53 protein-coding genes, 1 other RNA gene and 1 pseudogene (2 of these 55 cut by a window edge) are annotated in these 56,952 nt (G+C 57.2%); 25 read left to right on the forward strand and 30 right to left on the reverse strand.

Annotated elements, in window-relative coordinates:
* From HZ99_RS21480 to HZ99_RS21495, 4 genes are all read right to left on the reverse strand, one after another.
* On the reverse strand, positions 1-561 hold the beginning of the coding sequence (locus HZ99_RS21480) for a hypothetical protein (protein WP_169899105.1). Its footprint begins 714 nt before the window's first position; 561 of the gene's 1,275 nt are visible here — the first part of the coding sequence; the start codon lies at positions 559-561; the stop codon falls past the left edge of the window.
* 195 nt (positions 562-756) lie between these two features.
* On the reverse strand, positions 757-969 hold the full coding sequence (locus HZ99_RS21485; RefSeq protein WP_038445898.1) for a PRTRC system protein C: 213 nt from the start codon (positions 967-969) through the stop codon (positions 757-759).
* Positions 970-980: 11 nt separating this feature from the next.
* On the reverse strand, positions 981-1,439 hold the full coding sequence (locus HZ99_RS21490; protein ID WP_038445900.1) for a hypothetical protein: 459 nt from the start codon (positions 1,437-1,439) through the stop codon (positions 981-983).
* A 14-nt stretch (positions 1,440-1,453) separates the two neighbouring features.
* On the reverse strand, positions 1,454-3,214 hold the full coding sequence (locus tag HZ99_RS21495; RefSeq protein WP_038448153.1) for a PRTRC system ParB family protein: 1,761 nt from the start codon (positions 3,212-3,214) through the stop codon (positions 1,454-1,456).
* 268 nt (positions 3,215-3,482) lie between these two features.
* Here HZ99_RS21495 and HZ99_RS21500 point away from each other — a divergent pair, with 268 nt between their 5' ends.
* The 3 genes from HZ99_RS21500 (at position 3,483) to HZ99_RS21510 (ending at position 5,784) form a co-directional block, all read left to right on the forward strand.
* Positions 3,483-3,671, forward strand: a complete 189-nt coding sequence (locus HZ99_RS21500; RefSeq protein WP_130898273.1) for a hypothetical protein — start codon at positions 3,483-3,485, stop codon at positions 3,669-3,671.
* 129 nt (positions 3,672-3,800) lie between these two features.
* On the forward strand, positions 3,801-4,571 hold the full coding sequence (locus tag HZ99_RS21505) for a hypothetical protein (RefSeq protein ID WP_038445905.1): 771 nt from the start codon (positions 3,801-3,803) through the stop codon (positions 4,569-4,571).
* 22 nt (positions 4,572-4,593) lie between these two features.
* The gene (locus HZ99_RS21510) at positions 4,594-5,784 is read left to right on the forward strand and encodes a DUF1173 family protein (RefSeq protein WP_047229590.1); all 1,191 of its coding nucleotides are present in this window, start codon (positions 4,594-4,596) and stop codon (positions 5,782-5,784) included.
* Between the two features lie 342 nt (positions 5,785-6,126).
* Here the strand turns inward: HZ99_RS21510 and HZ99_RS21515 are convergent, their stop codons facing one another.
* Positions 6,127-7,104 carry an IS5 family transposase gene (locus HZ99_RS21515; RefSeq protein ID WP_033902000.1) on the reverse strand — a complete coding sequence of 326 codons (978 nt, stop codon included), beginning with the start codon at positions 7,102-7,104 and terminating at the stop codon, positions 6,127-6,129.
* A 248-nt stretch (positions 7,105-7,352) separates the two neighbouring features.
* Here HZ99_RS21515 and chrA point away from each other — a divergent pair, with 248 nt between their 5' ends.
* The 4 genes from chrA to HZ99_RS21535 all read left to right on the forward strand — a co-directional run bounded on the left by chrA (position 7,353) and on the right by HZ99_RS21535 (position 11,807).
* Entirely contained in the window at positions 7,353-8,558 is a 1,206-nt protein-coding gene (gene chrA, locus HZ99_RS21520) for a chromate efflux transporter (protein WP_017735062.1), read from the forward strand.
* A gap of 10 nt (positions 8,559-8,568) precedes the next feature.
* Positions 8,569-8,874: a PadR family transcriptional regulator gene (locus HZ99_RS21525; RefSeq protein WP_017335982.1), complete on the forward strand. Its 306-nt coding sequence runs from the start codon at positions 8,569-8,571 to the stop codon at positions 8,872-8,874.
* Positions 8,875-9,456: 582 nt separating this feature from the next.
* Positions 9,457-10,944 (forward strand): SulP family inorganic anion transporter, encoded by a 1,488-nt coding sequence (locus tag HZ99_RS21530; protein ID WP_038445908.1) that lies wholly within the window; start codon positions 9,457-9,459, stop codon positions 10,942-10,944.
* A gap of 11 nt (positions 10,945-10,955) precedes the next feature.
* Positions 10,956-11,807 carry a universal stress protein gene (locus HZ99_RS21535; RefSeq protein ID WP_017735064.1) on the forward strand — a complete coding sequence of 284 codons (852 nt, stop codon included), beginning with the start codon at positions 10,956-10,958 and terminating at the stop codon, positions 11,805-11,807.
* 102 nt (positions 11,808-11,909) lie between these two features.
* On the opposite strand, the gene HZ99_RS21540 is transcribed toward HZ99_RS21535, so the two are convergent.
* The 6 genes from HZ99_RS21540 to HZ99_RS21565 form a co-directional block, all read right to left on the reverse strand.
* Positions 11,910-14,903, reverse strand: a complete 2,994-nt coding sequence (locus HZ99_RS21540; protein ID WP_038445910.1) for a Tn3 family transposase — start codon at positions 14,901-14,903, stop codon at positions 11,910-11,912.
* A gap of 3 nt (positions 14,904-14,906) precedes the next feature.
* On the reverse strand, positions 14,907-15,317 hold the full coding sequence (locus HZ99_RS21545) for a putative toxin-antitoxin system toxin component, PIN family (protein WP_017335986.1): 411 nt from the start codon (positions 15,315-15,317) through the stop codon (positions 14,907-14,909).
* A complete protein-coding gene (locus tag HZ99_RS21550; protein WP_017335987.1) occupies positions 15,317-15,556 on the reverse strand; it encodes a ribbon-helix-helix domain-containing protein in 240 nt (79 codons plus the stop codon). The genes HZ99_RS21545 and HZ99_RS21550 overlap by 1 nt, the downstream gene beginning before the upstream one ends.
* A 283-nt stretch (positions 15,557-15,839) precedes the next feature.
* The gene (locus tag HZ99_RS21555; protein ID WP_003159187.1) at positions 15,840-16,376 is read right to left on the reverse strand and encodes a hypothetical protein; all 537 of its coding nucleotides are present in this window, start codon (positions 16,374-16,376) and stop codon (positions 15,840-15,842) included.
* 11 nt (positions 16,377-16,387) lie between these two features.
* Positions 16,388-16,783 carry a type II toxin-antitoxin system VapC family toxin gene (locus HZ99_RS21560; protein ID WP_003159186.1) on the reverse strand — a complete coding sequence of 132 codons (396 nt, stop codon included), beginning with the start codon at positions 16,781-16,783 and terminating at the stop codon, positions 16,388-16,390.
* Positions 16,780-17,031, reverse strand: coding sequence for an AbrB/MazE/SpoVT family DNA-binding domain-containing protein (locus HZ99_RS21565; protein WP_003108276.1), 252 nt, complete (start codon positions 17,029-17,031; stop codon positions 16,780-16,782). Before HZ99_RS21565 ends, HZ99_RS21560 begins: the two co-directional genes overlap by 4 nt.
* A 181-nt stretch (positions 17,032-17,212) precedes the next feature.
* On the opposite strand from HZ99_RS21565, the gene HZ99_RS21570 reads away from it, so the two are divergent.
* On the forward strand, positions 17,213-17,779 hold the full coding sequence (locus tag HZ99_RS21570) for a recombinase family protein (protein ID WP_003159185.1): 567 nt from the start codon (positions 17,213-17,215) through the stop codon (positions 17,777-17,779).
* Positions 17,780-17,877: 98 nt separating this feature from the next.
* Positions 17,878-18,462, forward strand: a complete 585-nt coding sequence (locus HZ99_RS21575; RefSeq protein WP_051903215.1) for a recombinase family protein — start codon at positions 17,878-17,880, stop codon at positions 18,460-18,462.
* A gap of 177 nt (positions 18,463-18,639) precedes the next feature.
* Here HZ99_RS21575 and HZ99_RS21580 read toward each other — a convergent pair whose 3' ends face one another.
* From HZ99_RS21580 to HZ99_RS21640, 15 genes and pseudogenes are all read right to left on the reverse strand, one after another.
* The gene (locus HZ99_RS21580; protein ID WP_038445914.1) at positions 18,640-19,125 is read right to left on the reverse strand and encodes a hypothetical protein; all 486 of its coding nucleotides are present in this window, start codon (positions 19,123-19,125) and stop codon (positions 18,640-18,642) included.
* The gene (locus HZ99_RS21585; protein WP_038445915.1) at positions 19,122-19,829 is read right to left on the reverse strand and encodes a DUF3800 domain-containing protein; all 708 of its coding nucleotides are present in this window, start codon (positions 19,827-19,829) and stop codon (positions 19,122-19,124) included. The genes HZ99_RS21580 and HZ99_RS21585 overlap by 4 nt, the downstream gene beginning before the upstream one ends.
* Positions 19,829-20,278, reverse strand: a complete 450-nt coding sequence (locus tag HZ99_RS28080) for a restriction endonuclease subunit S (RefSeq protein ID WP_144243187.1) — start codon at positions 20,276-20,278, stop codon at positions 19,829-19,831. Before HZ99_RS28080 ends, HZ99_RS21585 begins: the two co-directional genes overlap by 1 nt.
* 111 nt (positions 20,279-20,389) lie before the next feature.
* Positions 20,390-21,358: an IS5 family transposase gene (locus tag HZ99_RS21595; protein ID WP_038442563.1), complete on the reverse strand. Its 969-nt coding sequence runs from the start codon at positions 21,356-21,358 to the stop codon at positions 20,390-20,392.
* Between the two features lie 12 nt (positions 21,359-21,370).
* A complete protein-coding gene (locus HZ99_RS21600; protein WP_080727739.1) occupies positions 21,371-22,729 on the reverse strand; it encodes a restriction endonuclease subunit S in 1,359 nt (452 codons plus the stop codon).
* Positions 22,726-24,195: a type I restriction-modification system subunit M gene (locus HZ99_RS21605; RefSeq protein WP_038445919.1), complete on the reverse strand. Its 1,470-nt coding sequence runs from the start codon at positions 24,193-24,195 to the stop codon at positions 22,726-22,728. The genes HZ99_RS21600 and HZ99_RS21605 overlap by 4 nt, the downstream gene beginning before the upstream one ends.
* A gap of 2 nt (positions 24,196-24,197) precedes the next feature.
* Positions 24,198-24,590: pseudogene (locus HZ99_RS29660) on the reverse strand (HNH endonuclease); the annotation flags it as partial.
* Positions 24,591-25,037: 447 nt separating this feature from the next.
* Complete coding sequence (gene hsdR, locus HZ99_RS21615; RefSeq protein WP_038445923.1) at positions 25,038-27,401, reverse strand: EcoAI/FtnUII family type I restriction enzme subunit R; 2,364 nt, start codon at positions 27,399-27,401, stop codon at positions 25,038-25,040.
* Positions 27,402-27,699: 298 nt separating this feature from the next.
* Positions 27,700-28,290 carry a helix-turn-helix domain-containing protein gene (locus tag HZ99_RS21620; protein ID WP_223816914.1) on the reverse strand — a complete coding sequence of 197 codons (591 nt, stop codon included), beginning with the start codon at positions 28,288-28,290 and terminating at the stop codon, positions 27,700-27,702.
* Complete coding sequence (locus tag HZ99_RS28085) at positions 28,283-28,522, reverse strand: helix-turn-helix transcriptional regulator (protein ID WP_080727740.1); 240 nt, start codon at positions 28,520-28,522, stop codon at positions 28,283-28,285. Before HZ99_RS28085 ends, HZ99_RS21620 begins: the two co-directional genes overlap by 8 nt.
* A gap of 457 nt (positions 28,523-28,979) precedes the next feature.
* A complete protein-coding gene (locus HZ99_RS21625) occupies positions 28,980-30,185 on the reverse strand; it encodes a tyrosine-type recombinase/integrase (RefSeq protein WP_038445927.1) in 1,206 nt (401 codons plus the stop codon).
* A gap of 173 nt (positions 30,186-30,358) precedes the next feature.
* Positions 30,359-30,752: a transfer-messenger RNA gene (ssrA, locus tag HZ99_RS28090) on the reverse strand.
* Positions 30,753-30,854: 102 nt separating this feature from the next.
* Positions 30,855-31,139 carry a hypothetical protein gene (locus HZ99_RS21630; RefSeq protein WP_038445930.1) on the reverse strand — a complete coding sequence of 95 codons (285 nt, stop codon included), beginning with the start codon at positions 31,137-31,139 and terminating at the stop codon, positions 30,855-30,857.
* 101 nt (positions 31,140-31,240) lie between these two features.
* On the reverse strand, positions 31,241-34,075 hold the full coding sequence (locus tag HZ99_RS21635) for an FAD-binding and (Fe-S)-binding domain-containing protein (protein ID WP_038445932.1): 2,835 nt from the start codon (positions 34,073-34,075) through the stop codon (positions 31,241-31,243).
* Positions 34,076-34,201: 126 nt separating this feature from the next.
* Positions 34,202-35,896, reverse strand: a complete 1,695-nt coding sequence (locus HZ99_RS21640; protein ID WP_038445934.1) for a lactate permease LctP family transporter — start codon at positions 35,894-35,896, stop codon at positions 34,202-34,204.
* Positions 35,897-36,156: 260 nt separating this feature from the next.
* Between HZ99_RS21640 and HZ99_RS21645 the strand changes: the two genes are divergently transcribed.
* Positions 36,157-36,924, forward strand: coding sequence for an FCD domain-containing protein (locus HZ99_RS21645; RefSeq protein WP_038445936.1), 768 nt, complete (start codon positions 36,157-36,159; stop codon positions 36,922-36,924).
* A gap of 66 nt (positions 36,925-36,990) precedes the next feature.
* Here HZ99_RS21645 and smpB read toward each other — a convergent pair whose 3' ends face one another.
* Positions 36,991-37,473 (reverse strand): SsrA-binding protein SmpB, encoded by a 483-nt coding sequence (gene smpB, locus HZ99_RS21650; protein WP_029299012.1) that lies wholly within the window; start codon positions 37,471-37,473, stop codon positions 36,991-36,993.
* A gap of 168 nt (positions 37,474-37,641) precedes the next feature.
* Here smpB and HZ99_RS21655 point away from each other — a divergent pair, with 168 nt between their 5' ends.
* Together HZ99_RS21655 and HZ99_RS21660 are read left to right on the forward strand one after the other, a co-directional pair.
* The gene (locus HZ99_RS21655) at positions 37,642-38,076 is read left to right on the forward strand and encodes a type II toxin-antitoxin system RatA family toxin (protein WP_038445940.1); all 435 of its coding nucleotides are present in this window, start codon (positions 37,642-37,644) and stop codon (positions 38,074-38,076) included.
* Positions 38,069-38,383, forward strand: coding sequence for an RnfH family protein (locus HZ99_RS21660; protein ID WP_038445944.1), 315 nt, complete (start codon positions 38,069-38,071; stop codon positions 38,381-38,383). The genes HZ99_RS21655 and HZ99_RS21660 overlap by 8 nt, the downstream gene beginning before the upstream one ends.
* A 59-nt stretch (positions 38,384-38,442) precedes the next feature.
* On the opposite strand, the gene HZ99_RS21665 is transcribed toward HZ99_RS21660, so the two are convergent.
* Positions 38,443-38,970: an outer membrane protein assembly factor BamE gene (locus tag HZ99_RS21665; RefSeq protein ID WP_038445946.1), complete on the reverse strand. Its 528-nt coding sequence runs from the start codon at positions 38,968-38,970 to the stop codon at positions 38,443-38,445.
* Between the two features lie 98 nt (positions 38,971-39,068).
* Between HZ99_RS21665 and fur the strand changes: the two genes are divergently transcribed.
* Positions 39,069-39,473 carry a ferric iron uptake transcriptional regulator gene (fur, locus tag HZ99_RS21670; RefSeq protein WP_038448157.1) on the forward strand — a complete coding sequence of 135 codons (405 nt, stop codon included), beginning with the start codon at positions 39,069-39,071 and terminating at the stop codon, positions 39,471-39,473.
* A 95-nt stretch (positions 39,474-39,568) separates the two neighbouring features.
* Here the strand turns inward: fur and recN are convergent, their stop codons facing one another.
* Positions 39,569-41,242, reverse strand: a complete 1,674-nt coding sequence (recN, locus tag HZ99_RS21675) for a DNA repair protein RecN (protein WP_038445949.1) — start codon at positions 41,240-41,242, stop codon at positions 39,569-39,571.
* Positions 41,243-41,474: 232 nt separating this feature from the next.
* Between recN and grpE the strand changes: the two genes are divergently transcribed.
* From grpE to HZ99_RS21715, 8 genes are all read left to right on the forward strand, one after another.
* Positions 41,475-42,044, forward strand: a complete 570-nt coding sequence (gene grpE, locus HZ99_RS21680; protein ID WP_038445951.1) for a nucleotide exchange factor GrpE — start codon at positions 41,475-41,477, stop codon at positions 42,042-42,044.
* A gap of 103 nt (positions 42,045-42,147) precedes the next feature.
* The gene (dnaK, locus tag HZ99_RS21685) at positions 42,148-44,070 is read left to right on the forward strand and encodes a molecular chaperone DnaK (RefSeq protein WP_038445953.1); all 1,923 of its coding nucleotides are present in this window, start codon (positions 42,148-42,150) and stop codon (positions 44,068-44,070) included.
* Between the two features lie 316 nt (positions 44,071-44,386).
* Positions 44,387-45,511, forward strand: coding sequence for a molecular chaperone DnaJ (dnaJ, locus tag HZ99_RS21690; protein ID WP_038445955.1), 1,125 nt, complete (start codon positions 44,387-44,389; stop codon positions 45,509-45,511).
* 10 nt (positions 45,512-45,521) lie between these two features.
* A complete protein-coding gene (gene dapB, locus HZ99_RS21695; RefSeq protein WP_038445957.1) occupies positions 45,522-46,328 on the forward strand; it encodes a 4-hydroxy-tetrahydrodipicolinate reductase in 807 nt (268 codons plus the stop codon).
* A gap of 259 nt (positions 46,329-46,587) precedes the next feature.
* Positions 46,588-47,724, forward strand: coding sequence for a glutamine-hydrolyzing carbamoyl-phosphate synthase small subunit (gene carA / locus HZ99_RS21700; RefSeq protein ID WP_038445959.1), 1,137 nt, complete (start codon positions 46,588-46,590; stop codon positions 47,722-47,724).
* Positions 47,725-47,829: 105 nt separating this feature from the next.
* Entirely contained in the window at positions 47,830-51,051 is a 3,222-nt protein-coding gene (gene carB / locus HZ99_RS21705) for a carbamoyl-phosphate synthase large subunit (protein ID WP_038445961.1), read from the forward strand.
* Positions 51,048-51,524: a transcription elongation factor GreA gene (gene greA, locus HZ99_RS21710; RefSeq protein ID WP_032862903.1), complete on the forward strand. Its 477-nt coding sequence runs from the start codon at positions 51,048-51,050 to the stop codon at positions 51,522-51,524. The genes carB and greA overlap by 4 nt, the downstream gene beginning before the upstream one ends.
* A 28-nt stretch (positions 51,525-51,552) precedes the next feature.
* Positions 51,553-51,957: a hypothetical protein gene (locus HZ99_RS21715; protein WP_038445963.1), complete on the forward strand. Its 405-nt coding sequence runs from the start codon at positions 51,553-51,555 to the stop codon at positions 51,955-51,957.
* A gap of 8 nt (positions 51,958-51,965) precedes the next feature.
* Here HZ99_RS21715 and HZ99_RS21720 read toward each other — a convergent pair whose 3' ends face one another.
* Positions 51,966-52,274 (reverse strand): YhbY family RNA-binding protein, encoded by a 309-nt coding sequence (locus HZ99_RS21720; RefSeq protein WP_029298992.1) that lies wholly within the window; start codon positions 52,272-52,274, stop codon positions 51,966-51,968.
* Between the two features lie 106 nt (positions 52,275-52,380).
* Between HZ99_RS21720 and rlmE the strand changes: the two genes are divergently transcribed.
* The 4 genes from rlmE to glmM form a co-directional block, all read left to right on the forward strand.
* Positions 52,381-53,031, forward strand: coding sequence for a 23S rRNA (uridine(2552)-2'-O)-methyltransferase RlmE (gene rlmE, locus HZ99_RS21725; protein WP_038445965.1), 651 nt, complete (start codon positions 52,381-52,383; stop codon positions 53,029-53,031).
* A 200-nt stretch (positions 53,032-53,231) separates the two neighbouring features.
* Entirely contained in the window at positions 53,232-55,142 is a 1,911-nt protein-coding gene (gene ftsH / locus HZ99_RS21730) for an ATP-dependent zinc metalloprotease FtsH (protein ID WP_038445967.1), read from the forward strand.
* A gap of 8 nt (positions 55,143-55,150) precedes the next feature.
* Positions 55,151-56,002 (forward strand): dihydropteroate synthase, encoded by an 852-nt coding sequence (gene folP, locus HZ99_RS21735; protein ID WP_038445969.1) that lies wholly within the window; start codon positions 55,151-55,153, stop codon positions 56,000-56,002.
* 16 nt (positions 56,003-56,018) lie between these two features.
* Positions 56,019-56,952: the 5' portion of a phosphoglucosamine mutase gene (gene glmM, locus HZ99_RS21740; RefSeq protein ID WP_038445971.1), read on the forward strand. Its footprint extends 404 nt past the window's final position; the window shows 934 of its 1,338 coding nt (coding positions 1-934); its start codon is at positions 56,019-56,021; its stop codon lies off the right edge, out of view.

The following is a 56,952-nucleotide window of genomic DNA, read 5'->3' on the forward strand; positions in this document are numbered from 1 at the left end:
GTCGAGTGTCTTGAAAAGAAGCACTCGGAGTTCCAAGCTTGCTGGCGCTTGGACTGTGAAATCAGCGAAGCAACACGACTCCAGAATGAAATGACCATCCTGAATTCCGAAGGAAAACGCCTTCTCGACGGCAACGGGCAACTTGACCCGGCTGATCAACGAGCGCTCCATCTCCGCCATTATCCTGCCAGCGCCGTCAGTGCCAGCCTCAATGTGAGGGGCAAGAGCATCGAGGCCGACTAACCCTGCGTCTATCGCAGCTAATGCGTAGGACGCCGTCTCAACTGGATCGACGTATGGGGTATTCAGCCGATTCAGCAGGACGTCACCCTGTGGAAACAGCCCTTTGTCGCTGATGCGAAATGACGTACTAAGGTGCCGCACAACCTCACCAGTGAGGCGGTGGAGGCCGTAGCTATTTGGATACTGCCGAAGCCACTCAATGGCGCTATCGCCAACCAGACCGGCTTGCAGCGCCTCCCGGCACAGCATGCTATGACCGCGATGATCAACCAACCCCACGCCGTTATCGCTAAAAAGTCGGGCCTGCGCGTTGCGCATCGCAGACCCGATACTCGGCAAGCTAAGGGGGCTCAGCGCGGCAGTTGGAAGTCGATAGTGCCCTGGTTGGCGGGGGATGACAGCAACTTCCATAGCCTTTGTCTCTGCTGGTGGTCTAAACAATCGGGTTCGATACCGGATGGGAGGTGGCGATCGATTTCGCCACGCTCCCACGCCTTAAGGACTTCGAGTGGGTCAACCTTTTGCGCCGAATCCGCCGTCTCGGAACTCGTAGACATAGCTGTCATTCTCCACAATGGGGTCGATAATTTTCGCTCCGTTAAGCTTTGGGAACTGACGGGCATAGTGTTTCAGCACGTCAGTCACTGCCATGTCGGGCTGCGGATCGGCGAGGTCGCGTCCGCCGTAGCGGAAAACGCGGGCGAGAGAAATTTCAATAAGTGCCATGAGTCCAACTCCTAGAAAGAGCCCGCGAGGTTCAGGGTAGGCTCGTCTGAGTTGCTCGATGCACCCGAACCACCTCCTACCTGTGCATCGGTTCCAGTTGGCTCAATGTCAAGGTCAGCCGGTTCTGCCTCCACTGGAGCTGGCACGGTAGCTTTCGACTGTACGGTCGCACCAATCGAGCGGATTTGCTCCAGCAGGCTCATACCCTCATTCAGGGCCTGGACTTGCTGGGTGAGGCGCTTCATCAGCGCCTCCTCGATTTCTAAAGCGCTTCCTACCAAGATCAGCGGGCGGCACATGGCGGCCCGAAGCTGCACTTCGGGTTCCGATGCCTTTTCAGGAGTGGGGCCGAGGTCAGCGGTAATCATCACCTTCAACGTGTCGGCGGACGCGTTTTCGATGGCGACATTGACGCGGTGTTGAGTGCCCGCCAATGCAGCGGCCATAACGGATAAAAACGTGGATTGCATGATGATGCTCCCTGTCAGGCTTGGGTCGATTCGGACTGCTGGGGAGCGGGTTTCTTCCCGCCCTGTACCGATAGTTCTAACGCAGGCGGCAAATAACCCAACCAGTTGAACTCTTTGAAGGCCAACACTGCGTCGATCAGAACGCTTGCCTTGCCGGTGGTCAGCCCCTCAAAAGCCTTTTCGCCCTTCACCTCGTTGTAGGCGGTGGCAAAGCCTGAGCGCTTGCAATCTTCGATGATGCCCGCCTTCACCTGAGCCTTGAGATAGGTCTCGTTCATGGCGAAACCTTTGGCCGGATCGACTTGGGCGTACTCCATGAACTTGAGCGACTGAGCACCCGAAACAGACTTCTCAAATGCGTCTGCGTTATCTGTGCGGAATAGCGAGGCGGCAGCCATGCTTCCCATGAAAGTGAGGAGTTTCTCCTCTCCAAGTTGCGCAAGCCGAATCTCGGCATCGGCGCGGGCCGTTGGCATCAGGGAGCTTGTGACGCCCATCGCCTTCTCCATCGGTGCGCGCACCTCACTCTTGAGGTCGCTGCGCATTTCGAAGTACATGCTGACGATGGCAACTGCCAGCGCTAGCGAGCGATCATTGAGGACAGCTTGCTTGCTCATACGAGCGTAGAGGTCGAAGGCGACACGGCGTATTGACTTCTTCACCTGGGTGGGCTTAGCGCTTGCGGCTTTCGGCTTGGCCGGTGTTCCCCCGGCAGCGGTCCCGGCAGATGTGGATGGTGCTGTGTTCGATAAGGAGGCTAGTGCGGCTTTGTACACGGCGGTTTTCTCCTTGTGGCAAGGCTTGTTGAAGCACATGCCACCGATCACATCGCCTTCGCGCCCCCTCGACACCGTGACCACTGCGCCGAAGCTTGCACAGGTAGCGCATGCCGCTGCCTGTTGTTCTCCTACACCATCATCACCCCGTGCTACGAGCTTGACGTATGAGTCCTTGGCGAGATTTAGCTCGCTGTGAACTACCGCGTGCTCCTCTTGCGCCTCAATCAACCGAACAGAAATTAGCTGCTCGGTCTTCCGGTTCCAGCAGACGGAGTTCTGGCAGCGAGACGCCCCAAGGCTTGCTTCGAACAAATCAGCATTCGCGCCCGAGTTGTGGATGCAACTCCGGCATTCCGTGGTATCAAAACGCGCAGTCGAAACATCCCGCGTCAGCTCTAACAGGCGTGCTCTGGTCTGCTCGACTGAATAGTTCTTCTCGATGATCTTCAACAGAATGCCCGCTTGATCGGAAGCGGGGAGACGGCATAGCAATTCGGCATGCCCAATCTTGATCTGCTCCTCCAGCAAGGCATCGGCAACTTCATCACAGGCATGGGCCAGCAGCAGACGGCTGTCGAGCTTGGTTCTAGACCAATCCAGCGCCTTCATCACCGCCAAGTGGTCGTTGGCCATGTCCTCCAGCAAGATTACGGCATGCTGGGCTTCTTCTATTGGTGTCAGGTCCGCCCGCACCTGGTTCTCCAGTGCGGCGATCAACCGCGCTTCCTGATCGCTCATAGCACGGATCAGGGCGGGAACCTCGATCAAGCCCGCATCGTGGGCCGCCGTCCAGCGCCGGTTGCCTGCGACCACCTCATGGTCGAAGTTCGGGTCATCGCTTACTGGCCTCACCAGAATCGGCTGGATAATGCCCTTGGCACTGATAGAACGCACCAGTTGCTCATAAGCGGACTTCTTCCGGCCTTTGCGCGGGTCAATTTGCGGGTTCCTGCGGATGCGGCCGAGGGGGAGGATTTGGGCTAGTTGCTGATTCACTTGGCTAAACTCCGTGTTTGCAATGAGTTCAGCTTCCCTCATTCACGGAAAATCCCAAGCGCTAAGGGTGTCGTTAAATTCGGGCGCAAATAGTGGCTGAAAGCAGGAACCAACTTCGGGGGGAGTAGATATATTTCTTGCTTCACAAGTAGGGGGAGCAGACGTCTGCTCAAATTGAATGAAAAAATCCGCTCTCGTTCTGGCACTCATCGCTATGCCAGTTTCATATGCACTCGCTGATTCCTCGGAATCATATGCAGTCATTGCAATGTCCGACCTCAAGATAAAAGTGGCTATTTTTCTCGGCTGGCTGCTGGTCGGTGCATGTTGTGGAGCGGTGCTGACGCGACGGATGAGCAAGAAACATCGAATGCTCCGCGACCTCACCTTCTCGTTTTCAGTTCTGACTGGCTCCTTGGTTGGGATGCTCTTTTCCCTTGGGATAATGCCGATCTGATGAGGAGTTTGTTGTGGGTGGATCGGGACGACGCAAGTAAATCTGTCGCTCCAGCGTCCTGAAAACGAATCTTTTGGTCCCTCCCTGGCGATAGCCTCCTGTGTGAATGAATTAGGAGGCTTCGACTTAATGAAAATCCGTAGTCTCTGCGCCCTCGGTAAAATGAGGCCGTACTTTATTGACCGGCACATGGTCACCCTCTCGCACCAGACACTTAGTGGCCCTGTCGGTAGTGACCCGCTCCTGCACAATGCTGAAGCAATCTACGACTTCATTCAGCGAAATATTTGGCTCCACCAAAACTGCCTAGTTGGCCTGTACAACAGCGACAACCAATTGGTGCAGCCAGGCGAAGTCTTCATGAATGGCAGTCGCTCATCACTTATGCGCTGTTTACTGCGTTGGGAGGCGCTACGCATTGTCCCGATTTGGATCGATGGCTTTGACAACCTTCCTGAATACGAGCGCTCTATTCGCGCCGTACAGCTTGATCGTCTGGATCAGGCACGGCAAAAGCTCCATTCGGTTGGGGGCTGGTATCAGAGTGACCAGAAGCACTACGAGCTCGCACGAGCCGTCAAACGCACCGGCTACTGGGCACTGGAGAACCTTCCCCCACTTGGGGACCTGGAGTGGCCAACGGGCAAAGTTTTCGGACTCACAAATCCGAATTTATCTGCTGACGCGGTTGAGACAGGTTATCTCGAGGGGATATTTTCCATGATAGAGGGAAAAGAAAGCTTTCACGGGACCGGCGGAAGCATTGCAGCAAACGAACTGTTTGGAGTTGCACTCATGACTCCAGATCGTGGACACGAATTTCTTGTGGACCTCCATATTCAGATTCTAGCGAATCGTGCTGACGCGACTTACGCTAGCCGGCCGCGCGCTATAGCCTGACCCTTATCAGGAGAAAAAAATCATGCTCAACCGTCGATATCCGATTCTCATCTCTGGGACACGTTATTCACCGGAATTCCAAACAGAACTGCAGTACGCAGTACCCTGGAAATCCGTCCTGGAGAAGGCCTACGGCAACCATGCAACTTGCCAGTGCCCAAGCAGCGGTGCCCGAAAACTCTCGATCAAGCGACGTGAGGGGAGCGACGGTTTTCATCTGGCGCGTTTCGGCGGAACAGGTCACGAACACTCGAACGATTGTCGCTTCTATGCGCCAGCACCGGAGCGCTCCGGTATGCAAGGGTATGCGGCTGGCGTGGTGGAGGAGGGTGACGATGGCAGTATTCGGGTACGCCTGGCCCGGGGCATACGTGTTCAGGATCCTAAATCCGAGGAAAGAGAAAGCACGACGCTGAATAGAGCACCAGGGAAGAGCAAACCAGCCATGACATTGCTCGGACTTCTTCATCTGCTTTGGTCCGAGTCACGACTATCTACTTGGTATCCAGCAATGGAGGGCAAACGCAACAGTGGCATTGTGAACTACGCGCTTCTTCAGGCTGCAGAACGTGTAGCAGCAAGCCGTATGAAGTTGAGTGGAGTGCTTTTGTTGGGTGCGCAAAAGGACAGTAAGGGGGCAGCTCGCAACCTGGCGGTCGCCAATTCGGCGATGACCCGGGATCTCCGGCTCCTCGCAATATCGCCGCTGGCTCGATATAACACTGAACGCCATTCTGGAGACATCAGCAGATTACCGCTGGCCGGGCCGTTCGGCATGCCCATGCTGAATTTGCCGCCGGCAGTCTGGGCAACTGCCGCCCGCCGATTCGAGAGAGAGCTTTCCGCATGGAAACGTGGAAGTCGCGTTATCGCTGTGGCTCAAGTCACGCCGCCTAAAGGAGAGTCATTTTCGCGAGTTGATGTCGTTGAGGTGGCGCTGATGCAGGTAACTGAACGCTGGATTCCCGTCGATTCAGATTACGAAGCCGTGATAGAGAGCAAACTCCACGCATCCGGCCGCAGCTTTGATAAACCATTGCGTTATGACGCTGATGAAAGTGAGGTTTTTCCTGACTTCTGGCTTTTGGATACGGGCAAAGATCTTCCCCTGGAAGTGTTCGGCATGAGCACTCCTGTCTACCTAGAACGGAAGGCCATTAAAACAGCTTGGTACAAGGGGTTTGGGGAGCAATGGAACCAAAAACCAACGTAAGCCCGACTAGCTCCGTTCAGAGCCCTCTTCCCAGGCATCCGACTCGATAAAACCATTGCGCAACTTGACCACCCATTGGCGCCGTTATTGACCAGCCGGCTGCATTCTTGACCAGTTATTTGCATTCGGAGTGACCAGGAGGGGGGCAATAGAGAAAACGGAAAAAATCGTACGCTAAGGCCAAGCGTGTTTTGCTAAGGAAGGTCTGAAGTAAGCAGCCGTTTTTAACGGCCTCGCTGTCTGAGGTTCAAAAAACACCGACTTAATCGAAAATCAGACCTTTCCTCCTGTCAGTTCACTGTTTTTTGCGGAATAGCACCTTTTCAGGGCTCATTGTCCACATCACAGGCGCACCTCGCCTGCATTCAACAGTCGTTTTCGCATCATCCACAGGTTCGATAAGGCAAACAGTGTGGTCTGCTGCGCGGTGTTTTTCACCAAGCCTCGGAAGCGGACTTTCGTATAACCAAACTGGCGCTTGATCACCCTGAATGGATGCTCAACCTTGGCCCGGACTTGAGCTTTCGCGTATTCGATTTTGCGGCGCATGCGACCGATCAGGCTCTTTTTTGCATGCTTCTTATAGCTGCTGGGGCGCGCTGCGATCGACCAGATCATCTGGCGATGTTGATGCTCCGCACGCTTCTCCACGCCGGTGTAACCGGCATCGCCAGAGACGTAAGTTTCCTCGCCATGCAGCAACTGATCGACCTGAGTCACGTCCGCCACATTCGCCGCCGTGCCCACCACGCTATGTACCAGACCGGATTCAACATCGACACCGATGTGCGATTTCATCCCGAAATAGTACTGATTTCCTTTCTTTGTCTGGTGCATTTCGGGGTCGCGTTTACCGTCCTTGTTCTTGGTCGAACTGGGCGCATGAATGATCGTCGCATCGACCACAGTTCCCTGACGCAGCAGCAAACCTCGGTCGCCCAAATAGCCGTTGATGACCTGCAAAATCCCACCGGCCAGCTCATGTTTTTCCAACAGCCGGCGGAAGTTGAGGATCGTGGTTTCATCCGGAATCCGATCCAAATGCAGCCCGGCAAACTGGCGCAGAATCGTGGTTTCGTAGAGGGACTCTTCCATCGCCGGATCGCTGTAGCCGAACCAGTTTTGCATCAGATGAACCCGCAGCATGGCCATCAACGGATACGCCGGACGACCGCCTTCACCCTTCGGATAATGCGGCTCGATCAACGCAATCAGGCCTTTCCAGGGCACGACCTGATCCATCTCAATCAGGAAACGCTCACGGCGGGTCTGCTTACGTTTGCCTGCGTACTCGGCATCAGCGAAAGACATTTGCTTCATCGGGGCTCAACCGTTCAGTTCGTGGGACAGCCGTATCTCACCAGATTTGGAAGTCTTTTTCAGAGTTTCCCTAATGAACTGTGCTAGCAGACAAAACCAGCGGCTAGCACAACATCGATTACTTGCATTGCGACACCCAGTACGAATTGCACGGTACTCCAGTCGTTTTGGGCAGCTATAAAATCGAATTTCGTTATCGAAGTTCGATTATTATGGATTAATCTGTGGAAAATCAGGTAGGCCAACGCATGACTAATACCTCCACCGATGACCGCAGCCCATGGTCGGTTTTTCTTATTTTTCTACGACTTGGATTGACCTCCTTCGGCGGCCCCATCGTGCACTTAGGCTATTTCCGTGACGAGTTCGTCACACGACGGCGCTGGTTGTCTGAACGCAGCTATGCTGATTTAGTGGCGCTGTGCCAATTTCTTCCAGGCCCAGCAAGCAGCCAGGTCGGCATAGCGTTGGGGCTATCACGGGCTGGATATAGCGGGGCGCTGGCTGCTTGGACAGGCTTTACGCTGCCTTCGGCCGTAGCTTTAATCCTGTTCGCGCTGGGCATTTCCAACTATGGGGATTCCGTTTCGCCGGGCGCGTTGCATGGCCTAAAAGTGGTGGCCGTTGCCGTAGTCGCCCAAGCGGTATGGGGCATGGCGCGCAACCTGTGTACGGATGGGCTGAGAGTCACAATAATGGCGATTGCCGCCTGTGCTGTCCTGCTCGTACCGTCCGCGTGGGGGCAGGTTGGTGTGATTGCTGCCGCAGGCATCATAGGCCGACTATTGTTCAAGCCAGCACATACTGTTGAGCACGACCCACTACCTATCACGGTCAGTCACCGGGCCGGCGCACTTTGGCTATCGTTATTTTTTGCCCTGCTGATTGGCCTACCGATCTTGGCAAAATTGCTGCCAAGTCCAACGATGGTGGTAGTGGACGCCTTCTATCGTGTGGGGTCACTAGTGTTCGGTGGTGGCCACGTTGTGTTGCCGCTGCTGCAAGCCGAAGTGGTGTCCTCCGGCTGGGTCAGTAATGAATCCTTCCTCGCGGGGTACGGGGCGGCTCAAGCGGTGCCCGGCCCATTGTTCACATTCGCCGCGTTCCTTGGTGCTTCGATGAGCACCGCTCCCTCTGGCTGGGTCGGCGGTATTGTGTGCCTACTGGCTATCTTCGCACCCTCTTTTCTGCTGGTTGTGGGAGCCATGCCATTTTGGGAGCGCCTGCGTCGCAATACAGGCATGCAAGCCGCGCTGGCTGGGGTCAATGCGGCGGTGGTTGGCCTGCTGCTGGCCGCGTTCTATCACCCTGTATGGACTAGCGCCATATTTCAGCCGCAAGACTTTGTCTTGGCCCTGGTCGCCCTTGTCGCACTGATGTTCTGGAAGCTCCCGCCGTGGCTAGTTGTCGTCGGCAGCGGTGCAGCGGGTTGGCTGTTGAGTATCGCGCTGTGAGGCACGAAAAATGACAGATAAAGACCTGTACGGCGGGTTGATCCGCCTGCACATACTTCACCATGCAGCCGAGAAGCCCGTCTTCGGACTGGGAATCATCGAAGAACTGCAACGACACGGCTACGAGCTGAGCGCCGGGACGGTATACCCAATGCTGCACGGGCTGGAAAAGAAGGGCTATTTGACCTCACGCCACGAACGCACCGGGCGACGTGAACGGCGTGTCTATGAGATCACTGAGCAAGGCCAAGTTGCGCTGGTCGAGGCACGTGCAAAGGTTAAGGAACTGTTCGGCGAGTTGATCGAAGGTTGCTGAGTTTACGGCTTCAACTCGGCGTCAGGCGGTTCACTGGCACCGCGTCAGACTAGGGCCGCTTTCTGCATTTTCTGACGCCAAGGCGTCAATCTCTATGGCCTCAACCTGACAGGCCGAATGCTTAGCGTACGATTTTTTCCGATTTCTCTATCGACCCCAGGAGGATCTGAATTGATCTCTCCACCATGTGTACACTGCCTGACAGCGGAGTTCGTCGCGGTTTAATCTAGAAAGACTTGCCCTAGGGAGATCAGCACGGCTGGAAGAACTGACCCAAACGAGGCAGCAGGTCGCATTTGACGATATCTTCACTGTATACTTTATCGCTCAGCCATACCTCTTGAGCTACAGGAACACCAGCATGACTGTACTCCAAACGATCTACTGGCAGCCTACGCCGCCTTAGCGCTACGCCCCCTCGCAACATCTCGCTTCCGCTAGTTTCGCTCGCGGTCGCGTACTGCTGTATGCCCGGTTTTTACACCCAAGGCACACAGCCAAATAATCCTCACAACTTGAATTCGTATCGACGCGCTCGCCATCTGCCTGGTGTGCGTGTGGTGCATTGCCTTGGATATTCTGATGCTGCAATCGCTCAAACAAACGTGGTTTTCCAACGTCCGTGGAGACGTGCTCGCGGGGATCGTGGTCGCGCTCGCGCTGATCCCGGAGGCCATTGCTTTCTCTATCATTGCCGGCGTCGACCCCAAGGTCGGTCTCTACGCCTCCTTCTGTATCTGTGCTGTCATCGCCTTCGTCGGCGGTCGACCCCGCATGATCTCGGCAGCTACCGGTGCGATGGCACTGCTGATGGTCACCCTGGTAAAAGATCACGGGCTTCAGTATTTGCTGGCAGCCACCTTGCTCTGCGGGGCGCTTCAAATCCTCGCTGGATACCTGAAACTGGGCTCTCTGATGCGCTTTGTTTCGCGCTCGGTAGTCACAGGCTTTGTGAATGCATTGGCGATTCTGATTTTCATGGCGCAGTTACCTGAATTGACCAACGTGACCTGGCACGTTTACGCCATGACCGTAGTGGGCCTCGGAATAATCTATCTGTTTCCGTATGTACCGAAGATCGGCAAGCTGATTCCCTCGCCGCTGGTGTGCATCCTGGCCCTGACGGCCATTGCTATTTACCTCGGTCTGGATATCCGCACTGTGGGTGACATGGGCGAACTGCCGGACACGCTGCCGATTTTCCTGTGGCCTGAAGTCCCGCTGAACGTTGAAACTCTGCGCATCATCTTCCCGTACTCAGCCGCCTTGGCCGTAGTAGGTCTGCTTGAGTCCATGATGACCGCGACCATCGTCGACGATTTGACCGATACCACCAGCAACAAAAACCGTGAATGCAAGGGTCAAGGCATTGCCAACATCGCTGCCGGGATGCTCGGCGGTATGGCAGGCTGCGCCATGATCGGCCAGTCGATCATCAACGTGAAATCCGGTGGACGTACCCGTCTCTCCACATTGTGCGCGGGCATTTTCTTGCTGCTGATGGTCGTTTTCCTCGGCGAATGGCTCTCCAAGATCCCGATGGCTGCATTGGTTGCTGTGATGATCATGGTATCCATCGGCACCTTTAGCTGGGATTCCTTGCGCAATCTGAAAGAGCACCCACTGTCGACCAACCTCGTCATGGTCGCGACCGTTGTGGTGGTCGTGGCAACGCATAATCTGGCTTACGGCGTGTTGGTCGGCGTACTGCTGGCTTCGTTGTTCTTTGCGAACAAGGTCGGACATTACCTCGATATCAAGAGCAGTCTTGAAGAGACGGAGTCGCATCGGACTTACCGCGTGGTAGGCCAGGTGTTCTTCAGCTCGGCAGACAAGTTCACCGAAGTTTTTGACTTCAAGGAAGCGCTCAACAAGGTCACCATCGATCTGACACAGGCGCATTTCTGGGATATCACCGCCGTCGCCGCGCTGGATAAAGTGGTAATCAAGTTCCGTCGCGAGGGCGCCGAGGTTGAAGTGCTGGGTCTAAATGAGGCCAGCGCCACAATCGTTGACCGCTTTGGCGTGCATGACAAACCTGGCGCCATCGACAAGCTCATGAGCCACTAAGGAGATCGACAATGACCCACGTAATGGCATGTATTGATAACTCACAATCCTCATTGGCGGTCTGCGACTACGCAGCATGGGCGTCGCAGCGACTCAACGCGCCTCTTACCTTGCTTCACGTATTGGATGAAGAGAAATACCCAGCAGCAGCTGACCTAAGTGGAAATATTGGTCTCGGCAGTCGAGAGCATCTGCTGGAGGAGCTGGCTACATTGGATGCCCAACGCGCCAGACTCGCTCTGGAACAGGGCCAACACATGCTGGAAAAGGCCAGGGAGCGAACGGTCATTTCCGGCGCTGCGTTTCCTGAGCTGAAGCAGCGCCACGGACACTTGGTAGAAAGTCTGAGCGACCTTCAGGAGGATATTCGACTGTTGGTGATAGGAAGAGTGGGTGAAGACAACTCACGCAACGCGCACAGCCTTGGCAGCCAGATAGAAGCTGTAGTGCGAACAATTCACCGGCCTATCCTGATCACAGCCAACAGCTATAAAAAGCCCGAAAAGGTGATGCTCGCATTTGACGGCAGCTCCACAGCCTACAAAACCATCCAAATGTTTGCCGCCAGTTCGCTTTGCAAAGACTTGCCCATTCATCTTGTTACGGTCGGTGCAGATTCGGTGAGCAATCACGAGGCACTGGGAAAAGCACAAAGCATGCTTCTCTCGGCTGGCTTCCTAGTCCAAGCTGAAATCAGACAAGGTGAGGTGGAGTCGGCTCTGCACGATTATCAGACAGAGCACGGCATTGATCTGCTGGTCATGGGTGCCTATGGGCATTCACGCATCAGGCAGTTTTTGGTAGGAAGCACGACTACGACGATGCTTCGAACAGCCACCATGCCTGTATTGCTGCTGCGCTGAGATAACTCTCTAAGCCACAGTGTTTCTACTTATTGAGAAATGCTGTGGTCAATCCCATCTAAGCTATCTGACAACATAGCCCACTGAGTTCGACCTGCGCACCTAAATATCGTCGTCTGGATTACGCAGTGGCCGTAGCTCACCTCGGGCGACCTCTTCTGGTACCGCGAAGGAGTACCGTCCCAACATATTGATGTGCTCGAAGATCAGCGGCGACAAACGAGCCAGGTCTTCGTCCTGTACCGGGTAGCCGTGCTGCTTTAACCGCTCCACGGCAGCCGTCATGTAGAGGGTATTCCATAGCACAATGATATTTACCACCAGGCCCAGGGCACCGAGTTGATCCTCCTGGCCTTCTCGGTAGCGCTGGCGAAGCTCGCCTCGTTTGCCATGGAACACGGCGCGAGCCAGGCTGTGTCGGCCTTCGCCGCGATTCAGTTGGGTCAGGGTGGCGCGGCGCTTGGACTCATCATCAATGTAGGTCAACGTATGCAGGGTTTTCTCGATCCGTCCGAACTCTGCCAACGCCTGGGCCAGACGGGTCGGACGATCTCCCGTTTGTAGGGTGCGCATGATGCCTGTCGCCGGCACTCGGCCAAGTTTGAGTGAGCCAGCCAAACGCAACAGGTCATCCCAGTGCTCGGCGATCAGGTCGAGCTTGACTGACTGGCGAGCAAGTCCGTTGAGCTTGCCGTAATCCGCGTCCGGGCGGGTGCGCCAGAAGCGGGTACCGCCGACATCAGCCAGGCGCGGGCAGAAGTGATAACCGAGCAGACGGAATAACCCGAACACCACATCGCTGTAAGCACCGGTATCGGTCATGATTTGTGTGGGCTGCAATTCGGTCTGTTGTTCCAGCACAACCGCGAGCAATACTAGGCTGTCGCGCAGGGTGCCGGGCACCGTAATGGCGTTAAGACCGGAAAACTGGTCGGAGATCAGGTTGTACCAGGTGACGCCCCGGCCGGTACCGAAATACTTCGGGTTAGGGCCGGCATGTACGGTACGCACAGGTACGACAAAACGCATGCCATCGGCGGAGGCCACCTCGCCGCCGCCCCAGACCTGAGCCAGCTCCAGTTGACTCTGCGCAGCCACCAAAATGGCATTGGCTGCCGACAGGGTATCGTCACGGAGATAGTTCTGGCTCACCCAGGACATTCGGTCACGGCGCAGCGCTTGGTTGTCGTTGCGAGTCAAGGGCTCCAGGCCGGTGTTACAGGCTCCTCCCAAGAGCACTGCGCACAAACTCGTCACCAAGTTGTCGGCCCGCGCATTGCGTTCGGACACATGGGTGAAGGCTTCAGTGAAGCCGGTACGAGCGGCGATTTCTAACAGGATTTCCGGCAAATCGACACGCGGCATCAAGTCGGCCACGGCTGCACGCAGTTGCAGCAACGAGTTGGGCTCTTCCAGCTTCTCCAGCGCTCCGATGGACAGCTCGGTTTTGCCCTCTGTATTCTCACTCAACTGGATCGCAGGATTGTCGGGCAGGCGAGCGGCGACTGCGTACCAAGTCGCATCCAGCTCGGCAGACAAGGCGTCCAAGGTGGTTTTGGCGTTCACAGTCAGGCCCAGTGAGCGACAGATGATCGGTCGCGCCGACAGCCATTCTGCACCATCGAGCAGACCGATACGCGGGTCGGCATAGCGCCAACTGGGTGCAACAAAGACATCGCGGCGGCGTAGGGCCGTGCGTAGTGCATCAAGCGTGCAGAAGACATAGGCGCCCATGTCGAGGGAGCCATCTTCGCGAGTGATGTGGTTCTGCCAAGCCTTGGCCACGATCTCCTGCGGCACGTCATCCTCCGGCTTCCTGCGAGGCAAGTTCAGTTGCAACCAGTCCAAACTAGCCGCCACACCCTTACCCGCCGGGCTGAAGCCGAAGCGAATATGTTTCAATAAGTCAGGAAGGAAACGGCGCACGCTGCGGTAGCGCTCCTCCAGAGCGAGGTAAAACACATCGTTGGCCGGACGGATCAACGCATTGACCTCTTCCAGGGCTTTCTCCAGCGTGACACGTGGCAGGTCGTTGAACAGCCGGGCACGGACATTGTCATCGCTGATCGAGCTATCCAGCACGACCTTGCACGCAGCGGCGAGCATTGCCGCCGAGCGATCCAGGTCTTTTAGACTACGCAACCGAGCCTTCTTGTCAGCCTTCTCTGCGTTGTTGAAGATATCACGCAGTAGCGCTTCCAGAACTTCCAGAGCATCGTCGTGCGCACTGGCTTCCAAGGAAACCGCGAATGCCACCAACGTCGCCAACCGGCGCGACGCCGGCAGTCGATTGATGGCCGTGACCTTCGCGGTGTTGGCAAAGCGAGCCAGGGCGGCAATGCGGCTGGGAGGGATATGCGCAGCTGCCGGTAAGGCGATACCCAACCCGCGTACATCATCCAGCCGACGCAGCGCCCGAACCAGTGCAGGGCCACTGACCATCACCGGGCCGGAGCGTAGTTGATCCAGTCGGGAACTACGGTTGCCTTCGGCCACCAGAAGCAAGTCTTGTAGGTGCTGTCTTTGCTCCTCGGTCACGCTGCGGCCCAAGGTGTACCAGAGGCGTTCTTCAACCCGGCTACGCAGTTGGGCAATGAAGCGCTCTAACTGGGAAATTCCGGGCAATAGGACTTTCTGTGTGAGCAGCCATGAGGTAGCTCGTTCGAACAGCACGCCAGGACGATCAGTACCAGTCCAGCAAAGGGCATACAGCCATCGGCTCAAACGAAAGCCGATGCCTGGGTCAGTAAAGTGGCGATAGCCATAGCGCTCTTGAATATCGGCCGCATGTATCCAGCGACGATGATCGCTATAACGTACAAGACAGTCAGGGTCGGCGATTGCCAATTGCCGACAAAGCACAAGCAGGACTTCCACCGGCACAGCCGTGGGTTTGTCCGGCAAAACACCGACGAAGCGAACGGTAGTCAGCAGAACGGCATAGCCCAAGCGGTTATGGTTGCCCCGTAGTACCTGGACGGCTTCACGGTCTTCATCGCTCAGGTGGAAGTAGCGCTCCAGTTCATCACGGCTGGGCGCATCGATGTAGCGACCAAAGCCGTCGCGTTGCTCCTGAGTCAGAAAACCAACCGGCATCGATCACAGTACCTCGGCGCAGAACACGGCGGGGGTGACAATCCGCGTGCGTTCGATATGTCCGCGCTGCAAGAGGCCTGCGCGTCGATCACCGGTTACTAGGTAGTCCGCATTGCCCGCCAAAGCCATGGCCAGCAGAAAAGAGTCATCCGGATCATCGGCTTCAACCTCAATGGTCAACCGCTCCAATACCACGGCGCGTTGCAGGTTATTGATCATGGCCCCCACTTTGGCAGGCTGAAGGATGGCCTGAAGCTTGGGGTAACGACTGGCGCGACGAATTTCGTCGAGCTGTGCCCGTGAAGTCACCACCTCGAAGCGAGCTGAACGCCAGGCCCGATAGATCGCATCAGGAGACCCATGCGGTGAGATCAGCGCACTGAACAGAATGTTGGTATCCAATACAACCCGCATCAGCGCTTACGCGCCCAGTCGAGCGCTTCTTCAACCGCTTCGGTCAGTTCGGCCTCACTCAGATGGGCATTGGAAACCTTGGCCTGTTCGGCGCTCAGCTCCAGGATGTGTGCCCGCACCGCTTCTTCGATGAAGCGCGACAGGTCGCCCTTACGGCCACCGCCTTGGCTGGCCAGAAACATGCGAAGCGATTGGTCGGTGTCGGTGGAGACGGCGACGTTCCAGCGAGTGGTATTCATGACTTTTTCCAATGTTAGGTGTTTATGTGTTTATACACTCGATCCTCACTGCGCCGCAACGGTTCGATAAAACCCTCGTTTTATAGAACTTTAACGGAAGACCTGCCCATGTCGTTTTCAGAAGGCGACTGCACCAGTTCACTGGGCTGGCCGCCGTGTGTGCATAGAACTTCTGACCGGGAACGGTCAGAAGTTCTATGCACGAAGCGCCGCGAGAGATCGGAATTGCTCAGAACTCTTGTGCACGGCGCGACAAAGCCGGAACCGCCGAAAATTCCGGCGATCAACCGGCAAGCTGCTTGATGCGCTCGGCCAGGCGGCCGAAAGCCTCGTTCACGTATTCCAGCACCTTGGGTTCTGCGCCCTGCGTGCGCAGCGAGTCTTTGAAGGCTTCCAGGTCGGACAGCCATTGCCGATGCAGGCGGCCCAGCTCGTCGAGCTGAGGCCGGAAGTCTTGGAGACTGCCGCTCGCACGAAACGCCTGGTAGCCACGCTCAAGCGTGGCCGCCGTGGTCAGCAGTTGCGCGCCCATTTGCTTGTGCTGTTCGGAGAACTCGGCCATGCCGTCATAGGGCCGCGAAGCCTTGCGGCGCTCGGCTTCGGATGCCTCTTCCATGATGCGGGCGTAGCGGTAGAACCCTGGGAACTCGCGGGACAGCGCCATGAGCTGCTGATCGGATGTGCCGACCCAAATCCTGTGCAGGTCAGGCCCGTACCCCATCATGCGATTGATGATGGCATGGGCCTCGCTGACACCCTGGGCGGCAAGCTGCTGCATGTGTTGGTCGATCTTCGCGGCCAGTCGGCGGAATTCGTTCATGCTCATGTCCGTCACAAAAGGCGCGTTGATTGCCCTTGCGCCGTGAGAAGTGCCACCGCCTTCTTATCGAAGGAAACGAAGGTTTCCCCGCCAAGCCAGTTGCCTTCGTAGGCAATGACGCCATCGGCAAAGTCTCCGCCCGCGTCGAGCACCAGCAAGCCAGCCTCCACGGCAGGCCGGTTCACTTCCACATTCGCGGCGGCCAGTAGTGCCCGGATCGCGCTGGCCGCGTCGGCTTGCTGGAAGCCGTAGACACGCAGCAGCACCCAAACAAATTCGCATAGGCACGGCAGCGCGACCGCGATCAACTCGGCGTCGGTCAAGACTGCGGCGGCAACGTCCGCTTGTGCGGGATCGTCACGCACAACCGCACGCACAAGGACGTTGGTATCGACTGCGACCTTCATTGCTTACCTGCCCAGCCTTGCGCCGCCGCCTCGTTGATTTCTTCGATGGTGGCAACCTTCTGCGTCTTGCCCGCGAGCAGGCCGACAAAGCTGGCTATCGTCCCTGCGGGCCGTGCCGCCTTGAGCACGCCCCGACCGTCTGGCAACAAGTCCAGCTCGATCTTGTCGCCTGGCCTGATGCCGAGGTGTTGCAGTACGTCCTTCCGAAACGTCACTTGTCCCCGTGCGGTAACGGTCAATGTGGTCATGGTGGTTTGCCCTCGCAATCAAGGTTGATGCTTCACATAGTAATGCAAAAATGCCTTACCGTCAATGTCCGTCAAACGATCATTAGTCGGCCATGCCGGACACTGTCCAGCAAAGTTATTGCACAACGGGTTGTCGGACATTAAGATAGGCGGACGGAATGACGGACAAGAGAGGCGGCAAATGGCACTGATCGGCTATGCGCGGGTATCGACGGCGGAACAGGACACCGCCTTGCAGACGGATGCGCTACGCAAGGCAGGCTGCGAGCGCGTTTTCGAGGACACGGCTTCCGGGGCCAAGGCCGACCGCCCCGGCTTGGCTGATGCGCTGGCCTACCTGCGCGACGGCGACGTGCTGGCCGTCTGGCGGCTGGATCGGCTCGGGCGCTCTATGCCGCACCTAATCGAAACGATAGGCGCGCTGGAAGCGCGAGGCGTCGGCTTCCGTTCTCTGACGGAAGCCATCGACACCACCACGCCAGGCGGGCGGCTCATCTTCCACGTGTTCGGCGCGCTGGGCCAGTTCGAGCGCGACTTGATCCGCGAGCGCACCAAGGCCGGGTTGACTGCCGCCGCCGCTCGTGGGAGGAAGGGCGGGCGAAAGCCGGTTGTCACCGCCGACAAGTTGCAGCGAGCGCGGGAGCACATCGCCAACGGGCTTAATGTCCGAGAGGCCGCTACACGGCTCAAGGTGAGCAAGACGGCCCTGTACACCGCGCTGCAATCCACCAGTGCAGCCGACTCCTGATATTCCGTGCAGTCGTCTTCTGAAAATGACATTTTGGACTTGGGATTTACCGCTTTCCTGTCACTTTTCCCGTACCGAAATCAGTGTGAGAAAAACGTATGGGAAAGCGGATTGGATATGCTCGAGTGTCGACTGATGATCAGAACCTCGACTTGCAGCGAGATGCACTCACCCTGGCTGGGTGCTCCGTAGTTTACGAAGAGACCATGAGCGGCAAGTCAGCGGATAGGCCGGAGTTGGGGCATTGTCTCAAGGCTCTGCGTAGTGGCGACACTCTGGTCGTATGGCGACTGGACCGCCTCGGCCGCTCCTTACCTGACCTGGTTGGGATCGTCAGTCGACTTGAGCAGGATGGAGTGGGGTTCGAGTCGATCAACGAACGAATTGAAACCACCAGCGCTGCCGGCAAGCTGATCTTTCATGTGTTCGCTGCCTTGGCTGAGTTCGAGCGCAACCTGATTCGAGAGCGCACCCGCGCAGGGCTGGCGGCGGCTCGTGCACGTGGGCGAAAAGGCGGACGCAAGCGTAGTTTGAATGACCGCCAGCTACGCGAGATACAAGCCCTGCTCAAAGATCCTGAGATACAGCCTGGAGACGTGGCCCGACGCTATGGCATTTCGCGGACGACTTTGTATCGTTATGCCCGCTCATTCAGTGCGCCGGAGTCGCCTGAGTCGTCTTAGGGTGTCCGCCGTAGCGGAAGAAAACAATCGCAACCTAGACAGTCGTCTGAAATACCGTTAAGTCGCTTGAAATTGCGTTCAGGAACACCTACTGTCTGCTCCAGCTCATCTACCAGCCTTAGGGTGTCAGCGTAGAAGGAGTTACGGCCCCGTCCTCCTGCGGAGGGCGCGGCCAGCCTAATCCTCCTCGCTATACTTCTCCCAGCGTCTTTCCAGCTTTCGCTGTTCATGTATTTGGTCTACTGGATAAGCCGTCCACGGCAGGATGTAGGTCTCGCGTTCGTCGAGAACTACAAGGTATTGCGCTTCAGAAAACCAAATATGAACTCTCGTGCTTCCTTTACGGGACTCTCGCCATACTTTGAGTGCGGGATCGGCAGCGTTTTCGATGAATGGTTTTGGCCAACGGATGCGTTCGAAGCGCCGAAAGTCTGGCAGGCGGTCGGCTTCGACGGCTCCCTCTGAAATCATGTGCCAAAATGTCGCCTCCTTCCCCTGGATAACCGGGTGTCGCTTTAAGCCCAGACGTTTCCCTTCGAATACGGTTTTAGACTCAACGAAGTCGGCACAGAAGATCTGGTAGATGGCCTCCAGATAACGAGAAAAATCGCCACCGTAAGCCTTCAGTTCCTCCAGCGGCGGCAGCCAGCCCGGTAGACTCATGCTCCGTTGCTCCCATTCCAGAAGAACAGGTTGAGCTTGGACTCGCGCAACAGCGTGTTTTGCTTCAGGTTGTAGCGGCTGCGCTCGCGGATACGCTCTATCAGTCGCATTTTGGCCTCGCTGCCGCCAAGTCCGCGATGCAGGTAGGACAGTGCGCCGATCAGCAGATCGGCTAACTGTAGCTGCTGCGCTTCATGGGAGTGGATGCGTTGCACCCGGCGAATCACCTTGCGGGAGAAGTCATATGCGTTGTTGGCTAGCACCTCATGGAGCTTGGCGACCTTCTCATGCCCCAGAGTGTCCTTGATGTCGATGTAGACGTGATAGCCAGCGTCTGGCTCAAAGATGGTCTTGAGCATCGAGAAGTACATTTTGTAGTACCAGTCATCATGGCTCTGGCAGTACTGCCCATGATTGAGGCGCGCCTTGTCGGTCACGATTAGGGCGCGAAAATGCAGATCATCGTCATCGAAGAAATAGTCGATGCAGTCCAGGTAGAACTGCAGTTTGGTCGAGCCCACCTTGGTCCACTTGATCTCGAAGTCCGCTGGCAGCTTGTGCCTGGCCTTGATTTCACGCAGACGTTTGGCGATCTCCAGACGCTTCGTTTCAGGGCACCAGACTGCACCCAGCACCATGGCCTTCTGGCCATCATTCTCTAGGTGGCAGGACTCGTCGCAATAAATATTGAAGGTTTCGCTCATCACTCCACCGCTTGCTTGACCAAGGTGCTGGCCAGTTGTTCGTTAAGTTGGCGAGCCAGGGTTAGGCGGGTTTTCAGTTGGTCACAGAGGGCCATGAACTGATCGACTTTGGCGACGATGCGGTGTTGTTCGGCGAGAGGTGGCAAGGCAATTGGATAGTCATTCATTGCTTTGAGGCCAAGATTCTTGATTGTGGTTCCAGTAGCGCTTTTCAAGGCGTACTTCATAAACCCAGGAGCCTCAATCAACAATCTGACAAAGTGTTTGGATACCCCGCTGGCAAGGTTGAAGTAGCAGGCGCTTTTTCCAAGAATAATTTTTTCAGAGTTATAAAACGCAATATTTCCGATAGTGCCGTTGATCGAAACTAGAATGCTTTGCTCATCCAAGGGCTTTTTATGTTTGGAATGCTCGCTTTCACTAAGGAAGCTCCGATCAACTTGCCGCAACCGTGCGGCAAGTTGAAAATCCCGCTGAATTTGGCGCTATTGACCGCGAAATATCCCGTACGCGCCGCCTTGGCGAGCTTGTCAGCCCATTTCTCCGTGTTACGCGCGTAATTAGCCCATACCCATCAGCTTTTTTCGAGCCATCCATAAATTGGACAAGGCAAACAGCGTGGTCAATTGAGCGGTGTTTTTCATCAGGCCGCGAAAGCGCACTTTCACATAACCGAACTGACGTTTGATCACCCGAAATGGGTGTTCGACCTTGGCCCGTGTCTGGGCTTTGAGGTACTCGATTTTGCGCTTGGCTTTGTACAGCACGCTGCGCTTGCTCAGCTTGGAATAGGTGCTGCGTCGCGCGGCGATTTGCCAAACCACTTCACGGTTTTCATGCTCTTCGCGCTTCTCGACACCGGTGTAACCAGCATCGGCGTAGACCGCGTTTTCCTCGCCGTGCAGCAGTTCGGCAACCTGAGTGACATCGGCTACATTCGCCGCGGTGCCGTGAACGTGGTGAACCAGCCCCGACTCAACGTCGGCACCAATATGGGCCTTCATTCCGAAGAAATATTGATTGCCTTTCTTCGTCTGATGCATCTCTGGATCGCGTTTACCGTCCTCGTTTTTAGTCGAACTGGGCGCGTGGATAATCGTCGCATCGACGATGGTGCCCTGGCGCAGCGAGAGGCCTTTCTCCTGCAAATAACCGTTGATGACCGCCAGGATCGCCGGCGCCAACTTATGTTTCTCCAGCAGGTGCCGGAAGTTCATGATCGTGGTGTCTTCAGGGATCGGCGCGCTCAGGGTCAAGTGCGCAAACTGGCGCATGGGCGTGATTTCATACAGCGCTTCTTCCATGGCAGGATCGCTCAGCGAGAACCAGTTTTGCAGCAAGTGAATGCGCAGCATGGTTTCCAGCGGATACGGTTTGCGGCCACCGCCAGCCTTCGGATAATACGGCTCGATCAACGCCAGTAAACCGCTCCAGGGCACGACCTGATCCATCTCGGCGAGGAACCGTTCGCGGCGTGTTTGCTTGCGCTTGCCCGCGTATTCGAAATCGGAAAAGCTCATCTGGCTCATGAAGCACTCGGGTCAGGTGGTGAGGCTGTATTTCAGCATACTTGGAGACTTGTTCGGAGTTTCCCTAACGGTTTTGGTTTCTGGCTTGATGACTATCTTGCCTCCCGTCAAGTTGTTTCCATTTACAAAGTAATACTCGCCATCCTGGCTGTAAATTGGCGTCCCGTGCAAGCCATCGCCTAATTGTCGCGTTATCTGCGAAAGCCTCACCCACTTCCAGCCTTTGGGCGTTTCAAACGCTTCTTCCTCTGTAGAAATAGGGTCTATCGGTTTTGGCTTTCTGATTTTTCCTTCTGAATGAAGCAGTGCAATCTCGTTAACTATTACTTCCAGCAGATCACTTGCCGGTTCATCCCTAGAATCTTGCGGTTCCAGTTTGCCCATCACGGCCAGTTGCAGCAGGGTTTGCTTGAGAGCGTCGATGCTGGCTTCGGTAGTGAACAGAGCGTGGAAGTGTTCGGCCAGGCGTTGCCAGCTGGCGGCGAAGTCGGGGGACGCGCAGGCCTGGGTCAGGCTGTCGAGCAGCGCCTGCACCAGTTTGGCGTGGGCGCTTTCGGCGTCGGCCTGCTGGGCTTCTAGGCGGTCGCACAGGGCCATCAGTTCATCGACTTTGGCGACGATACGGTGTTGTTCAGCCGTAGGGGGCAGTGGCATTGTTATAGATGCCAGTGACTTACTTGACATGTTTGATATGCCAACGCCCTTTCGATACCCAGATATCTCACCTGAGTAATTTAGCTTTTCAAAGTACCGTTGAGCGTAGTAGGGATGGACGCCACCATAGAACCGAGCCCGATGTACATGGTTTTGAAAGCATATCTCACGCTCTTGATCCCAGACTGCTGCACGCCCAGCCTCTCCTCCTTCACAAATCAATAGATCATTTCTTGTTGCAGTGCAGCGTGCTAAGTCACTTTCTTCCATGAGCATTTGGCGAACATTGGCGAGCTCAAATCGTCCCCAATAGAGATTTGAAGTTGTTATGTAATCCCTAGCAACTCCAGTATTTCTTCCCTTATCCAGTGTTTTCCCAGAGTTGTGTTGAGCAATATCTCCGAAGCGCACCCAGCGCCATCCGCTTGGTAAATCAAATTTACTGATTTCACCAGAAACACTTGGTCCTTGTTCGCTAGACTTCTTCCGACCTGAAGTGTCTTGCGCCTTTGCTTCGGCAATCCGCTTGAGCAACTCGCTGGCCGGCTCATCACTCGGATCTTGCGGCACCAATTTGCCGCGCACAGCCAACTCCAGAATCAATTCACGCAGCTTTTTGATGCCGTTGGTCGCGCCGGCCAGTAGCGGTAGGTTGTCGGTCAGCAGGGTGCTGGCTAGGCGATTGCAGCCCTCTTCCAATTGATTGCGCGCGTTCATATATCGCGCTCCAAGGCTTCGGCCAGCACGGCCTTGAGCTGGTCGCGCAGCTCGCTGATTTCGCCTTGCAGGGCGGCGTAGCCCTGCAGTAGTTCGTCCGGATCGTGGCTGATCTGTTCACCGATATGCGGATTTTTGCAATCGAGGTTCCAGTTGCGTGCTTGCAGCTCTTCGAAGCTGACCTTCCAAGCAAATTCGCCAGTTTGCCGTGCGGCAAAACCATCGGCCTCGTTGCCCCACCAGGCTTCTTCCACGGCAAATTCTTCGATGCGCATGGGCTTGGTTTTGGAGTAGCTCTTGTAGCCTGCCGGGTACTGGTGTTCGTAGAACCACACCTGTTTGGTCGGCGTACCCTTGGTGAAGAACAACAGGTTGGTTTTGATGCCGGTGTAGGGGTTGAATACGCCGTTGGGCAGGCGAACGATGGTGTGCAGATTGCACTCGGTCAGCAGCTTTTCCTTGATGCGGCTCTTGATGCCTTCGCCAAAAAGAAAGCCGTCGGGCAGCACCACGGCGGCTCGGCCACCGTCTTTCAGCAGTTGCATGATCAGCACTAGAAACAGGTCGGCGGTTTCGCGGGTGCGGAAGGCGGCGGGGAAGTTGGTTTCGATGCCGTCTTCTTCCATGCCGCCGAACGGCGGGTTGGCGACGATGCAGTGCACCCGCTCGCTCGGCCCCCAACTGATCAGCGGTTTGCTCAGGGTGTTGTCGTGGCGGATCTGGTTGGGCACCTCGATACCGTGCAGGATCATATTGGTGGTGGCTAGCAGATGTGGCAGTGGCTTTTTCTCCACACCAAAGATGCTGGCCTGCAAGGTGCGTTCGTCTTCGGCGGTTTTTACATAGTGGCTGCGTTTGTGCTCGATTGCGCAGGTGAGGAAACCGCCGGTGCCGCAGGCCGGGTCCATGACCTTTTCTTCCAGCTTGGGGTCGACCATGCGCACCATGAACTCGGTGACCGGGCGCGGGGTGTAGAACTCCCCGGCGTTGCCGGCGTTCTGCAGGTCGCGCAGCAGTTGCTCGTAGAGGTTGCCGAACTCGTGGCGCTCCTGGGCCTTGTTGAAGTCCACGCCTTCCTGAATCTTGTTGATCACTTGGCGCAGCAACTGGCCGGACTTCATGTAGTTGTAGGCGTCTTCAAACACGCTGCGCACCACGAAGGCTGATGGCGTGTTGCTGTATTCGTGCAGATTTTGCAGCTGCGGGAACAGGTTGTTGTCGATAAAGTCCTTCAGGGAGTCGCCAGTCATGCCTTCCGGGTTGGCGGCCCAGGTACGCCAACGACAGCTTTCGGGGATGGGCGAGCGGTAGTTGTCATCCATCAGCTCCCATTCCAGTTCGCGGTCATCGAAGATCTTGAGGAACAGAAGCCAGACCAGTTGGCCTATGCGCTGGGCGTCGCCGTCGACGCCTACGTCTTTGCGCATGATGTCCTGGATGGATTTGATGGTACTGCTAATAGACATGCTTACTTCCTAAACAAATGTTCGCGGTGCCAGGCCAGATAAGCGCGATGACGCACTTCTATCTGACGCAAGCGCAATTCGGGGGTGAGATTCAGCGCGCGAGCGCTATTCGCGTCCAGATCTTCGCCAAGAAGAATCTGCCCTTCGTCATCGAAACTGATCAGGCCCTGATCGAAGGCCAGATCGAGGTTGGGGGTGAGCAGCAAACCATTGTATGGATCGAGACGCTCACTCGCACTGGCTGCGCGCCAGGGTTTGATGTGCGAGGCACGTAATAGCGCGGATACGTAGCAGTCAGTCACTGCGCATCCGCCCCAATAGACCAGCAAAGCGTCGCGGTAACCGCCTTGGCCGATCCGAACTTTGATCAGGGCTTCCCGTTCTGTGTCAGTGATGCCGCTTATTTTAAGCATCACGTCAAGCTGCTCAGACTTGGACATTTCCACGTGCAGGATTGCCGCTGCGCCAAGTCCACGGTGCCTCAGCAGCTCTAGCAGAAGTTGAAGGTCAGTCCGGGAGGAGATATCCAAAGCAACAGCCAGCTTGCTATCTGACCCCGGTACTTTGGGAAACCCCGTCATATTGGTGTTTTTGTATTCCATATTCGGCTCGCTGGGCGAGAGAACTTTGATTTTTCTCCAGCTTGGTGAGTCGAGATGGTCAGGATGAATGAGAAAAGGTTGCTCACAAACAGGGGTGCCCGTTTTACTCATTTTCACGAATACACAGCCATCTAAGGCCGGGTGCTTATAGCCGTTAGCGTGTTTGTTATTGACGGCCAAGGCGTAACCTAGGCGTTGAAGCTCGGCGGCAATTTCAAATGAATTCAGCTTTTGCATGGGTTAGGCGTAAAGCTCGTCTTCCAGTTCATGGATGGCCTTGTTATAGCCGGCTTTGCCGCCAAAGGCCTTGACCAGTTCGATGGGCGCACCGATCTGGCTGAATGGGTCGAGCTGGAGGATTTTGATGTCCTCGATATGCTCGATGCCGGTGTCGGCGTATTTATCCAGCAGCGCTTCCAGCACCTGGCGGGCTGCGCCGGAATACTTGGCGAAGTAGTTGCGCTTTTTCACCTGCTCCGCGCGCTCGCGGCGTGACAGGGCAGGTTGGTCGAAGGCGACGTGGCAGATGAGGTCGAACGGATCGAGGGGCTTGCCGTGTTTCTTTTCCACCTCTTCGGCCAGTGCTTCCCACATCACGCCTTGGGCGGCCATCTCGTCGATGATGGCCTTCTTCTGCTCGGCATCACTCCAGCGCCGGAGGAAGTCATCCAGCGAGACGAACTGTTTTTGCACACAGGCGCGGGTGTAGTCGTGCAGTGATTCGGTGATCAGCCGGCCGTCCGGGCCGTAATACTGCACACGCTCGGCAATGACGTAGATCGGGATGCTGTCGACGACGTACTTGAGGCGCTTCTTGCCGTCATCCTCGCCGGTGAACTCCAGATCATTGCCCTCGGAATCGCTGCCTGCGCTGATGCCGTCTTCATCGGCCAGCGGGTTATCCGGCGGCACGGGCGAATCATCACCTTCGGGGGCATAGATCACCACCGGGTCACCATCGAAGGCCGGGTCGGCAAACAGCTCGGTGGCCTTCTTGAAGTCCATGATGGTGAACCAGTACTTGCCGAAATCCTCGTTGATGCGGGTGCCGCGACCGATGATCTGCTTGAACTCGGTCATCGACTTGATGTGCTGGTCGAGCACAATCAACTTGCAGGTCTGCGCATCGACGCCGGTGGTCATCAGCTTGCTGGTGGTGGCTATGACCGGGTAGCGTTCTTCCGGGTTGATGAAGTTATCCAGCTCGGCCTTGCCTTCCTGGTCATCGCCGGTGATGCGCATGACGTATTTGCGGTTCTCGGCCACACGCTCCGGGTTGAGGTTGACCAGAGCCTGGCGCATTCGCTCGGCATGGTTGATGTCGTCGCAGAAGACGATGGTCTTCTGGTACGGATCGGTGGCCTTGAGGAATTCGCTGACCTTCTGCGCCACTAGCTGGGTGCGTGCCTCGATGACCAGGGTGCGATCCATGTCCTTGAGGTTGTAGATGCGGTCTTCGATCAGCTCGCCATTCTTATCGAGCATGCCCTTGGGCGGCCGCCAGCCTTGCAGATCCTTGTCGAAGTCGATGCGCACCACTTTGTAGGGCGCCAGAAAGCCGTCTTCGATGCCCTGCTTGAGGGTGTAGCTGTAAATCGGCTCGCCAAAGTAGGTGATGCTGGACACCTCCTTTGTTTCCTTTGGCGTGGCGGTAAGGCCGATATGGGTAGCGCTGGAGAAGTAGTCGAGAATCTCGCGCCAGGCGGAATCCTCGGCGGCACTGCCACGATGGCATTCGTCGATCACGATAAGGTCAAAGAAATCGCGGGAGAACTGCTTGTAGATGTTCATCTCTTCTTCAGTGCCGGTGACGGCCTGATAGAGCGACAGGTAGATCTCGTAGGAGGTGTCGATCTGCCGTTTGGCGATCTTGGTCATCGCTTGGCCGAACGGCTTGAAGTCGTTGTTCTTGGTCTGGTCGACCAGGATATTGCGGTCGGCCAGAAAGAGGATGCGTTTCTTCTGCTTGGACTTCCACAGCCGCCAGATGATCTGGAAGGCGGTGTAGGTTTTGCCGGTGCCGGTGGCCATGACCAGCAGCACGCGACCCTGACCACGTGCCACTGCTTCAACGGTGCGGTTGATGGCGTTCATCTGGTAGTAGCGCGGCATACGCCCGGTGCCGTCGTCGTAGTAGGGCGCTGCGATCTTGTGTTGGGCTTGGTCATCCAGGCCCTTCCACTGGCAGTAGCGCTGCCAGAGCTCGTCAGGGCTGGGGAACTGGTCGAGGCGCAGCTCGATTTCTACCTGATCGCCCGTGCCGCTGCGGTCATGGAATAGAAAGCCATCGCCATTGCTGGAAAACACGAACGGCACATCCAGCGCCTCGGCATAGCCCAGGGCCTGCTGCATGCCCGAGCCAACTGAGTGCTTGTTGTCCTTCGCCTCGATCACGGCGATGGGCAGGTTGGCCTGGTGGTAAAGGATGAAGTCGGCACGGCGGGACTCTCCCCGGCTATGTAGCTTGCCCCGGACGATGATGCGGCCCTTTGTGAAGCTGACTTCCTCGCGCACCTGCTTGTGCATGTCCCAGCCGGCTTGCTGGACTGCTGGGACGATGAACTTGCTGCAGATATCCCGCTCGGAAAGCGACTTTTTGTCCATAACTCCAATTCCCTTTCAAGCCGGTAAGGTCGCTCCATTCCGGCACTGCTGATCGTGTTCTATTTGCGCAAATGTACCTTGTTTAGCGTTGATCAGGGGGAGAGACGGTCAGATTGGGCGGCTAAAGTAGTAGGCGAGAGAAACGGCTGTCATAACAGCGCTTTTGTCTTACGTCGTCCCCGCTGTTCTTTTTATTTTTTATTCTTTCTTTTTAGGGGCTCAGTCTGAGCTGGTTTTCGACGCGATAGAGCTCTAGATGAGCTCTATCGACACCCTAGGCGGCTCAGATGGATACGTATCACTCTGAGCTGTGTATAACACCGTCACTGCGGTTGAGGTTTCTCCGTAGCTTGTCCCGTATGCCTGCTGGCAACCTGTCCAGGTCGGTGAGCAATGAGTCTAAATTGATTTGGGAGTTTCCCCTGGCCAGATTGATTTGTAGGTTCAGTCGCTCGATATTCAGAGTTCTCGTACCTACGAGATTGCCTGTAGCAAGTGCGTTTTTGATCTCGGAAACCGCATGCTGGGCGGTACTCGGCACATAACTCCAGGCAGCTACGGCGAGGGGCCGACCGTCCTCGGTAACCTGAATTTTTTCGCGTAGGGTGTAAATGTTGGAGCGACCAGATCTTTTCTTTGTGATAAGCCCTGCCGTTTCTAGAACCCTTAACGCACGTTTGATTTGTGCAGGACTGACGCCTGACTGCTCAGAAATTCGTTCGATGCCTGGATGCGCTGTACCTGAGGAATAATTTGCGTGCGCCTTGATAACGGCATAAACCGTAAACGCATGGGGGCCGATTCGCGCTACTTCACCTTGATCGATCATAGCCCTGAAAACATGGAACCATTGGGTCTGTGCGTGCAGTGGGGATAGGGCGTTAGTCATTGTCATGTTCCCCGCGAAGCTGCACGCGCGGCCGGCTCAGGATCCAGGCAGATATTTCGGTGCTGAGCCAGCCCACCGATCTGCTGCTGCCCAAGTCATACGGAGCAGGGAATTTTCCCGCCGCTATGTCGCGATAGATCGTGGATCTCTTTTTCCCAACCGCGAATTCAACGTCAGGAAGACGTAGGAAGCGCGGCTCATCAGAGCCAAGTGCAATAGCATGTGCTGACATTTATCAATGCTCAGGCGGTGGCGTTGCGGCGATCCTCAAGTGCTGCAATACGCATATGTGTTGGGAGTGGCGCTCGGACTTTCCTACTGCGAAGCAGGGAGTTTGTTGGGACCCGTGTTACGGGTCTCCGAGTTTTATTGCCGGCGACAGCTGTTCGGATGACAGCTGAAGCTGTGTCTTGGGCGTGGGGGAGAGGAAAGACCCAGCTGGTACGGAATAGGAGTACGTAGGTTTTTAGCAGCCTTGCTGCAGGCGAGCACGTGCAGCAAGGCCCTGCGAGATGCTGGCGATACCCCGATGAGGTAGCCAGAAAATCCATTTGCTAACAGCAGATGGACTTTGAATTCTTAACGCCGTAACCGGGGCAGCGTGACGATCCCATGAAGACCTATGAACGTCCGAGGGATGTCTGATTTTTACCAAGCGAGGATCGGTATTGCAAGCCCAAGCTATGAGATCAGGCCTTGATGGCATCAAGGTAATCTGACCAGCGCTGCATCATGTCGCGGCGCTCTGGCAGAAATGAGGTTCGGTCGTATGCACGTCCCAGCGGATTTTTTACCGTGTGCGCAAGCTGATGCTCCAAGAGGTCGGGGCGAAATCCCAGCACCTCAGCACCTATGGTTCTCGCGGTCGCACGAAAGCCGTGCCCTGTCATTTCGTCGCCGCTGATGTCCATGCGGCGTAACGCACTGAGAACGGCATTGTTGGACATCGGTCGATCGCCTCCTCGGGCTGAGGGGAAGGCATATCGATGTCTACCGGTGAGTGGTTTAAGCTCGCGCAGAACAGCGATTGCTTGCTGACTGAGGGGAACCAAATGATCCGGGCGATCCTGTTTAGTGACAGTGAGTCCTTTCATCTTGTGGCCGGGAATCAACCACTCGCCCGCATCCAGATTGACCTCCGACCACTCCATGTGGCGCAAGTCACCGGGCCGGCAGAACAGCAACGGGGCCAGTTTGAGTGCACAACAAACAGGCAGTGTTCCCGTGTAGCTATCCAGTGCTTTGAGCAGTGCGCCGAGTTTTTCAGGATCGGTCACGGCGGCAAAGTGTTTCACCCGCTTTGCTGGGAGCGTACGAGAGAGGTTACCAATCTGGTTGGGTGGGGTGATTCCGGCAGCTTCGGCGAACTCGAAAATCTGTTTGTAGATTTGGGCTACACGACGCGCCGTCTCACGAGCACCGCGCTTGATGATGCGCTGGAGGTTTTCGACCAGCATGGGCGTGGTGATGCTGCTGATCGGGAGTTTTCCCAGCCAGGGGAAGGCATTGAGCTCAAGGCGCTGCCGCACCGTACGGGTGTACTCCGTATCCCAGGTTGACTCGCGAATAGTGAGCCATTGCTTTGCGACCGATTCAAAGGTGTGTTGGTGATCGAGCTGGCTGACCACCTTGGCCATGCGTCTTTGCAGCGAAGGGTCTTGTCCGCCAGCAAGCTGAATACGAGCGTCATCACGTTTGCGACGGGCTTCCTGCAGGCCGACCTCGGGGTAAACGCCAAGGGCCAGGCGTTTTTCCTTTCCCAGAAAGCGGTACTTCAAGCGCCAGTAACGGCCTCCATTGGGCTGTACCTCTAGGTACAAGCCCTGTTCGTCATACAAGCGGTACGGCTTGTCCTGGGGCTTGGCGTTGCGGCAGTTGGTGTCTTTCAGGGGCATTGGGGGCACATCCTCTCCGAGCGAGCTGATGAGCGTTTTATGCCCCCATATATGCCCCCGTCAACCGTGGGATGCCCTGGGATTAAGTGGGAAAACGCGGGCAAGAAAAAAGCCGTAAAGCTTTGATTTCTCTAGGCTTTACGGCTTTTCTGGGTCTTCCCGGGAAGACAAATTGGTGGAGCCGGGGGGATTTGAACCCCCGTCCGCCAGTACTCCGCTGTCGGTACTACATGCGTAGCCGTGTCTATTAAGTTAACCCTCAGCGACCCGACGGGCAGGGTGCTTTGGGCGAGTTGTGTAAGTTTTAGCCGCTTCGTCCACAACGTACTGCACGGCGATTCTGTTCTATATGACAATCACTTTGGGTTTACAGACATCCCCTGATGATTGCTGGACCCGAAGGTACCAGGAGGGAAGGGCTAAGGCTGCTTACGCAGCGAGAGCGTATTCCCCGTAGGTTTCGTCATTGGCAACTATAGAAAGTTGCAACAGTGGATTTACGAGTTCTGTTACCAACTCGGCATGCACCTAAAGGTTCGCAACCGGCGTCGAATCCTAAACGGCCCCGTGCTTGTTGCTCGATGTGTTCGTGAGCGACAAGCCTGTGCAGTGTACGTCAAACGGTCACAGAAGGCCAACCCGAAAGGTTGGCCTTGAGCGGTTGGCGGGTTATGGGTTGCCGCCCTTGTCCAGGTTCTGCAGGTCTTGCAGGGCCTTGGATGTGATCTCGATGCACTTCTTCTCATCGCCGGACGCATGGGCTGCCTTGGCTTGGGAGACGGCAGTGTCGATCTCGCCGCTTTTGCCAGTGCTGTCAGTGGCGAGCAAGGCCTTGCCGTTGTTGATTTTATCCAGGTTGATCTGGCAAAGATCTGCCTCGTTACCTGCCGCAAACACGGGTGAGGCCAGCATCGCAGCGGTAACGAATACACCAGCCAGTACGGAGCGCTTCATGGGTATCTCCTTGTGCAAAGAGGTCTCGATGCTGCGCGGTACGTGCGGGCAGCCGGCGAGGTCATGGGTCGGCCCCGGGTGCCCGGGGCTTAAACAAGTGACTACGCCAGTGCGCAGGGGTTCGTTTTTATTGTGCGGGCCTGGGTCACCCGGTCGACCAGGTAGACCAAGCCATGGTAATCGATCCCACCGTGTTGGGTCAGACCGATCTCGCAAGTGCGGCTGGTGGAAATGCCTTCGCTGCAGTACTGCACGGCGTCTTTAAGGGAGCGCAGGGAGTGAGCGTTGAGTTCCGGGGTCGTGAAGCCTTTGTCGCCGGCGAACCCGCAGCAGTGGATGCCCTCGGGGATTACCACGTTGTTGCTGCAACGCCGGGCCAGGTCGATCAGGGCCTGGCTTTCGCCCAGGTGCTGGGTGCTGCAGGTGACATGCACGGCTATCGGCGCATCCTGGGGTGTGAAGTCCAGGCGGTCCATCAGGTGCGTGCGGATAAAGCGGACCGGGTCGTAGAGGTCCAGGCGCGTTTGTCCAAGGTCCTGGACCAGGCGCAGGGTGCAGGGGCTGGTGTCGCAGTAGATCGGGTCGAGCCCGCCACGGCTGGCGTGGAGCAGGGCGCCCAGCAGTTCCTGGCGTTTGTGCTCGGCCTGTTCGGCGTAGCCTTTGGAGGCGAACGGCTGGCCGCAGCACAGGCTGTCGGGATTGTCCGGAATGACCACCTGATAGCCGGCTTTTTCCAGCAGGCCACGGGTTTTGTCGTACAGCGACATCTGCTCTTTATCCCCGGCCGCAGGCCCCATTGCTCGCGACACACAAGCTGCGAGGTAGACCACCCGCGGGCGTTCATCGGTGACGGCGGGGCTGAAACGGATGGCTTTTTCCGGCTGCGGCATGGCGTTGGACCACTGCGGGATTTGCCCTTTGGACAGTTTGGTCACGGTGGCCGAGAGTTTCGTCAGACGGGGGGCGCCGAGCAGCAGGCGGGCGCCATTGGCCACGTGCAGGGTGAAGCGTGCACCTTGCAGCGCTGTGGAGAAATGGCTGGCTAGCCACTCGGCAGTTTTCGTACTGGCGGCTTCACGGCTACACAGCTTTTTCACCAGGTCGCCGGTATTGATGCCTACCGGGCAGCGTTGGGCGCATAACCCGGTGGCGGCACACGTGTCGATGCCTTGATAGTGATACGCCGCTTCCAGTTCGGTGGTGTCGATGCCGGCGCGTTTGCGAGCCTGGATATCGCGCCAGATCACGATGCGCTGGCGTGGGCTCAGGGTCAGGCCCTTGGAGGGGCATACCGGCTCGCAGAAACCGCATTCGATGCACTTATCCACAATCTCGTCGGCGGCCGGCAGGGGCTTGAGGTTTTTGAGGTGGATTTGCGGGTCTTCGCTCAACACCACGTCCGGGTTGAGAATGCCGTTGGGGTCGAGCAGGCGCTTGAGCTGCCACATCAACTGATAGGCATCGCGGCCCCATTCCAGCTCGACGAAGGGCGCCATGTTACGACCGGTACCGTGTTCGGCCTTCAGCGAGCCACCGAACTCCACGGCCACCAGTTGCGCCACGTCATCCATGAACGCCTGGTAGCGTGTGACTTCTTGCGCGCTGTTGAAGCCTTGGGTGAAGACAAAGTGCAGATTGCCCTCCAGAGCGTGTCCGAAAAGGATGGCTTCGTCGTAGTGGTGTTTGTCGAACAGCTCGATCAAGCGATTCACGCCGATGGCCAGTTGCTCGACCGGGAAGGTCACGTCTTCAATGATCACCGTGGTGCCGGTCTTGCGTACTGCGCCGACGGCAGGGAAGGTGTCCTTGCGGATCGCCCACAGGCGCGCGTTTTCCACCGGGTCTTCGGTGAAGTCGACTTGCTTTTCGACCGGGAAGTTGGCCAGCGACGCCATGATCAGCGCCAGTTGCTCATGGAGCAGTGACGACGAAGCTGCGCGGGATTCGATCAAGAGCGCGCAGGCACCTTCCGATAGCTGTTGTACGAAAGCAGGCATGCCAGGTTTATCCTGCACCGAGCGCATGCTGCGCCGGTCCAACAGCTCGACTGCCGACACAGGCTGGGTTTTCAGCACGGTCACGGCGTTGCAGCAGGTTTCTACATCGGGGAATACGATCAGGGCCGAAGCCTTGTTCGGGTGATCGATTACGGTGTCGTAGGTCACCGCACTGATAAAGCCCAAGGTGCCTTCGGAGCCCACCAGCAAATGGCTGAGGATATCCAGTGGCTCGTCGAAATCTATCAGGGCGTTGAGTGACAGGCCGGTGGTGTTTTTCAGACGGTATTTATGGCGGATTTTTGCTGCCAATTCAGAATTGGCCCGGGTCTCGCGGCCCAGGGAGGCCAGGCGTTCCAGCAATTGGCGGTGTTGCTCGCGGAAGGCCGCGACGCTGGCGGCATCCTCGGTATCGAGGCGGCTGCCGTCGGCCAGCACCAGGCGAATCCCGGCCAGGGTGTGGTAGGTGTTCTGGGCGGTGCCGCAGCACATGCCGCTGGCATTGTTGGCGACAATCCCGCCGATCTTGCAGGCGTTGATCGACGCTGGATCCGGGCCGATCTTGCGCCCGAACGGCGCGAGCCAGGCGTTGGCCTGGGCTCCGATCACCCCCGGTTGCAGGCGGATTTGCGTACCTTGGCCACGAATCTCGCGCCCGTTCCAGTTATCGCCGAGCACGATCAACACCGAATCGCTGATGGCCTGTCCCGAGAGACTGGTGCCGGCTGCGCGAAAGGTCACTGGCACGCGGTCGCGCTGTGCCAGTTGCAGCAACTCGACGACTTCATCTTCCGATTCGACACGGATCACCAGTTGTGGGATCAGTCGGTAGAAACTGGCGTCGGTGCCGAAAGCCAGGGTGGAAAGAGGGTCGTCGAAGCGCCGATTTTTCGGGATTAGTCGTGCGACAGCATCAAGGAACGCGATGGGCAGACTCATGTGTCCTCCAGGATCGGCAGCACCCCGTCTGAGGAGCCTGTGCATCACGGTCCAGTAGACGGGGTTGTGAATAGCTGACGCCGCAAAGCGGCTGCGGCGTCGGTTCTTACGGTATTGCCTGTGGTCTTAATGCACCAGCATGCCGGTGAACCAGTACGCCTGGGCGTAGGTGATCAGGCCGACAATCGTGGCGAAAAACAGGCTGTGCTTGAGGGTAAAGCGGAATAGGTCGGATTCCTTGCCCACCAGGCCGGTCGCGGCACAGGCCACGGCGATCGATTGCGGGGAAATCATCTTGCCGGTTACGCCGCCACTGGTGTTAGCCGCTACCAGAAGGGTGTCGTTGACGCCGATCTGGTGTGCGGTAGTGGCTTGCAGGGAGCTGAACAGGGCGTTGGACGAAGTGTCGGAACCGGTGAGGAATACGCCCAGCCAGCCAAGGAATGGCGAGAAGAACGGGAATGCTGCGCCAGTGCCGGCCAATACCAGGGCCATGGTCGAAGACATGCCGGAGTAGTTGGTCACGAATGCGAAGGCCAGCACCATGCCGATGGACAGGATCGGCCAGCGTAGTTCGTAGAAGGTCTCTTTTAAAGTGGTAAGACCAGTTTTTAAGTTGATCTTCAACACCAGCATCGAGATCAGTGCAGAGAAGAAAATCGCTGTGCCGGTAGCGGAAATCGGGTCCAGTTTGAACACCGCGGGAATGGCAGTGGGGTTGATGACGATGGGGGCAACCTTGATCACCATCTGGTCCAGGTGCGGAATTGCAAAGTTGAACACCCAGCTGTACATCGACCCGCCGGCGGCGAACATAGCCTTGAATGGCTTGAGGGTCCAGATGGTGACCAGAACGGTCAGGATCAGGAATGGCGACCAGGCCTTGAAAATTTCCATCAGGCTGTAACGCGAAGCCACACTAGTGCGCGGCTGGCCGAAACCGCCGACGCTGCCGGTGATGGAAATGCTGGAGGTGGCGCCGGCAATCTGGGCACCTGCGGTACGCTTGGGCTGCCAGACTTTCAGAAACAAGGTCAGGGAAATCAGGCTGGCCAGGGCCGAGGTGATGTCAGGCAGTTCGGGGCCGATAAAGTTGGACGTGAAGTATTGGGTGATGGCAAAGCTCAAGCCGGCCACCAGGGCGGCCGGCCAGGTTTCCTTGACGCCGCGTACACCATCCATCATGAACACCAGCCAGAACGGCACGAACAGCGACAGCAGTGGCAGTTGGCGGCCGGTCATGGCGCCGATCTTGAAGGCGTCGATGCCGGTGACTTGGCCTGCGACGATGATCGGGATCCCCAGGGCGCCGAACGCCACTGGCGCAGTGTTGGCAATCAGGCACAGGCCGGCGGCGTACAGTGGGTTGAAACCCAGCCCTACCAGCAGCGCGGCAGTAATCGCCACCGGTGCACCGAAACCGGCGGCACCTTCGAGGAATGCGCCGAAGCAGAAGCCGATCAACAGTACTTGCAGGCGCTGGTCATCGGTAATCGACAGCACCGAGCTGCGGATGACTTCGAACTGGCCGCTTTTGACCGTCAGTTTGTAGAGGAATACCGCGGCGACGATGATCCAGGCGATTGGCCACAGGCCGTAGGCAAAGCCATAGCCGGCAGCGGCGAATGCCATATCGACCGGCATCTGGAAGGCAAAGATCGCGACGAGGATTGACAGCGCCAGGGTGATGCTCCCGGCAACATGGCCTTTGAGGCGAAACACCGCCAGGGCCAGGAAGAAAAAGACGATAGGAATAACGGCGGCCAGTGCGGACAGGCCAAGGCTGCCGAGTGGGCTATAGAGCTGTTGCCAGGTTTGCATATGGGGTGGCCCCTAATTGTTGTTGGTCATGCATATTCAGTCGATTTGGGTAATTGGTAAGACCAATTTACAATCACTGATGGCTAGGTTAAGAGCCTTCGGGGTGATGTGTCAATTTGCCGCCTGAGAAACTTTGGTCGCATGTCGACGGGCGTGGGGTCTGATCGGTGTAATCAAAGGGGCTCTGATAGGTGCCGGCAGCGCGGCAATAGGCCAGAATAGAGGGCCCGGCGAGTGGCCGGGATCGTGGAGAGTCAGTTATGGCGTTTGATCAGGTGCGTCAGCGCCGTTTGTCCGACGATATTGTCGAGCAGCTTGAGGGCATGATCCTTGAGGGCACGTTGAAATCGGGCGAGCGATTGCCCGCCGAGCGCGCACTGGCTGAACAGTTCGGTGTGTCGCGCCCGTCGTTGCGCGAGGCGATCCAGAAGCTGGCGGCCAAGGGGTTGCTGGTCAGTCGCCAGGGCGGCGGCAATTATGTGGTGGAGACGCTGGGTTCAACCTTCAGCGACCCATTGCTGCATCTGCTGGAAAACAATCCCGAAGCCCAGCGTGATCTGCTGGAGTTTCGTCAGACGCTCGAGGCGTCTTGTGCCTATTACGCCGCGCTGCGCGCCACGGAAGTGGACCGCGAGCGGCTGACTGCAGCTTTTGATGCCTTGCAGGATTGCTACGCGCGGGATGATGAGGTGAGCCGTGTTGAAGAAGGCGCGGCCGATGCCAGGTTTCACTTGGCTATCGCTGAAGCCAGTCACAATGCGGTATTGCTGCACACCATTCGCGGCTTGTTTGATCTGCTCAAGCGTAACGTGGTGACCAATATCGGTGGCATGTACCAGCAGCGCACCGAAACCCGGGATATGCTGATCGGTCAGCATCGGGATTTGTACCTGGCGATAATCGAAGGGCGGGCGGAGCAGGCGCGGGAGGTTTCAACACGTCACCTGCTGTATGTGCAGGAAGTGTTGGAAGAAGTGCGTCAGGAAGTGCAGCGCATGGCCAGGGCGGAGCGACGCAAGGGAATGTAGCCTGCAATTGCGGCGCAGGGAGCAGGCTCCCTGGCCACACAGGCTCGTATCAAGGACTGGGGAAGATCAGTCTTCCTTGCCCTTGTTGCGTACGGCACGCTGCAATTCCCGATTGGAGTCGCGCTCGCGTTCGGTATCGCGTTTGTCGTATTCCTTCTTGCCCTTGCCCAGTGCGATCTCGCACTTGACCAGGTGCTTGCTCCAGTACCACGACAGGCAGACGCAGGCGTAGCCCTTCTGCTGTACGGCCGCGGCGAGCTTTTCCAGTTCGCGCGCATTGAGCAGCAGCTTGCGTGTACGTACCGGGTCGGCAATGACGTGGGTGCTGGCGGTCATCAGCGGCGTGATGTGACTGCCGAGCAGCCAGGCCTCACCATCCTTGAGCAGCACGTAACTGTCGACCAGTTGCAACTTGCTGGCGCGCAGACTTTTTACTTCCCAGCCGGCCAGGACCAGACCAGCCTCGAACCGATGCTCGATGAAGTAATCGTGTCGCGCCTTTTTGTTCTGCGCGATGGTCCCTGTTGGGTGTTTCTTTTGTTTAGCCATAGGGGCGGCATTATAGGGAGTTGCGAGCGTGTCGGCTACGGTCAACCTGCGTGCTTGAGCGTGTTGGATGAATCCCGGACAATACCGCCAGTTTTCTGGTTTTTTTCTCTCGCGAATTGGGCAGTCTTTTCGCGATGTTTGCCGCTCAGCTTCGGAAATAACGCTCCCATGACGACGCATATTCAACGCTCGGCGCTGCTGCCTTACCCGGCGCAAGCGCTCTATGACCTGGTTAACGACGTCGCGAGCTATCCGGATTTCCTGCCCTGGTGCTCTTCATCCATGGTGCTGGAGAGCAGCGATGAGCATATGCGTGCAAGTATTGAGGTGTCCAAGGGTGGGCTTGGCCAGAAGTTTGTGACGAGCAATGTCCTCGTCCCTGGTCGATCCATCGAGATGAACCTGGAGGAGGGACCGTTCACTCAGTTGCATGGTGTCTGGGTATTCAAGCCATTGGGGGAGAAGGCGTGCAAGATCAGCCTGGACCTGACCTTTGATTACGCAGGCTCCATTGTTCGGGCAACCTTGGGGCCGTTGTTCAACCAGGCGGCGAACACTTTGGTGGATGCGTTTTGCCAGCGGGCCAAGCAACTGCATGGCTGAATCGCTGATTGAAATTGAGGTGGTCTACGCCGCTGTTGGCCGTCAGCGGTTGTTGAGCCTGGCGGTTGCGCCGGGTACAAGCCTACGGGCGGCGGTGCTGGCGTCAGGCATTGCGGCACAGTTTCCCGAACTGGATATTGCCCGTTGTCCCTTGGGGATCTTTGGCAAGGTCGTGGCGGACTCTGAAACCCGTAGCGTGCAGGCCGGTGATCGCATCGAAATCTATCGCCCTTTATTGGCAGACCCTAAAGAGGTGAGACGCTTGCGAGCGGCAAAAGCAGCCGGGGCTCGGCGGCAAAATCCATAACCTGTGCAATAGCAGGCAACAAAAAGCCCGGCATGCCGGGCTTTTTGTTGCGCGATAAATTATTGCGGGCTTGTATCCAGAGGTTCTGGGGTTGGCACCGGAACGGTTTCTACGCTGTCGATATCTTTCTGGATTGTGTCCAGCAAGGAGCCAGGCTTGGCCGGCACCTCGGACTTGGGTTGTTCAGTGTTCTGCGCTGGCGCAGTGACGCTGGTCCCGCTGTCCTTGCCCAACAGGGCTTCATCGCGGCTGACGCCGGGCATGAAGTCACCGGAAAGGCTGACGAGTTGGTCATTGCCATTAAAAATGACACTGACGCGCTCCTGTTGGCGTTCCCCGCCTCCAGGCTGCAGGCTATAGAGGTAATCCCAGCGATCGGCATGGAATGTGTCGGTCAGCAGGGGATTGCCCATGATAAACCGTACTTGCCGTCGGGTCATTCCCGGGCGTAACTGGTCTATCATGTCCTGCGTGACGACATTGCCCTGCTGGATGTCGATTTTGTAAACCCCGGGGAATGAACAACCGGCGAGTGCGAGCAGTCCCACAAGGGTGAAACTGGTTAGCAAGAGCTTGGTGTTTTGCATCGGTGGGCGACTTCCACTATCTTGGCTGGGACAACGTAAACGCCGATCATACCCGTATTAAGAGAAGCTGCGAAGCAGCATCCGCGAGAAAGCTAACCATGGTTGAAAATAGCGAACTACGCAAAGCCGGTCTTAAAGTGACTCTGCCACGAGTCAAGATTCTACAAATGCTCGATTCCGCCGAGCAGCGCCACATGAGTGCCGAAGATGTCTACAAGGCGCTGATGGAGTCTAACGAGGACGTCGGCCTGGCCACGGTTTACCGTGTACTGACCCAGTTTGAAGCCGCAGGGCTGGTGGTTCGTCATAATTTCGACGGCGGTCATGCAGTTTTTGAACTGGCTGACGGTGGTCATCACGACCACATGGTTGACCTGGATACCAATGAGGTTATCGAGTTCACCAGTCCTGCAATCGAGAAGCTCCAGCATGAGATCGCTGAGCAGCATGGATTCGATTTGGTGGACCATAATCTGGTCCTGTACATACGTAAGAAAAAGTAAGAAAACCACGCAGACTCACTCTGCGAAACGATCGAAGGCGACCCTAGGGTCGCCTTCGTGCTTTCTGTCGATGGAAAATCGGGCTGGAATGGGGGTCAGGCCTTTGCAGTCACCACCATTTTCTTCGCATGAGCCAGGGACTCCTTGGTTAGGTCGATGCCGCCGAGCATGCGCGCGACTTCTTCTACTCGCTCGGTCTTGTTGAGTTTGGACACCGCGGTATGCGTTGCGTGGCTGCCCCGCACTTTATGCACAAACAGGTGCTGATGCCCTTGGGCTGCCACCTGGGGCAAGTGGGTAACGGTCAAGACTTGGCCGCGTTCGCCGAGGCGGCGCAGCAATTGGCCAACAATTTCTGCCGTCGGCCCTCCGATCCCCACGTCCACCTCGTCGAATACCAGTGTTGGTACACGCGAGGTCTGGGCAGTGATGACCTGGATCGCCAGGCTGATCCGTGACAGTTCGCCACCAGACGCCACCTTGGCCAGTGCCTTGAGGGGTTGGCCCGGATTGGCGCTGACCAGCAGCTCGACCTGCTCCAGGCCATTGGGCTGCAGTTCATTGCCGCTATTGGCGTGCAACTCAATGGTAAAGCGCCCTCCTGGCATGCCCAGGCGTTGGATTTCCTGTTCCACGGCGCAGGCCAGGCCGGTTGCGGCCTGGTGCCGCAGATCACTCAGCTCCCGCGCTTTTTCCTGGTAGTGACGGGCGAAAGAGGCCAGCTCATCGCCCAAGCGCTCGATGGATTCATCGTTGGCATTCAGAGTTTCGATCTCATCCAGCAGTTTTTGCTGCATGGCTACCACTTCGGTCGGCTGGATCCGATGTTTGCGCGCCAGGGTATAGATAGTGTCGAGACGTTCTTCGATCTCTTGAAGGCGTGCCGGGTCGGCATCGAAGTGGTCAAGGAAGCGGTTCAGTTCGCCAACAGCTTCTTCTACCTGGATCTGCGCACTGGTCAGCAAGGTAGTGGCTTCATTCAGTGATCCAGAGCCGCTGTTTACGCTCGACAGGCGGTTAAGGCTTGTCGTCAGTGCATTCAACACATTGCCGGAATCGCTTTCGCTGCATTGCTCGACAACCTGGCGGCAGATGCCCAGCAGGGTTTCGGCATTGGTCAGGTTCTTGTGCTCCTGCTCCAGCTGTTCCAGCTCGGTCTCGCCCAGTCCCAGGCTTTCCAGCTCTTCCAACTGATAGCTGAGGAGTTGGTGGCGGGCCCGCTGCTCGTCGCCGGAGTTGGACAGTCGCTCCAGCTCCTGGCGGGTCTGGCGCCAGCGCTGTGCGGCCAGTTGCACTTGGCGCGCCAGGTCGGTTGCGCCGGCGTACTCATCCAGCAGCCTGCGATGGGTGTCGGTTTTTAGCAGGGATTGATGCTCGTGCTGGCTGTGGATGTCGATCAACAGCTCGCCAAGGGCCTTCAGGTCGCCGAGGGGGCAGGGCGTGCCATTGATATAGCCTCGGGAGCGGCCCTCGGCAGTGATCACGCGGCGCAGGATGCATGGGCTGTCGTTATCGAGGTCGCGCTCGGCGAGCCAGGCACTGGCTTCCGGGATATCTGCCAGGTCAAAAGTCGCCAGGATATCGGCCTTGTCTGCACCGGGGCGAACCACGCCGCTGTCGGCGCGATCGCCCAGGGTCAGGCCCAGGGCGTCGAGCATGATCGACTTGCCGGCACCGGTTTCACCTGTGATTACGCTCATCCCGCGATCCAGTTCAAGATCCAGGTGCTCAACGATGGCGTAGTTATGTACGGACAGGTGAACCAGCATGATGGCCGCTCCCAGACTTTAGGTCTGTTTATTTATACAGTGTTTTGTTTGGCGCTGACAATCCTGCGCCTTAGCTCAATTTGCTTGGATGACAGCGGTTTTTAGTGCGATGTGGAATGTGCGGGGAAGTATGAGACGGGACATGTCTGCCCTTGAACCTGGAAATTGTGGCCCCATATACCGGAACAGAAGCGCGAGTTGAGTTCGCGCAGGATTTTGAAAGGAGAAAACTATGGCTGACGAACAGACGCTGGATACGCAAAACCCAGACGCCAACCAGGCCTCGCAGGCAGCAGGTGAAGACCTGGCGGCTCGTGTGCAAGTGCTCGAAGAGCAACTGGCAGGCGCTCAGGATCAGGCTTTGCGTGTTGCTGCCGATCTGCAGAACGTCCGCCGCCGTGCCGAGCAGGATGTGGAAAAAGCCCACAAGTTCGCGCTGGAGAAGTTTGCCGGTGATCTGCTGCCGATCATCGACAGCCTGGAGCGCGGCCTGGAGCTGTCCAGCCCGGACGACGAAAACATCCGTGCCATGCGCGAAGGGATCGAACTGACCCTGAAAATGTTTCAGGACACTCTGAAGCGTTATCAGTTGGAAGCTATCGATCCACAAGGCGGCGAGCCGTTCAACGCAGAGCATCACCAGGCTATGGCCATGCAGGAAAATGCTGACCTTGAGCCCAATAGCGTGTTGAAGGTGTTCCAGAAGGGGTACCAGCTTAATGGTCGCCTGTTGCGCCCGGCGATGGTGGTGGTGAGCAAGGCTCCCGCACCGGTTTCGCCATCGATTGACGAGCAGGCTTGAAATCGTTCGTAACGACCCCATTTATAAGTCAAGCGTTTAAGTGCTACCGCAGTTAGCCACCACTGCTGCGGCAACCAAATCCAAAGTTTCGGGAGAGTGAATCATGGGCAAAATTATCGGTATCGACCTGGGGACTACCAACTCCTGCGTCTCCGTGCTGGAAAATGGCGTATCCAAGGTTATTGAAAACGCCGAAGGTGCACGGACTACCCCTTCCATCGTGGCTTACGCCAACGACGGCGAAATCCTGGTAGGCCAGTCTGCCAAGCGTCAGGCTGTGACCAACCCGCATAACACCCTGTACGCGGTGAAGCGTTTGATCGGTCGTAAGTTCGACGAAGAAGTCGTACAGAAAGACATCAAGATGGTTCCGTACAAAATCGCCAAGGCCGACAACGGTGACGCCTGGGTTGAAGTGAACGGCCAGAAAATGTCGCCACCGCAAATCTCGGCTGAAATCTTGAAAAAGATGAAGAAGACTGCCGAAGACTACCTCGGTGAAGCAGTGACTGAAGCGGTGATCACCGTTCCAGCCTACTTCAACGACAGCCAGCGCCAGGCGACCAAAGACGCCGGCCGTATCGCGGGCCTGGATGTAAAACGTATCATCAACGAACCAACCGCGGCCGCTCTGGCCTATGGCATGGACAAGGCCAAGGGCGACCACACCGTGATCGTTTATGACCTGGGTGGCGGTACTTTCGACGTTTCCGTGATCGAAATTGCTGAAGTCGATGGCGAGCACCAGTTCGAAGTGTTGGCGACCAACGGTGACACGTTCCTGGGTGGTGAGGACTTTGATATTCGTCTGATCGACTACCTCGTTGACGAATTCAAGAAAGAAAGCGGCATGAACCTCAAGGGTGACCCGCTGGCGATGCAGCGCCTGAAAGAAGCTGCTGAAAAGGCCAAGATCGAGCTGTCTTCGAGCAATTCGACCGACGTGAACCTGCCGTACATCACCGCAGACGCCACCGGTCCTAAGCACTTGAACGTGAAGATCTCGCGCGCCAAGCTGGAATCGCTGGTTGAAGACTTGGTTCAACGCACCATCGAGCCTTGCCGCATCGCCCTGAAAGACTCGGGTATCGATGTCGGCTCGATCAACGACGTGATTCTGGTCGGTGGTCAGACCCGTATGCCGCTGGTACAGCAGAAGGTCACCGAGTTCTTTGGCAAAGAAGCGCGTAAAGACGTCAACCCGGACGAGGCCGTTGCCATGGGTGCTGCCATCCAGGGTGCGGTATTGGCCGGCGACGTGAAAGACGTGCTGCTGCTGGACGTCAGCCCGCTGACCCTGGGTATCGAAACCATGGGTGGCGTGATGACCGCGCTGATCGAGAAAAACACCACGATTCCTACCAAGAAATCGCAAGTGTTCTCGACTGCCGATGACAACCAGGGTGCAGTGACCATTCATGTGTTGCAGGGTGAGCGTAAGCAGGCTGCGCAGAACAAGTCCCTGGGCAAGTTCGATCTGGCTGAGATTCCACCAGCTCCACGTGGTGTGCCACAGATTGAAGTGACCTTCGACATTGATGCCAACGGCATTCTGCACGTAGGTGCCAAGGACAAGGCTACTGGCAAGACTCAGTCGATCGTGATCAAGGCCAACTCCGGCCTGTCCGAGGAAGAGATTCAGCAGATGATCAACGATGCTGAAAAGAACGCCGAGGAAGATCGCAAGTTCGAAGAGCTGGCTGCTGCCCGTAACCAGGGTGATGCACTGGTTCACTCGACTCGCAAAATGATCGCTGATGCTGGCGACAAAGTGACCGCAGAAGAGAAGACTGCAATCGAAGCTGCTGTGGTTGCCCTGGAAGCCGCCGTTAAGGGCGATGACAAGGCCGCTATCGAAGCCAAGGTTGAGGAGCTGTCGAAAGTCTCCGCGCCAGTAGCTCAGAAGATGTACGCCGAGCAAGGCCAGCCAGCTGACGGTGCTGCGCAACAGGCAGAGCCTGAAGCCAAGCACGACGACGTTGTCGATGCCGAGTTCGAAGAAGTCAAAGAAGACCAGAAGAAGTAACTTGGTCGCCCGGTTGACCGCTATCAAGCGGTGACTGGTAGGATGTCGCCGCGCGGGAGCTTGCTCCCGCGTTGGCGTGTCTGGGGTATGCGAATTTTTACAGCATGCGACAACGTTTGGATGCTGGCGGTGTGATCGGGAATGCTCCTGCTTTGCGATCGACAGTCACCGCGTTTTTAGCTGGGTCTCGGCTGAGAGCAGTAAAGACCAGGATCGTTGAATTTGACGTGAGTTGGGTCCGGGCCTGTATTGGGGCTCAACGAGTTTGGCAAGCTCAGGAGGGTTTTGCTGGACGTCCTTAAGAGTGCAAAGACTTATGGCAAAGCGTGACTATTACGAAGTGTTGGGTGTGGAGCGCGGCTCCAGCGAGGCAGACCTGAAGAAGGCCTACCGTCGCCTGGCGATGAAGCACCACCCGGACCGTAATCCGGATAACAAAGAATCCGAAGAAATGTTCAAAGAGGCCAACGAGGCCTACGAATGCCTGTGTGATCCGAACAAGCGTGCAGCCTACGACCAGTACGGCCACGCCGGTGTCGATCCGGGCATGGGGGGCGGCGGTGCCGGTTTTGGCGGGCAGAACTTCTCCGATATCTTCGGCGATGTATTCAGCGACTTCTTCGGCGGCGGTCGCGGCGGTCAGCGCGGCGGTGCCCAGCGTGGCAGTGACTTGCGCTACACCCTGGAGTTGAACCTGGAGGAGGCCGTGCGCGGCACCAGCGTCAACATCCGCGTACCGACGCTGGTCAACTGCAAGCCGTGTGACGGTTCGGGTGCCAAGAAGGGCTCTTCGCCGATCACTTGCCCGACCTGTGGCGGTATTGGTCAGGTGCGCATGCAGCAGGGCTTCTTTTCTGTGCAGCAAACCTGCCCGCGTTGCCATGGGCAGGGCAAGATCATTTCCGATCCGTGCGACTCCTGTCACGGCGAAGGGCGTGTCGAAGAGTACAAGACCTTGTCGGTGAAGGTGCCGGCGGGTGTCGATACCGGCGACCGCATCCGTTTGTCGGGTGAGGGCGAGGCGGGAACCCAGGGTGGCCCGACGGGCGATCTGTATGTGGTGATCAATGTGCGCGAGCACTCGATCTTCCAGCGCGACGGCAAGCACCTGTTCTGCGAAGTGCCGATCAGTTTTGTCGATGCGGCCCTGGGCGGCGAGCTGGAGATTCCGACCCTCGATGGGCGGGTCAAACTGAAGATCCCGGAGGGGACGCAGACCGGTAAGCAGTTCCGTATCCGTGGCAAGGGCGTTGCGCCGGTGCGTGGCGGCGGGGCTGGCGACTTGATGTGCCGAGTGGCTGTCGAGACTCCTGTCAATCTGGATCGCCGTCAGCGTGAGTTGCTCGAAGAGTTCCGCAGCTCGCTGGACGGTGATGGCTCCCATTCGCCCAAGACTGCTGGCTGGTTTGAAGGCGTGAAGCGCTTCTTCGGCGATCTCTAAGGACGTGGATATGCGACGTATAGCTGTAATGGGCGCTGCCGGGCGCATGGGCAAGAACCTGGTGGAGGCGGTGCAGCAGCGCTCGCCTCTCTCTGGGTTGACTGCGGCAATCGTACGCCCGGGCAGTACACTGATCGGCGCCGATGCTGGCGAGCTGGCCTCATTGGGGCGGATCGGTGTGGCGTTGTCTGGCAGTCTGGAACAAGTGGCTGATGAGTTTGATGTGTTGATCGACTTCACCTTGCCCGAAGTGATGCTGAAAAACCTGGCGTTCTGCCGCAAGGCGGGCAAGGCCATGGTTATTGGCACCACCGGCCTGAATGCCGAGCAGAAGCAGTTGCTTGTCGCCGCGGGCAAGGACATTCCTATTGTGTTTGCCGCCAACTTCAGTGTGGGCGTCAACCTGTCGCTGAAGTTGCTCGACATGGCTGCGCGGGTGCTGGGCGATGATGCGGATATCGAGATCATCGAGGCGCATCACCGGCACAAGGTCGATGCGCCATCGGGTACCGCCATGCGCATGGGTGAAGTGATTGCCGATGCCTTGGGGCGCGACCTGTCGAAAGTCGCGGTGTATGGCCGCGAAGGCCATACCGGTATACGCGAGCGCGAGACCATTGGCTTTGCCACCGTGCGCGGTGGTGATGTGGTGGGTGATCACACGGTGTTGTTTGCTGCCGAAGGTGAGCGCCTGGAGATTACCCACAAGGCCTCCAGTCGCATGACCTTCGCCAAGGGCGCGGTGCGTGCGGCCTTATGGCTGGAGGGGCGCGAAGCGGGTCTGTACGATATGCAGGACGTGCTTGATCTGCGTTAATTGCTAGCAAAAGCGGGCCCTGGGTATTACTCTAGGGCCCCGTTTTTACCCGCTAAGCGACGTCCTGTCGCATTCTCCTGCCTTTTAGGCTCTTTAGCGGTGGACCAAAAAAGCCTTTTTCTGTAAGCTACAGCTTTAGTGTGTCCACTAAAAGCGCGCAGAATAATTCAGTGAAGAAGCGGGGTGACGTGTCCATACGTCACTCCGCTTTTTTACAACCTGCGATCGCCCTTTCAGGCTTTATTTACGGGAGGTCTTCTTGACTAAGCCAGCCATACTCGCCCTTGCTGATGGCAGCATTTTTCGCGGCGAAGCCATTGGAGCCGACGGTCAGACCGTTGGAGAGGTGGTGTTCAACACCGCCATGACCGGCTATCAGGAAATCCTTACCGATCCTTCCTACGCCCAGCAGATCGTTACCCTGACCTATCCGCACATCGGCAACACTGGCACTACGCCGGAAGATGTCGAGTCTGATCGTGTCTGGTCGGCTGGCCTGGTGATTCGTGACCTGCCACTGGTTGCGAGCAACTGGCGCAACACGATGTCGCTGTCCGATTACCTGAAAGCCAACAACGTTGTGGCGATTGCCGGTATCGATACGCGCCGCCTGACACGCATCCTGCGTGAAAAAGGCTCGCAGAATGGCTGCATCATGGTTGGTGACAATATTTGCGAAGACGCAGCGATTGCTGCAGCGCAAGGCTTCCCCGGCCTGAAAGGCATGGACCTGGCGAAAGTCGTCAGCACCCAAGAGCAGTACGAGTGGCGCTCCACTGTCTGGGACTTGAAGACTGACAGCCACGCGACTATCGAAGCCACTGAGTTGCCTTACCACGTGGTCGCTTATGATTACGGCGTGAAGTACAACATCCTGCGGATGCTGGTCGAGCGCGGCTGTCGCGTAACCGTCGTGCCGGCGCAAACCCCAGCCTGCGACGTGCTGGCCCTGCAACCGGATGGCGTGTTCCTGTCCAACGGCCCGGGCGATCCCGAGCCATGCGACTACGCCATCAAGGCCATCAAGGAAGTGCTGGACACTGAGATCCCGGTATTCGGTATTTGCCTTGGTCACCAACTGCTGGCCCTGGCCTCCGGCGCCAAGACTCTGAAAATGGGTCATGGGCATCACGGTGCGAACCACCCGGTACAGGACCTGGACACGGGTGTGGTGATGATCACCAGCCAGAACCATGGTTTTGCGGTGGATGAAGCCACCTTGCCAGCCAACGTGCGCGCCATTCACAAATCGCTGTTCGACGGTTCCCTGCAGGGTATCGAGCGCACCGACAAGAGCGCGTTCAGCTTCCAGGGCCATCCTGAAGCGAGCCCGGGCCCGAACGACGTAGCGCCGCTGTTCGACCGTTTCATCAATGAGATGGCCAAGCGACGCTGACTGAGTGGCTTGCGGGTGGCCCCGAATGTCGGTGGCCCCCGCAAGCTCTTCAAAGATTGTTCAAGACGGCTTGCCGACTGACCTGCGGATTTGAGTGACAAACCCATGCCAAAACGTACAGACATAAAAAGCATCCTGATTCTCGGCGCTGGCCCGATCGTTATCGGCCAGGCCTGCGAATTCGACTACTCCGGCGCCCAGGCCTGCAAGGCCCTGCGCGAAGAGGGGTACCGCGTCATCCTGGTGAACTCCAACCCGGCCACCATCATGACCGACCCGGCCATGGCCGACGCTACCTACATCGAGCCGATCAAGTGGCAGACCGTTGCCAAGATCATCGAGAAAGAACGTCCTGACGCACTGCTGCCGACCATGGGTGGCCAGACTGCACTGAACTGCGCCCTGGACCTGGAGCGCGAAGGCGTCCTGGAAAAATTCGGCGTAGAGATGATCGGTGCCAATGCCGACACCATCGACAAGGCTGAAGACCGTTCGCGTTTCGACAAGGCCATGAAGTCCATCGGCCTGGCCTGCCCGCGCTCGGGTATCGCCCATAGCATGGAAGAAGCCAATGCGGTCCTCGAGACCCTGGGCTTCCCATGCATCATCCGTCCGTCCTTCACCATGGGCGGTACCGGTGGCGGTATTGCGTACAACCGTGAAGAGTTCGAAGAAATCTGTGCCCGTGGTCTGGACCTGTCGCCGACCAAAGAGCTGTTGATCGACGAATCCCTGATCGGTTGGAAAGAATATGAGATGGAGGTTGTCCGCGATAAGAACGACAACTGCATCATCGTCTGCTCCATTGAAAACTTCGACCCGATGGGCGTGCACACTGGTGACTCGATCACTGTGGCTCCAGCACAGACTCTGACGGACAAGGAATACCAGATTCTGCGTAACGCCTCCCTGGCGGTACTGCGTGAGATCGGCGTGGAGACTGGCGGTTCCAACGTTCAGTTCGGCATCTGCCCGGACACCGGTCGCATGGTCGTGATCGAGATGAACCCGCGTGTATCCCGGTCCTCGGCCCTGGCTTCGAAAGCTACCGGCTTCCCGATTGCCAAGGTTGCGGCCAAGCTGGCTGTGGGCTACACCTTGGACGAGTTGTCGAACGACATTACCGGCGGCAAGACCCCGGCGTCCTTCGAGCCGTCCATCGATTACGTCGTTACCAAGCTGCCGCGCTTTGCCTTTGAAAAGTTTGCCAAGGCTGACGCGCGCCTGACCACGCAAATGAAGTCGGTCGGTGAAGTCATGGCTATTGGCCGGACGTTCCAGGAATCCCTGCAGAAAGCCCTGCGCGGCCTGGAAGTGGGGGTTTGCGGCCTGGACGAGAAGCTCGATCTGAGCAATCCGGAAAGCATGAGCATCCTCAAGCGTGAGCTGACGGTGCCAGGCGCCGAGCGTATCTGGTACGTGGCTGACGCCTTCCGCGCCGGCATGACCGTCGAAGACATCTTCGGCATGAACATGATCGACCCGTGGTTCCTGGTACAGATCGAAGATCTGATCAAGGAAGAAGAGAAGGTCAAGACGCTGGGTCTGGCCAGCATCGACCGCGACATGATGTTCCGCCTCAAACGCAAAGGCTTCTCCGACCAGCGTCTGGCCAAGCTGCTGGGCGTGACTGAGAAAAACCTGCGCACTCATCGCCACAAGCTGGAGATCTTCCCGGTCTACAAGCGTGTTGACACCTGCGCGGCCGAGTTCTCTACCGACACTGCCTACCTGTACTCCACCTATGAGGAGGAGTGCGAAGCCGCGCCGTCGGGTCGTGACAAGATCATGATCCTCGGCGGCGGTCCAAACCGTATCGGCCAGGGTATCGAGTTCGACTACTGCTGCGTACACGCCGCTCTAGCCCTGCGCGAAGACGGGTACGAGACCATCATGGTCAACTGCAACCCGGAAACCGTTTCCACTGACTACGACACCTCCGATCGTCTGTACTTCGAGCCAGTGACCCTGGAAGACGTGCTGGAAATCGTGCGCGTCGAGAAGCCAAAAGGCGTGATCGTCCAGTACGGCGGGCAAACCCCGCTGAAGCTGGCGCGTGCCCTGGAAGCGGCCGGTGTGCCGATCATCGGTACCAGTCCTGACGCCATCGACCGCGCGGAAGATCGTGAGCGTTTCCAGCAAATGGTCGAGCGCCTGAACCTGCGCCAGCCGCCAAACGCTACCGTGCGCAGCGAAGACGAAGCCATCCGTGCAGCCAGCAAGATCGGCTACCCGTTGGTGGTTCGTCCGTCCTACGTACTGGGCGGCCGGGCGATGGAAATCGTCTACGAAGAGGACGAACTCAAGCGCTACCTGCGTGATGCGGTGAAAGTGTCCAACGACAGCCCGGTGCTGCTGGACCACTTCCTCAACTGTGCCATCGAGATGGACGTGGATGCGGTCTGCGACGGTACCGACGTGGTGATCGGCGCGATCATGCAGCACATCGAACAGGCGGGTGTTCACTCCGGTGACTCCGCGTGCTCCCTGCCACCGTACTCGCTGCCGCTGCACATCCAGGATGAGATGCGCGAGCAGGTAAAGAAAATGGCCCTGGAATTGGGGGTTGTCGGCCTGATGAACGTACAGTTGGCGCTGCAAGGTGAAGACATTTACGTCATCGAAGTCAACCCGCGTGCTTCGCGTACCGTGCCGTTTGTTTCCAAGTGCATCGGTGTGTCCCTGGCGATGATTGCCGCTCGTGTGATGGCTGGTAAGACCTTGAAGGAAATCGGCTTCACCAAGGAAATCATTCCGAACTTCTACAGTGTGAAGGAGGCGGTGTTCCCATTCGCCAAATTCCCTGGCGTGGACCCGATCCTGGGCCCAGAGATGAAGTCCACCGGTGAGGTGATGGGCGTGGGCGATACTTTCGGCGAAGCATTCGCCAAGGCCCAGATGGGCGCCAGCGAAGTGTTGCCGACCGGCGGTACTGCGTTTATCAGTGTGCGTGATGATGACAAGCCACTGGTTGCAGGCGTGGCCCGTGATCTGATCAACTTGGGCTTCGAAGTCGTGGCCACTGCCGGCACTGCCAAGCTGATTGAAGCGGCTGGCCTGAAAGTGCGTCGCGTGAACAAGGTAACGGAAGGTCGTCCACATGTGGTCGATATGATCAAGAATGACGAAGTCACCCTGATCATCAACACCACCGAAGGTCGCCAGTCGATCGCGGATTCCTACTCCATTCGTCGTAACGCCTTGCAGCACAAGATCTACTGCACCACCACTATTGCTGCTGGCGAAGCCATCTGTGAAGCGCTCAAGTTCGGTCCGGAAAAGACTGTGCGTCGCTTGCAGGATCTACACGCAGGATTGAAGGCATGATCAAATACCCTATGACAGTCCAGGGCGCCAAGGCCCTGGAAGAGGAGCACGCCCATCTGACTAAGGTCGTACGTCCAAAGCTGAGCCAGGACATCGGGACGGCCCGTGAGCTGGGAGACTTGAAGGAAAACGCCGAATACCACGCTGCCCGTGAGCAGCAAGGTATGGTCGAGGCGCGGATCCGTGATATCGAGGGGCGCATGCAGAATGCCGTCATCATCGATGTCACGACCATTCCGAAGACCGGCAAGGTGATTTTTGGTACGACTGTGGAAATCGCCAACGTCGAGACTGATGAAAGCGTGACTTACCACATCGTGGGTGAGGACGAGGCTGACTTCAAGCTCGGCAAGATATCTGTCGGTTCGCCGCTGGCCCGTGCCTTGATCGCCAAGGAAGAGGGTGACGTGGTCGCCGTCAAGACGCCTGGTGGCGTGATCGAGTACGAGATTGTCGAAGTTCGTCACATCTGAAAGACGGCGCCCGCTTCCAGCGGGCGCCATGCTTTGGCAGTTGGCCCAGATGCTCTGGGTCGGTGGCTTGTGGCTGTTACATCTGGGTGTATTGCCGGTGCTGGGCATGATTGGCCTGGCGCCGTTGCTGATCGATGAGATTGGCGGATTATTGAGTGAGCTGCTGGTAGGGTTTGCGGCGGCGTGCGTGATTCTTCAGGCATTGGTGCTGGTCAAGGCCGAGGGGTTGGAGGGTTTGTGGCGGGATATGCGTGGGCAACTGCTGTTGATGGCGCTGTATGCGTGCGCAATGTATTGCATGGTGCGCATATTGCAGCCGGAAGCGTTGCGCTGGCAGCTGTTCAGCTATCTTGTGCTAGGGTTTTCCGGCTTGGTGCTGGTGGTACAGCCGGTGCCAGGATGGAGTGGCAGGGCGCGCGAAGCACGCCCGTGACCCTTGAATCATTTGAAGCGGTGAACGTTCGACAATTGCTTGTTGGCGCTGAAATTCTTGCGATACAGCAGTGCCATCTTGCCGATGACCTGAACCAGGTCTGCCTTGCCCACCTTGCACAATTCTGCAATGGCGGCCAGGCGCGCTTCGCGATCAAGGATATTGACCTTGATCTTGATCAACTCGTGATCGCCTAATGCGCGTTCAAGTTCGGCTAACACACCTTCAGTCAAACCGTTGTCGGCCACGATCAAAACTGGTTTCAGATGGTGGCCAATGGATTTGTACTGTTTCTTCTGCTCTTGAGTGAGCGGCATAATCTGACCCCTGCGTCTGATCTTGTAAAAAAGCGGCGGCCAGTTTACCCGAGCGAGTCCGGGACCGCCCAGTTAATCACGACCCGTTTTATTTTCGAGGTGGCCCGTGGCCCGTTCCAAAACCAGCCTTAACTGGCTTAAAGAGCATTTCAACGATCCTTACGTCAAAAAGGCGCAAAAGGATGGCTACCGTTCCCGGGCCAGCTACAAACTGCTGGAAATCCAGGAAAAGGACCGGTTGATCCGTCCAGGCATGAGCGTAATCGATCTTGGTGCAGCCCCTGGCGGCTGGTCCCAGGTGACCAGTCGTCTGATTGGTGGGCAAGGCCGTTTGATCGCTTCCGACATCCTGGAAATGGACAGCATCCCTGACGTGACCTTCGTCCATGGCGACTTTACCCGCGATGACGTACTGGCGCAGATCCTCGAGGCTGTCGGAAATTCACAGGTAGACCTTGTGATTTCGGATATGGCCCCCAATATGAGTGGATTACCAGCCGTGGATATGCCACGCGCCATGTTCCTGTGCGAATTGGCACTGGATCTGGCAGGACGGGTTCTGCGTCCGGGTGGTGATTTTCTGGTCAAGGTCTTCCTTGGAGAAGGTTTTGACGAGTACCACAAGAACATGCGCAAGCTGTTCGACAAGGTGCAGACCCGCAAGCCTGACTCCTCGAGGGACAGGTCTCGCGAGCAGTATTTGCTGGGCCGCGGCTATCGCGGTGTGGAAGGCGCTGCCAGTGATGAGCGTCTTTAAAGGTTTTAAGGGGGTCGATAGGTTTTTTTATATCGCTTTCGTCACGAAGCTTTACGAATATTGTGTAGTCAAAGTTTCACAAAGGGTTACAGACGGCGCCTGCCAGAGTTGTAGGTAATGTAGTAAGTTAGGCCGGTGAATATCATGCGAAGCGCGCGCCAGTAGCGGAGCTTGCTTCAGAGGGTAGTTAATTGAACGATATGGCAAAGAATCTGATCCTGTGGTTGATCATCGCGGCTGTCCTGGTGACGGTGATGAACAACTTCTCCAGCCCTAACGAGCCGCAGACCCTCAACTATTCCGACTTCATCCAGCAAGTTAAGGATGGCAAGGTCGAGCGCGTAGCGGTTGATGGCTACGTGATCACCGGCAAGCGCAACGATGGCGATAGCTTCAAGACCATTCGTCCGGCAATTCAGGACAACGGCCTGATCGGTGACCTGGTGGATAACAAGGTTATTGTCGAGGGCAAGCAGCCTGAGCAGCAGAGCATCTGGACTCAGTTGCTGGTAGCCAGCTTCCCGATCCTGGTGATTATCGCTGTGTTCATGTTCTTCATGCGCCAGATGCAAGGCGGGGCGGGGGGCAAGGGCGGGCCGATGAGTTTCGGCAAGAGTAAGGCGCGCCTGCTTTCCGAAGACCAGGTAAAGACTACCCTGGCTGACGTTGCCGGTTGCGACGAAGCCAAGGAAGAGGTCGGCGAACTGGTCGAGTTCCTGCGTGACCCAGGCAAGTTCCAGCGCTTGGGCGGTCGCATTCCTCGCGGCGTACTGATGGTCGGTCCTCCGGGCACCGGTAAAACCCTGCTTGCCAAGGCGATTGCCGGTGAAGCCAAGGTACCGTTCTTCACCATTTCCGGTTCTGACTTTGTCGAGATGTTCGTCGGTGTGGGTGCCAGCCGGGTGCGTGACATGTTCGAGCAGGCCAAGAAACATGCGCCGTGCATCATCTTCATTGATGAAATCGATGCTGTCGGTCGCCATCGTGGTGCTGGCATGGGTGGGGGGCACGATGAGCGCGAACAGACTCTCAACCAGTTGCTGGTGGAGATGGACGGCTTTGAAATGAACGACGGCATCATCGTTATTGCCGCCACCAACCGCCCTGACGTACTTGACCCGGCACTGTTGCGTCCGGGCCGTTTCGACCGTCAGGTTGTGGTCGGTTTGCCAGATATCCGTGGCCGCGAGCAGATTCTCAAGGTCCATATGCGCAAAGTGCCAATGGGCGATGACGTGGTTCCGGGTGTGATTGCCCGTGGTACGCCTGGTTTCTCCGGTGCCGACCTGGCCAACCTGGTGAACGAGGCTTCCTTGTTCGCTGCCCGTACCGGCAAGCGCATCGTGGAGATGAAGGAGTTCGAGCTGGCCAAAGACAAGATCATGATGGGCGCCGAGCGCAAATCCATGGTTATGTCCGAGAAAGAGAAGCAGAACACTGCTTATCACGAAGCCGGTCACGCCATTGTCGGTCGCGTTGTGCCTGAGCATGACCCGGTCTACAAGGTATCGATCATTCCTCGTGGTCGGGCATTGGGTGTCACCATGTTCCTGCCGGAAGAGGATCGCTACAGTCTTTCCAAGCGTGCCCTGATCAGCCAGATCTGCTCGCTGTATGGCGGTCGTATTGCGGAAGAGATGACCTTGGGCTTCGACGGTGTAACCACCGGTGCGTCCAATGACATCATGCGTGCCAGCCAGATTGCGCGGAATATGGTTACCAAGTGGGGCTTGTCGGAAAAACTCGGCCCGCTGATGTATGCCGAAGAAGAAGGCGAAGTATTCCTGGGGCGTGGCGGCGGCGGTCAAAGTGCCAGCTTCTCCGGCGAGACTGCCAAGCTGATCGACTCTGAGGTGCGCAGTATCATTGACCAGTGCTATGGCACGGCCAAGCAGATCCTTACCGATAACCGTGACAAGCTCGATGCCATGGCGGATGCCTTGATGAAGTACGAAACCATCGATGCTGAGCAGATCGACGACATCATGGCTGGCCGTGCTCCTCGCGAGCCTCGTGATTGGGAAGGGGGTTCGGGTACTTCTGGCACGCCGCCAGTGGTACAGAATGAACGCCCGGAAAATCCAATCGGCGGTCCAGCTGCCGACCTTTAAGGTTTGAAATGACTTCTGTGTTGTCCTCCACCCGGTTGCCTTGCGGCAACCGGGTTCTTGATTTGGCCCGTACTCACGTTATGGGCATTCTTAATGCAACCCCTGACTCCTTTTCCGACGGTGGCCGCTTCGACCAGTTGGATGTAGCGTTGCGCCATGCAGAGGCGATGGTGGCTGCGGGTGCGACCATTATCGATGTCGGTGGCGAATCGACCCGGCCTGGCGCGCGTGCTGTTTCCCCTTTGGAGGAAATGGAGCGTGTTGCGCCGATTGTCGAGCGAATCCATCGCGAACTGGATGTAATCATTTCGGTAGACACCTCGACGCCCGCCGTTATGCGTGAAACCGCGCGGCTCGGGGCCGGGCTGATCAACGATGTGCGCTCATTGCGGCGCGATGGTGCGATGGATGCTGCTGCGGCTACCGGGTTGCCCGTCTGCCTGATGCATATGCGCGGCGAGCCCGGGACGATGCAGGATGCCCCGCATTACGACAACCTGGTTGAAGAAGTGGCGGAATTTCTTGCCGGACGCATTGCCCAATGCGCCGTTGCGGGAATTGTTGCTGAGCGGATTATTCTCGATCCCGGGTTTGGTTTTGCCAAAACCCTGCAGCACAACTTGAGCTTGTTCAAGCATATGGAGTCGCTGCATGCCCTTGGTCGCCCTCTGTTGGTTGGGGTGTCGCGCAAGAGCATGATAGGCATGGCCCTGAATCGCCCTGTGGGCGAGCGCCTGCATGGTGGCCTGGCCCTGGCGGCCCTGGCTGTTGCCAAGGGCGCGCGTATTCTGCGGGTGCACGATGTGGCCGAGACTGTTGACGTAGTGCGGATGATCGAAGCGGTAGAATCAGCCGAATAAGAATGATGGAGCACTTATGACAAAGAAATATTTTGGCACCGACGGCATTCGTGGTCGGGTCGGCGAGTTTCCGATCACTCCGGATTTCATGCTCAAGCTGGGCTGGGCGGCCGGGATGGCCTTCCGCAGCATGGGTGCATGCCGCATCCTGGTCGGCAAGGACACGCGGATTTCCGGCTATATGTTTGAGTCTGCACTGGAGGCGGGCTTGTCCGCTGCCGGGGCTGACGTGATGTTGCTGGGGCCGATGCCTACGCCGGCGATCGCATATCTGACGCGTACCTTTCACGCGCAAGCCGGGATCGTGATCAGCGCTTCGCACAATCCCCATGATGACAATGGCATCAAGTTCTTCTCGGGCCAGGGCACTAAGTTGCCGGACGAGATCGAGCATATGATTGAAGAACTGCTGGATGCGCCGATGACTGTCGTCGAGTCGAGCAAGCTGGGCAAGGTTTCACGGATCAACGACGCTTCAGGTCGTTATATCGAATTTTGCAAAAGCAGCGTGCCTACCAGTACCAATTTTTCCGGGCTCAAGGTGGTCATCGACTGTGCCCACGGTGCGACCTACAAGGTTGCTCCCAGCGTATTCAAGGAGTTGGGCGCCGAAGTCACGGTGCTGTCGGCCCAGCCCAACGGCCTGAACATCAACGACAACTGCGGTTCGACCCATATGGGGCAATTGCAGGCGGCGGTATTGGCCGAGCACGCGGACCTGGGTATTGCCTTCGATGGCGACGGTGACCGCGTATTGATGGTCGATCATACCGGTGCCATCGTCGACGGTGACGACCTGTTGTTCATCATTGCCCGCGACCTGCATGAGCGTAACAAGCTGCAAGGCGGCGTCGTCGGTACCCTGATGAGCAATCTGGGGCTGGAACTGGCCCTGGCCGACTTGGGGGTTCCGTTCGTGCGTGCCAATGTAGGCGACCGTTACGTGATTG

Source organism: Pseudomonas fluorescens, assembly GCF_000730425.1.
Taxonomy (GTDB): domain Bacteria; phylum Pseudomonadota; class Gammaproteobacteria; order Pseudomonadales; family Pseudomonadaceae; genus Aquipseudomonas; species Aquipseudomonas fluorescens_X.

Bases quoted from the DNA above. Each gene is read 5' to 3' on its own strand.
- HZ99_RS21485 (WP_038445898.1), bottom strand. From the start codon at position 969: ATGGCACTTATTGAAATTTCTCTCGCCCGCGTTTTCCGCTACGGCGGA.
- HZ99_RS21490 (WP_038445900.1), bottom strand. From the start codon at position 1,439: ATGCAATCCACGTTTTTATCCGTTATGGCCGCTGCATTGGCGGGCACT.
- HZ99_RS21500 (WP_130898273.1), top strand. From the start codon at position 3,483: ATGTCCGACCTCAAGATAAAAGTGGCTATTTTTCTCGGCTGGCTGCTG.
- HZ99_RS21505 (WP_038445905.1), top strand. From the start codon at position 3,801: ATGAAAATCCGTAGTCTCTGCGCCCTCGGTAAAATGAGGCCGTACTTT.
- HZ99_RS21510 (WP_047229590.1), top strand. From the start codon at position 4,594: ATGCTCAACCGTCGATATCCGATTCTCATCTCTGGGACACGTTATTCA.
- HZ99_RS21515 (WP_033902000.1), bottom strand. From the start codon at position 7,104: ATGAAGCAAATGTCTTTCGCTGATGCCGAGTACGCAGGCAAACGTAAG.
- chrA (WP_017735062.1), top strand. From the start codon at position 7,353: ATGACTAATACCTCCACCGATGACCGCAGCCCATGGTCGGTTTTTCTT.
- HZ99_RS21525 (WP_017335982.1), top strand. From the start codon at position 8,569: ATGACAGATAAAGACCTGTACGGCGGGTTGATCCGCCTGCACATACTT.
- HZ99_RS21530 (WP_038445908.1), top strand. From the start codon at position 9,457: ATGCTGCAATCGCTCAAACAAACGTGGTTTTCCAACGTCCGTGGAGAC.
- HZ99_RS21535 (WP_017735064.1), top strand. From the start codon at position 10,956: ATGACCCACGTAATGGCATGTATTGATAACTCACAATCCTCATTGGCG.
- HZ99_RS21540 (WP_038445910.1), bottom strand. From the start codon at position 14,903: ATGCCGGTTGGTTTTCTGACTCAGGAGCAACGCGACGGCTTTGGTCGC.
- HZ99_RS21545 (WP_017335986.1), bottom strand. From the start codon at position 15,317: ATGCGGGTTGTATTGGATACCAACATTCTGTTCAGTGCGCTGATCTCA.
- HZ99_RS21550 (WP_017335987.1), bottom strand. From the start codon at position 15,556: ATGAATACCACTCGCTGGAACGTCGCCGTCTCCACCGACACCGACCAA.
- HZ99_RS21555 (WP_003159187.1), bottom strand. From the start codon at position 16,376: ATGAACGAATTCCGCCGACTGGCCGCGAAGATCGACCAACACATGCAG.
- HZ99_RS21560 (WP_003159186.1), bottom strand. From the start codon at position 16,783: ATGAAGGTCGCAGTCGATACCAACGTCCTTGTGCGTGCGGTTGTGCGT.
- HZ99_RS21565 (WP_003108276.1), bottom strand. From the start codon at position 17,031: ATGACCACATTGACCGTTACCGCACGGGGACAAGTGACGTTTCGGAAG.
- HZ99_RS21570 (WP_003159185.1), top strand. From the start codon at position 17,213: ATGGCACTGATCGGCTATGCGCGGGTATCGACGGCGGAACAGGACACC.
- HZ99_RS21575 (WP_051903215.1), top strand. From the start codon at position 17,878: ATGGGAAAGCGGATTGGATATGCTCGAGTGTCGACTGATGATCAGAAC.
- HZ99_RS21580 (WP_038445914.1), bottom strand. From the start codon at position 19,125: ATGAGTCTACCGGGCTGGCTGCCGCCGCTGGAGGAACTGAAGGCTTAC.
- HZ99_RS21585 (WP_038445915.1), bottom strand. From the start codon at position 19,829: ATGAGCGAAACCTTCAATATTTATTGCGACGAGTCCTGCCACCTAGAG.
- HZ99_RS21595 (WP_038442563.1), bottom strand. From the start codon at position 21,358: ATGAGCCAGATGAGCTTTTCCGATTTCGAATACGCGGGCAAGCGCAAG.
- HZ99_RS21600 (WP_080727739.1), bottom strand. From the start codon at position 22,729: ATGAACGCGCGCAATCAATTGGAAGAGGGCTGCAATCGCCTAGCCAGC.
- HZ99_RS21605 (WP_038445919.1), bottom strand. From the start codon at position 24,195: ATGTCTATTAGCAGTACCATCAAATCCATCCAGGACATCATGCGCAAA.
- hsdR (WP_038445923.1), bottom strand. From the start codon at position 27,401: ATGGACAAAAAGTCGCTTTCCGAGCGGGATATCTGCAGCAAGTTCATC.
- HZ99_RS21620 (WP_223816914.1), bottom strand. From the start codon at position 28,290: ATGACTAACGCCCTATCCCCACTGCACGCACAGACCCAATGGTTCCAT.
- HZ99_RS28085 (WP_080727740.1), bottom strand. From the start codon at position 28,522: ATGTCAGCACATGCTATTGCACTTGGCTCTGATGAGCCGCGCTTCCTA.
- HZ99_RS21625 (WP_038445927.1), bottom strand. From the start codon at position 30,185: ATGCCCCTGAAAGACACCAACTGCCGCAACGCCAAGCCCCAGGACAAG.
- HZ99_RS21630 (WP_038445930.1), bottom strand. From the start codon at position 31,139: ATGAAGCGCTCCGTACTGGCTGGTGTATTCGTTACCGCTGCGATGCTG.
- HZ99_RS21635 (WP_038445932.1), bottom strand. From the start codon at position 34,075: ATGAGTCTGCCCATCGCGTTCCTTGATGCTGTCGCACGACTAATCCCG.
- HZ99_RS21640 (WP_038445934.1), bottom strand. From the start codon at position 35,896: ATGCAAACCTGGCAACAGCTCTATAGCCCACTCGGCAGCCTTGGCCTG.
- HZ99_RS21645 (WP_038445936.1), top strand. From the start codon at position 36,157: ATGGCGTTTGATCAGGTGCGTCAGCGCCGTTTGTCCGACGATATTGTC.
- smpB (WP_029299012.1), bottom strand. From the start codon at position 37,473: ATGGCTAAACAAAAGAAACACCCAACAGGGACCATCGCGCAGAACAAA.
- HZ99_RS21655 (WP_038445940.1), top strand. From the start codon at position 37,642: ATGACGACGCATATTCAACGCTCGGCGCTGCTGCCTTACCCGGCGCAA.
- HZ99_RS21660 (WP_038445944.1), top strand. From the start codon at position 38,069: ATGGCTGAATCGCTGATTGAAATTGAGGTGGTCTACGCCGCTGTTGGC.
- HZ99_RS21665 (WP_038445946.1), bottom strand. From the start codon at position 38,970: ATGCAAAACACCAAGCTCTTGCTAACCAGTTTCACCCTTGTGGGACTG.
- fur (WP_038448157.1), top strand. From the start codon at position 39,069: ATGGTTGAAAATAGCGAACTACGCAAAGCCGGTCTTAAAGTGACTCTG.
- recN (WP_038445949.1), bottom strand. From the start codon at position 41,242: ATGCTGGTTCACCTGTCCGTACATAACTACGCCATCGTTGAGCACCTG.
- grpE (WP_038445951.1), top strand. From the start codon at position 41,475: ATGGCTGACGAACAGACGCTGGATACGCAAAACCCAGACGCCAACCAG.
- dnaK (WP_038445953.1), top strand. From the start codon at position 42,148: ATGGGCAAAATTATCGGTATCGACCTGGGGACTACCAACTCCTGCGTC.
- dnaJ (WP_038445955.1), top strand. From the start codon at position 44,387: ATGGCAAAGCGTGACTATTACGAAGTGTTGGGTGTGGAGCGCGGCTCC.
- dapB (WP_038445957.1), top strand. From the start codon at position 45,522: ATGCGACGTATAGCTGTAATGGGCGCTGCCGGGCGCATGGGCAAGAAC.
- carB (WP_038445961.1), top strand. From the start codon at position 47,830: ATGCCAAAACGTACAGACATAAAAAGCATCCTGATTCTCGGCGCTGGC.
- greA (WP_032862903.1), top strand. From the start codon at position 51,048: ATGATCAAATACCCTATGACAGTCCAGGGCGCCAAGGCCCTGGAAGAG.
- HZ99_RS21715 (WP_038445963.1), top strand. From the start codon at position 51,553: ATGCTTTGGCAGTTGGCCCAGATGCTCTGGGTCGGTGGCTTGTGGCTG.
- HZ99_RS21720 (WP_029298992.1), bottom strand. From the start codon at position 52,274: ATGCCGCTCACTCAAGAGCAGAAGAAACAGTACAAATCCATTGGCCAC.
- ftsH (WP_038445967.1), top strand. From the start codon at position 53,232: ATGGCAAAGAATCTGATCCTGTGGTTGATCATCGCGGCTGTCCTGGTG.
- folP (WP_038445969.1), top strand. From the start codon at position 55,151: ATGACTTCTGTGTTGTCCTCCACCCGGTTGCCTTGCGGCAACCGGGTT.